This window comes from Labrys sp. HAY1-8F, from assembly GCF_056754975.1.
The window spans coordinates 3,992,501-4,048,198 of the sequence record NZ_JBPGWZ010000002.1 but is presented as its reverse complement, the minus strand read 5'-3'; the positions used below and the strand labels follow the sequence as shown (position 1 = coordinate 4,048,198).

The following is a 55,698-nucleotide window of genomic DNA, read 5'->3' as shown; positions in this document are numbered from 1 at the left end:
TTCCAGTGGGTGTCGTTCCAATTGGCAGTGGACAGGAAGGTCTGGGACAATTGCAGATCGATGTTGGGACGTCCGCCCCAATAGACGGCGCAGAAGGGATCCTTCAGCCAGATGTTCGACCAGTAGCCGTCGCCCGAGACACGGGTGACCGTCAGATCGATACCCGCCTGCTTAATGGCCTCCTGATAGAGCAGGCCAGCGTCCGTCGCGCCGTTATAGGCGCCTTCCGAGACCTTGAGCTCCATTTTGGGACTACCGGCCTTCTTGTAGTGAAAGGCGGCTTTCTCTGGATCGTAGGGCGTCTGCGGCACGTCCTTCGCGTAGTATTTGTGTGACGGGCTGATCGTGGTGTCGTTGCCGATGGTGGCGTAACCCTGGTAAACCGTGTCGACGATCTTCTTGCGGTCCATGCCGTATTTGAGCGCCCAGCGCAGATCGGCGTTGGTATAAGGATCGGTATCGCACAGCGCCACGAAGGCGAATCGGTTGCCGGTGCCCTTGCTCTGTACCACACTCACGTCAGGCGAAGAGGTCACTATATCCATGGTCTTGGCATCGAGACGGTTGATGGCATCGACCTGGCCCGAAATCATGGCCTGCAGGCGGGACGCTTGGTCCTGGATATATTGCAGCTCGATGCCATCGAAATTGCCGCGTCCCGGCTTCCAGTAATTGCCGGTGTTCTTGGTCACGACGCGCACGCCGGGCTCGAACACTTCGAGCTTGTAGGCGCCCGTGCCGATCAGCTTGGAGAAGTCGGTGTAGCCATTGGGCACGCACAGGACGTGGTAGTCGGAGAGATTGTAGGGCAGATCGAGATTGCCCTCGGACAAGGTGATCTGGACCTGGTTGGCACTGAGCTTCTTGACGTCGGTGATCGAACTCAGCAGATCCTTGGCGGCAGACTTGGTATCGCCGCGATGCAGGTTGATCGAATAGATCGCGTCATCGGCATCGAGCGTCTTGCCATTGTGGAACGTGACGTCCTTGCGGATGTTAAAGATCCATTCCTTGGCGCCGGGCTTGTATTCCCAGCTCTCGAACAATTCGCCCTTGGGCAGACCGTCCTCGCCGATTTCGACGAAACCGTTGCAGATCTGGTAGCCGTAGGAGATCGGCACGGAATCGGCATAGGTGCGAGGGTCGAGACTGTCGGAGGCGGAACCGCCCTCCATGCCCAGCTTCAAGGTGCCCCCCTTCTTGGGGGTGTCGGCCGCCAGGGCCGGGCCGCCGAGCGCACCCAAGGCGCCGAGGCTCAAGCCGAGCGCAGCCGCACTCTTCATCAATTCGCGACGATCAAGGATCAGGCCCGACCCTTGCTGCGTGAAGTTCTTACCCGTCATGTCAATGTTCCCTGCGGCTCGCCTGTATGGAATTTGCGCTCGTTGCCCGAGCGTTCGACCTGCCCACTATCGTGTCCTGCAAGCCGCTGTGCAAGAGACCTACAAACGACATCAAATGACAGCAGCGCGACGTTCCTTCATTTTCGTCAAGCTTAGATCACGCCAGATTTGCAGATTTGAACGTCAGGTAAAGCCCGAATTTTCAACGAGCATGCCTGATTTTCATCGTTTCCGGCCAAAAGAGATCCCCCACGAAGCAAGCAATTACAGACGATATCAGGCCCATCCGCCCCGATAACCGAAAACCCCGGCCATAGGCCGGGGTTCGGATCTGTTGCATGCCGTTGGGATCAGCTGTGATAGGCGCGTTCACCATGTTCGACGATATCGAGGCCTTCGGCCTCGGTCTGACGGTCGACGCGCAGCCCGACGACGAGATCGATGATCTTGAACAGGATCGCCGAACCGACGCCCGTCATCACGATGGTGAAGGCGACCGCCTCGACCTGGACCCAAAGCTGGCTGGCCATGGTCACGCCGTCCGCATAGCCGACACCGCCCAGGGAGGGCGACGCCAGTACGCCGGTGCCGAGGGCACCGAGAATACCGCCGATGCCATGCACGCCGAAGACGTCGAGGCTGTCGTCATAGCCGAAGGCATTCTTCACGGTCGTCACGAAGAAGAAGCAGACGATACCGGCGATGAAGCCGAGCGCGATGGCGCCGGCAGGGCCGACGAAACCGGCGGCAGGCGTCACCGCCACCAGACCAGCAACCGCACCCGAGATCGCACCCAGCATCGAGGGCTTGCCATGGGTGAGCCACTCGATCAGCGACCAACCGAGGATCGCCCCGGCCGTAGCGACGAAGGTCGTCATCATGGCAAGGCCCGCGCTGGCACCGGCCGAAAGCGCCGAGCCGGCATTGAAGCCGAACCAGCCGACCCACAGCATGCCGGCGCCGACCCAGGACAGGGTGAGCGAATGGGGCGGCATCTGCTCCTTGCCGAAGCCAGTGCGCTTGCCGATCATCAGGCAGCCCACCAGGCCGGCGACGCCCGCATTGATGTGCACGACGGTACCGCCGGCGAAATCGAACGCGCCCAGCTTGAACAGCCAGCCCGTCGACTGCCACACCGAATGGGCGACCGGGATGTAGATGAAGGTGACCCAGAGCAGGCAGAACAGCACCACGGCCGAGAACTTCATGCGTTCGGCGAAAGCGCCGACGATGAGGGCCGGCGTGATCGCAGCGAAGGTCATCTGGAAGCACACGAACACATATTCGGGAATGGTGCCGCTCAGCGTGTCCTTGGTGATGCCGGCGAGGAAGGCCTTGGAAAAGCCGCCAAAGAGCGGGCCACCGTCGCTGAAGGCGAGGGTGTAGCCGTAGAAGACCCAGATCACCATCACCACCGAGGCGACGATCAGCACCTGCATGAGAATGGAGAGCATGTTCTTGGCGCGCACCAGGCCGCCGTAGAACAGGCCGAGGCCCGGCGCGATCATCATCAGCACCAGCGCGCAGGACACCAGCATCCAGGCGGTGTCACCGGAATTCAGCGTGGGCGGCGGCGTTGCGGTCTGGGCGAGAGCGGGGCCTGCCAGCAGCCCGGCGCCGAGCAAGGCCGACACCGCGAGTTTGAGGGAACGAAGGGAAGTCATCGGGAAAGCATCCTGTCTCATGGAAGTCGAGGGCATCGGCAGAGGGGACCTAGAGCGCGTCGCCGTCGCGCTCGCCGGTGCGGATGCGCACCGCGGTTTCGATCGGCGTGACGAAAATCTTGCCGTCGCCGATCTGGCCGGTCTTGGCGGCTGCCGAGATCGCATCGATCACCTTGGCGACGAGATCGCTCGGCACCGCCACCTCGATCTTCAGCTTGGGCAGGAAGCTCACCGCATATTCGGCGCCGCGATAGATCTCGGTATGCCCCTTCTGGCGGCCATATCCCTTCACCTCGGTCACGGTCAGGCCGTGCACGCCCAGACCCGTGAGGGCATCGCGCACCTCCTCGAGCTTGAACGGCTTGATGATGGCCATCACTATTTTCATGCTGTTCTATCCCCTTAAAGCGTTTTGCGATTTGGCGGTCGGACATGCTCTTTCAAGCCGCGTGCCAACTGCGAAACGCCGTGCTAACATCATGAAAAATCACGACAAAAATTACCCTCCTGCCATGTGAGGACCACTCGCTTGCCAAGGTATGCACAAATTTTGGGCACAATGGCCGTCGTTGCGATATTTTCAAGCAATGTGCATACGGCGTTGGCGGATCCGTGCTCAGTCCCGGCGGAAGCGGGCGAGAATGTGACGATTGCCGGCAAAAGCGACGAGGGTCATCTCCTGCTCGCGGACGGCCGCAAGATCAGGCTTGCGGGCGTGGATCTGGCCTCGCTGCGCCTGCCCGATCTCACCAACGGCACTGCCACCCTGGTGGCTTCGGCGGGCCCCGACAGGCACGGCGCCCTGCGGGGAGCGCTCTATCTGGAGGGGCGAGATCTGGCCGCCGATCTCGCAGCCCGTGGATTGGCACGCATTCGGCCTTCCGTTGGGGAAGAGGTGTGTTACACAGAATTAATGACTGCGGAAGACAATGCCCGTCGGGCTCGGCTTGGCCTCTGGGCTGAACCGGGCTATGCAGTCGCCGATGCGGCGACTCCTGAGGCCGTTGCCCGCCACGCCGATGGCTTCGCCATCGTGGCGGGACGCGTGCTGCATGTTGGAGTGACGAAGACGACCGTGTGGATCGATTTCGGCAAAATCTGGCGCGAAGACGTGACTTTGGCGATCCCCGCCAAACAATGGCCACGTTTCGAGGCAACCGGTCTCAGCGCTGCTGCCCTTGAGGGCAGCTATGTCAGGGCCCGCGGTGTCGTGACGATGCGCGACGGGCCTCGCATCGAAATTACCGAGCCGGCGGCGATCGAACAGGTCGCGCCGGTGTCGCCGTGAAAGGAGTGGAGAGCTGAGCGAGATGCTGGGGGGCGCGACAAGACAACCGAACTGGTGGCGGGTTTGCGCCCTGGCGGTCGCGCTCGGCCTGTCTTCTTGCGCCACCGTGGGCGACAACGACCAGTCGGGCGAGCTTGCGCGCGCCATGCCGGCGGCCCTCCCCGCCGAGGCCCCTCGCGTCATTGCTCCTCCCAATGCGGAAGACCGCGAAAGCGCCCGCGTTCTCGCCTCTTATGGTGGGGCCTATCGCAATGCCGCCCTGGAGCGCTATCTCGACGATCTCGTCCAGCGTCTTGCCGCCCAGTCGGACCGGCCCGACATTCCCTACAAGCTGACGGTGCTGAACGCCTCGTCGATCAACGCTTTCGCTTTGCCCTCCGGCCGGCTTTATGTGACGCGCGGCCTGCTGGCGCTCGCCAATGACGATGCCGAAATCGCCGCGGTGGTCGCCCATGAGATGGCGCATGTCTCCGCACGCCATGCCGCAGCACGTGCCGATCGCGAGCGCCAGTCCGTGGTCGTCTCCAAGGTGGCGAGCATGGTGCACAATCCCGGCCTGGTTTCCTCAAGCCAGAACAGTCTGGCGAGCTTCTCGCGCCAGCAGGAATTGAACGCTGACGAGATCGGCATCCGCACCATCGCCAAGGCCGGCTTCGACCCCTATGGCGCCGCGCGCTTCCTGACCTCGATGCGCCGGCAGGTGGAGGCGCGTTCGCGCCAGGCCACGCCGGACTTCCTGTCGACCCATCCCTCCACGCCTGAACGCATCGCCAAGGCCAACACCGAGGCTGCCCAATATGGCGCGCCTGGTTCGGGCGAGCATGACAAGTTCCGCTATCTGTCGGTGATCGACGGGCTCACTTATGGCGAGGATCCTGCACAGGGCTATGTGCAGGGCCGCATCTTCTGGCAGCCGCGCCTGGCCTTCACCTTCACCTCCCCGCCCAATTTCACCCTCGACAACACGCCGCAGGCCATTCTCGGCATTGACGGCAATGGCCGGGCGCTGCGCCTCGATACGGTGAAGACCAAGGATGGCCAGTCGCTGTCCGATTATCTCGCCTCTGGCTGGATCAGCGGTGTCGATACCGCCTCGGTCTCCACCCTGCGCATCAACGGCAACGAGGCGGCGACAGCCCTCGCCCGCGGCCAGGACTGGAGCTTCCGCCTCTATGCCATCCGCTTCGGCAGCGACGTCTATCGCCTGATCCTGGCAGCACGCGATCTCAATGCCACGACCGATGCGCTGTTCCAGGAAACGGCCAACAGCTTCCGGCGCATGACACCTGAAGAGCAGCGCAATGTGCGCCCCGAGCATATCGACATCGTCACCGTGCGCTCGGGCGATACGCTGCAATCCCTGGCAGCCCGCATGGCCGACCCCCAGGACCAGTTGGAACGCTTCCTCGTGCTGAACGGCTTCGACGAAACCAGCCCGGTCAGGCCGGGTGATCGGGTCAAGGTCGTCACGCAGTAGCCGCAGCCCCTCACCCGAGTCGATAGAACGCCGCCGCATTGTCCCTGAACAGCTTGCGCCGCTCCGACGGCGAGCAGTCATGCACGATCTCGTCGACGACATGCACCCAGTCTGGATAGGTCCCCGCCAGTTCCAGCACATGCCAATCCGAGCCGAACATCACGCGGTCGAAACCGAAACTCTCCAGGGCATGCTCGACATAGGGCGTGATCTCCTGGCGGGTCCAGGTGCGGTGATCGGCCTCCGTGCATACGCCGGAAATCTTGCAATAGACGTTGGGCAGCGCTGCGAGCCGCTTCAAATCGGCGCGCCAGGGCTCCATCTCGCCTGCCTTGATGGCCGGCTTGCCGATATGGTCGAGTACGAAACGGACATCCGGGCATTGCTGCACCATGCGGATCACGCTCGGCAGTTGATGATGCAAAATGCAGATGTCGAAGGACAGGTCGTGGCGGGCCAACAGCTTCAGGCCGGCCAGGAAATCGGGCTGCAGGCAGAATTCCGGATCGGACTGGCCCTGGATCAGCCGCCGGATGCCCCGCAGGGGCTTGTGCTCGCGCAGGCGTTCGAGGTCCCGCTCGACGGCGGCGCCCCGCTCGAGCGGCAGGCTCGCGACCATGCCGCCGAGACGCGGTTCGGCTGCCGCAAGTTCCGTCACCCAGGCGGCTTCGTCGAGATGCTGGCCGGCATCGACGTCGACTTCCACGAAGACGAAACGCTCGATCTCGTCCGGTTTGGCGGCAGCGAACACATCCGCCGGCACTGCCTTCGGCCGCAGACCGGTGATACCCTGCGTCCAGGCATAGCCCAGGCGCGCCGGGTCGAGCAGATGAACGTGGCTATCGATGATGGGGTAGTCGAGCATGATATTGGGCCTATGGCGTTTTGCGATTTGGTGGAATCACCAAGAACCGCAAAAGCGCGTTTGCGCTTAAACGCGCCTTTGCTCCCGACGGCGTTGATCTTTTTGGTTGAGCCAATGCTATTGCCTGACAATTAAGCGGTCAACCAGCAGGCGAACTGCGTTCTCACCAGCCCCGCGTCCGGATCGCCTCCGCCAAGCGGGAGACGTCCGGGCCGCTCGGGCGATCCTCCTCCAGACGCTCGACATGGGCGCGCACGAAATCGCGGATATGCGCGGTGCCCTCGCCCAGCGCGACCGCGCCGCGCAAGTCGATGCTCTGGGCCGCAACCATCATCTCGCAGGCCGCCAGCACCAGCACCCGCGCCGCGCTTTCGCCGAGCTTGGTCACCGCGGCCGGCGCATTGGCGGCATGATCCTCGACGCCGTCGGCGGCGTGCAGCAAGGCCAGGGTCGCCGGCTGGGCTCGAGCCCGGATCTCGCCCTCCAGGGCACCAATGGCTTTCTGCAGCGTGGCGAAGCCGGTGCGGCTCTGGCCCATCGGGGTAAGGAAGCGCGGCTGGTCGGAATAGACGGGCGACATCAGCTTCAGGGCGCGCTGGGCCGAGATCGTCGCCACATGGGAGAGCGCCTGCGACAGCGCCTCGAAACGCAGGGTGAAGCCGGTCATGTCGAAATTGCCGTTGGAAACCAGTTGCCCCTCGACGATGACCGGGTTGTCGCCGGAATGGTTGAGTTCGAGCAGCACCATCGCCTCCGCCTCGGCAAAGGCGGTGCGCGCGGCGCCATGCACCGGGGCCACGCAGCGGAAGGACAGCGGGTCCTGAACCCGCCGGCTCGCTTTGTTGTCGCCGAGTGGGCCGCCGGCCAGCAGGGCATAGATCGTCCGGGCCGCCTCGATTTGCCCGGGAGCTGGACGGGCTGTATTCACTGCTTCCGCCAGAGGCGTGATATTGGCGCCGAAGGCTTCCATCGACAGCGCGGCGGCGCGGTCGAGCGTATCGAGCGCCAGGCGCGCCTCCGCGAGCACCAGGGCGCCGCGCCCGGTGGAAGCGGCATTGGCCACCACGAGGGCATGCCCATCCTTCGGCCCGATCGGCACCGGCTGCAGCCCGGCCCGCCGCAGCGCCTCGGCGCCGGCCAGGCGTTCGCCGCGATATTCGGCCTCGCTTTCACCGAGCAGCGCCAGGGCCATATGGGCGAGCGGAGCGAGGTCGGCCGCCCCGATCGAGCCGATGGACGGCACGATGGGATGAAAGCCCGCATTCAGGGCAGCAGCCAGGGCCTCGACGACGGCGAGCGACACGCCGGTCTGGCCAACACTCATGCCGGCAATACGCGCCGCCATCATAGCCCGGACCTCGGCGACCGGCATTTCGTCACCCACGCCGACCGCGCGGGCAAAAGCGACACGCCGTTGGAAAGCGGCGAGATCGTCGGCCGAGAGCCGGGTGTCGACGCCGGCGCCGAGCCCGGTGGTCAGGCCGTAGACCGGTTTGTTCTCGGCGATGGCTTGCTCGATCACCGAGCGCGCCGCGCAGATGCGCTCGCAGGCAGAGGATGACAGGACGACCGGGCGGCGCTCACGGGCAACGGCCGTCAGCGCATCGATGGTCAGAGGCGCATCGCCGATCACCACGGGTTCGCCGGACATTCCTTGGGCTCCTTCATCACCATCGGTCCGCGCCATCGTTTGCGTGACCTAACATCGCCAATCGCATAGAAGGAGTCGCATCTCCAAGGAAATGTGCATGCTGCGAGGGTGAGAATGAGCGCGCTGATCGAATTGTTCTTGTGCCGGAGCGACAATTTCGGCGTACTGCTCCACGACGAGGCGACCGGACGCACCGCGGCCATCGACGCGCCGGAGGCCGAAGCGATCGAAGCGGCCCTCGAACGGCGAGGCTGGCGGCTGACCGACATCCTGGTCACCCATCATCATGCCGATCACGTCGAGGGCATCGAGGCGTTGAAGACGTCCTATGGCTGCCGGGTGGTGGCGGCCAAGGCCGATGCCCACCGCATCCCGGCCGTCGACGAGATGGTCGGGGAAGGCGATACCGTTGCTGTCGGTTCCCTCGTGGCCGAGATCATCGACACGCCCGGCCACACAGTCGGCCATATCGCCTATTGGTTCAGGCAGGAGAAGCTGTTGTTTGCCGCCGACACCCTGTTCTCGCTCGGCTGCGGCCGGCTGTTCGAGGGCACGCCGGCGGACATGTGGCGCTCGCTGCTCAAATTGCGGGCCCTGCCCGATGATACGCAGCTCTATTGCGGACATGAATACACGCTGGCCAATGCGCGCTTCGCCCTCACGGTCGATCCCGCCAACCAGGCGCTTGCCAGGCGCGCCGCCGAGGTCGAGGCGCAGCGTGGTGCCCACCGCTTCACCCTGCCAGTCCTTCTTGGCGCCGAGAAGCGCGAAAACCCCTTCCTGCGCGCCGATGATCCCGGCGTTGCCGAGGCGATCGGGCTGGCGGGATCAGATCCTGTCGCCGTGTTCACCGAATTGCGCGAGCGCAAGAACCGGTTCTGATCGGGCAAAAGAACGCACCGGGATACTCCTGTCGCGACCGGCGGGAGCGCTCGGGCACGATATCCTCGCAAAACAACAGGAATGACCATGACGACCGCCGCCGAGATCATCGCCCTCCTCGACATGCAGCCCCATCCCGAAGGCGGCCATTATGCCAGCACCTTCTCCGACGGCACTCTCCACGGCGACAGGCCGGCTTCGACCGCGATCTACTACCTGCTCCAGGCGGGCGAGCGTTCGCATTGGCATCGGGTCGACGCCGCCGAGATCTGGCATTTCCATGCCGGCGCGCCACTGGCCCTCGACCTCTCGGCCGATGGCGCGACCACCGAGCGCCTGATTCTCGGCACCGACTTCGACGCCGGCCAGCGGCCACAAGGCGTGGTGCCGACGGGCGTGTGGCAGGCGGCCCGTAGCCTCGGCGACTGGACCCTGGTCGGCTGCACGGTTGCCCCCGGCTTCCGCTTCGAAGGCTTCGAGCTGGCCCCGCCGGACTGGGCGCCGGGCACGCGATAGCTTGGGACGAGGTTGACGGGCGACCAGACCCTATACATATTACAGCATGTATATCCGGAGCCATATTCATGCAGGTCGCTAAATGGGGCAATAGCCTGGCTGTTCGCATCCCCGCCGTCGTGGTCGAGGCTCTCCAGTTGAAAGAGGGCGACGAGATCGAAGTCCATATCGCCGAAGAGCGTCGGTTGGAAATCGCCCGCAAGCCTGGTCGCGAAGAGTTGCTGCGCCGGTTGCGGGCGTTTCGCGGAAGGCTGCCTGCGGATTTCACCTTCGACCGTGATGAAGCAAATGCGCGATAGCGCCGATGCCCGGTGATTTCTTCGACACGAATATCCTGCTCTACCTGGCCTCGTCGGATACGAGCAAGGCGGATCGGGCAGAAAAGCTCCTCCTCGCGGGCGGCACGATCAGCGTTCAGGTCCTGAACGAAATCGCCAATGTGATCCGCTGCAAACTCGCCATGTCATGGCAGGAAACGCGGCAGTTCCTGTCGCCTTTGCGCAGCCTATTGCAGGTGGTGCCCAACACCGTCGAGATCCATGGGACCGGGATCGACCTAGCCGAACGCTACAAGCTCTCCGTCTACGATGCCATGATCGTCGCGGCAGCCCTGACGAGCAACTGCGACAGGCTGTGGTCCGAGGACATGCAGAACGGCCTGTTCATCGACGGGCGCCTGCGGATCGTCAATCCATTTCTGCCTTAGCACGATCGTTGTGTTTTCCTTCGAAGGAGTTTGGAGTGTCAGCCTCCTGGCTGACATCTTGAAAAAAGCGCTTGCCGGCAAAGGATGTCAGCCCTGCTCCATCACCTGATGGAACTGTGAGGCTGACACTCCGTATATCCGGCGCTCTCTCATGCCAACGCAACTGGGAAGTGTTAGCCCTGCTCCAGCCCCGGCGACGACCCGGCCCATCCTTACACTTTCCTTATGCCGGGGCCCGATAATCGGAATCGAACCCTGACGCGCTTTGGTGGCAAACCAGACCCATGCCCAATCGGGTTGGAGTTTTGTCATGCTAGATCTTGCCTATGTGGCGCTGGGGCTTGGTGGCCTGTTCCTGATGGTCCTTTATGCCCGCGTCCTCGACAGGCTGTGAGGCGCATCATGTTCGATCCCCTCCTTGGCCTCCTCGTGGCCGTCCTGCTCGGCGCCTATCTCGTGTTCACGCTGGTGCGCCCCGAACGCTTCTGAGTTTTACGGCTTCACCGCCTTTCTTCGCCGGCCGCCCCCGCGCCGGCGCGATGGCGCGTGACGGGAGCGGGGCCGGCTCATCGGGAAACGGCCCCGCTCCCTGCTCGTCCCCTCTTTTCCGGGCCCCACGCCGATCTCTCGAGAGAAACCGTTCTCGCGAGAGAATTGGCGGGGCCCGTGCTCTTTTGGAGAATTTCCATGTCCCTGAACGGATGGCTTCAGATCATCCTTCTGTTCGCCCTGGTGCTCATAGCGGTGAAGCCACTGGGTGCCTATATGGCCCGTGTCTTCACCGGTGAGAGAACCTTCCTCTCGCCCGTCCTGGCGCCCGTCGAGAAGGGTTTCTACAAACTTTCCGGCATCGATCCCGCCCGGGAGCAAGGTTGGCTCGCCTATACGCTCGCCATGTTGTTTTTCAGCATGGCAGGCTTCGCCTCGCTCTACGCGATCTTCCGGCTGCAGGCCTATCTGCCGCTCAACCCGCAGGGTTTCGACAATCTGCCGCCGGATCTGTCCTTCAATACGGCGATCAGCTTCGTCACCAACACCAACTGGCAGAACTATGCCGGCGAAAGCACCATGAGCCATTTCAGCCAGATGGCTGGGCTCACCGTGCACAATTTCGTCTCGGCCGCCACCGGCATCGCACTTGCCATCGCCCTTACCCGGGCCTTTGCACGTTCGAGCGCGGCGACGCTCGGCAATTTCTGGGTCGATCTCACCCGCTCCACGCTCTATGTGCTGCTGCCCATCGCCATCATCGTGGCGCTTGCCTTCGTCGCCATGGGCATCCCGCAGACCCTGCAGGCCAGTGTCGATGTCACCACGCTGGAAGGCGCCAAGCAGACCATTGCCATGGGACCGATGGCGAGCCAGGAAGCGATCAAGCAGCTCGGTACCAATGGTGGCGGCTTCTTCAATGCCAACTCGGCCCATCCCTTCGAGAACCCGACGGCTCTCGCCAACTACCTGTCGATCTTCTCGATGCTCGCCATCGCCGCGGCCCTGACCTACACCTTTGGCCAGATGGTTGGGGTGCGCCGCCAGGGCTGGGCCCTGCTGTCTGCCATGGCTGTCATCCTGATCGCCGGCGCCGCCGTGGTCTACTGGTCTGAAACGGCGGGCAATCCGATCCTGGCGCATCTCGGCCTCGACGGGGCCCTCGGCAACATGGAAGGCAAGGAGATCCGCTTCGGCCAGGCCATGACCGCCGTCTTCGTCGCCGTCACCACCGGCGTTTCCTGTGGCGCCGTCAACGCCATGCATTCCTCGCTGACCCCACTCGGCGGCCTCATCCCGATGTTTCTGATGCAGCTCGGCGAAATCCTGCCTGGCGGCGTCGGCTCGGGCCTCTATGGCATGATCGTCTTTGCCATCCTCAGCGTGTTCATCGCCGGCCTGATGGTCGGCCGCACGCCGGAGTTCCTCGGCAAGAAGATCGAGTCGCGCGAGATGAAATTCGCCGTGATGGCGATCCTGATCCTGCCCACCGCGATCCTCGGCTTCACTGCGATCTCGGCCATGGCGCCCTTCGCCCTGTCGCAGCTCGGCAACGCCGGCCCGCACGGCCTCTCCGAACTGCTCTACGCCTACACTTCGACGACCGCCAATAACGGTTCGGCCTTCGGCAGCCTCTCGGCCAATACGCCCTGGTTCAACGCGACGCTCGGCATCGCCATGCTGCTGGGACGCTTTGCCTATGTCGTGCCGGTGATGGCGATTGCAGGCTCCCTGGCCGCCAAGACCAAGGTGCCTGCCTCGGCCGGTACGTTCCCGACCCACACGCCGCTGTTCGTCGGCCTGCTGGTCGGCGTCATCCTGATCGTCGGCGGCCTGCAATTCTTCCCGGCGCTCGCGCTGGGGCCGATCGTCGAGCACTTCGTCATGCTCGCCGGCAAAACTTTCTAAGGAACGGCTGTCATGTCTTCCAAACCCACTTCCCCCTCCATGTTCGACGCGGCCATCCTGCTGCCGGCGATCAAGGATGCCTTCGTCAAGCTCGATCCCAGGCTGCTCGTCCGCAATCCGGTGATCTTCGTCACCGAGGTCGTGGCCGCCCTGGTCACCGTGCTCAGCCTGCGTGACGCCTTCACCGGGGCCGGCGTCGGCTTCAGTGCCCAGATCGCCGCCTGGCTGTGGTTCACCGTGCTGTTCGCCACCTTCGCCGAAGCCGTGGCTGAAGGGCGCGGCAAGGCGCAGGCCGAGAGCCTCAAGCGCACCAAGTCCGACCTCAAGGCCAAGCGCATGCCTTCGGCCGCGGCCGCCTTGGGAAACTTCCAGGTGATCGACGCCACCAAGCTCGTGGTTGGCGACATCGTCATCGTCGAAGCCGGTGATCTCATCCCCGGCGACGGCGAGGTGATCGAGGGCGTCGCGTCGGTGAACGAAAGCGCCATCACCGGCGAATCCGCCCCGGTGATCCGCGAATCCGGCGGCGACCGCTCCGCCGTCACCGGCGGCACGCAGGTGCTGTCGGACTGGATCAAGGTGCGCATCACCACCCAGCCCGGCTCCTCCTTCATCGATCGCATGATCGCGCTGGTCGAGGGCGCCGAGCGCCAGAAGACCCCCAACGAGATCGCCCTGTCGATCCTGCTGTCGGGCATGACGTTGATCTTCCTGATCGCCGTGGTCACGCTCTGGGGCCTTGCCGGCTACTCCGGCACGCTGCTCTCCATCACAGTGCTGGTGGCGCTGTTGGTCACCCTCATCCCCACCACCATCGGCGGCCTGCTTTCGGCCATCGGTATCGCCGGTATGGACCGCCTGATCCGCTTCAACGTGGTGGCGACCTCCGGTCGCGCGGTCGAGGCCGCCGGCGACGTCGACACCCTGCTGCTCGACAAGACAGGCACCATCACCTTCGGTAACCGCATGGCGACCGAGTTCCTGCCGGTGCCGGGCGTCAGCGAACAGGATCTGGCCGAGGCCGTGCTCCTGGCCAGCCTCGCCGACGAGACGCCCGAGGGCCGTTCCATCATCGCGCTCGCCCAGGGCGAATATGGCCTGACTCAGCCGGACCTGACCTGCAAGGCAATCACCACCATCGCCTTCGCCGCCCAGACCCGCCTGTCGGGCATCGACATCGACGGACGCTCCATCCGCAAGGGCGCGGTCGATGCCATCGTGAAGTTCGCCGGCACCACGCTGGAGGCGGCACCATCAGCCTTCCGGCAGGCGGTGGAAAAGGTGGCCCGCACGGGCGGAACCCCCCTCGGCGTCACGGACGGCAGCCGCGTCCTCGGTGTCGTTCACCTCAAGGACGTGGTGAAGCCCGGCATCAAGGAGCGCTTCGCCGAGCTGCGTTCGATGGGCATCCGCACCGTCATGGTGACGGGCGACAACCCGATCACCGCGGCCGCGATCGCCTCCGAGGCCGGTGTCGACGACTTCCTGGCCGAGGCGACGCCTGAGGAAAAGCTCGCCTATATCCGCAAGGAGCAAACGGGCGGCCGCCTGATCGCCATGTGCGGCGACGGCACCAATGACGCGCCGGCGCTGGCCCAGGCCGATGTCGGCGTCGCCATGCAGACCGGCACTCAGGCGGCACGCGAAGCGGGCAACATGGTCGACCTCGACTCCAGCCCCACCAAGCTGATCGAGATCGTCGGCATCGGCAAGCAATTGCTGATGACGCGTGGCTCGCTCACCACCTTCTCGATCGCCAACGACGTCGCCAAATATTTCGCTATCATCCCGGCCTTGTTCATCGCGACCTATCCCGAGCTCGGTACGCTGAACGTCATGAACCTGGCTTCGCCCCAGTCGGCCATCCTCTCGGCTGTGATCTTCAATGCCCTGATCATCGTCGCCCTGATCCCACTGGCCCTCAAAGGCGTCTCCTACAGGCCGGTCGGCGCTGCCGCGCTGCTCAGGCGCAACCTCCTGGTCTACGGCCTCGGCGGACTGCTGGTGCCGTTCGTCGGCATCAAGCTGATCGACCTGGTCGTCGCCGCCCTGCATCTGGTGTGACGGCGATGCGCATGAGGAACGGATGGAGCGTGGCCCGCTGGCTCGCTCTGTCCGGCCAGCACCGATCCCAGGCCCATGCACTGCCCCTCCCTACGGGGAGGGCTCCCGCCTTCCGAGGCAATCCCGTTTTCGCGCTCCAAGGGAGCAAGCCCATGTTGACCCATATTCGCCCCGCCATCGTGATGATGGCCCTGTTCACCCTGCTGCTGGGCATCGTCTATCCGCTGCTCGTCACCGGCATCGCCCAGGTCGCCTTGCCCGGCCAGGCCAATGGCAGCCTGATCGCCAGCAACAACACGGTGATCGGCTCGTCCCTGATCGGCCAGAACTTCACGTCGGAACGCTATTTCCAGGGCCGCCCCTCGGCGACTTCCGGCACCGATCCCAATGATTCCAGCAAGACCGTGTCTCAGCCCTACAACGCCAGCGGTTCGACCGGCTCCAATCTCGGCCCGACCTCCAAGGCGCTGGCCGATCGCGTGGCAGCCTCGGTCGAGGACCTGCGCAAGCAGGGCGTGACCGGCGCCGTTCCTGCCGACGCGGTGACGACCTCGGGATCCGGCCTCGACCCCGATGTCTCGCCAGCCGATGCCGTGCTGCAGATCCCGCGGGTCGCCAAGGCTCGCAACCTGCCGGAAGCAGACGTGAAAGCATTGGTCGATGCCCAGACGTCAGGTCGGCTCTTTGGCGTGATCGGTGAGCCGCGCGTCAATGTTCTCGCCCTGAACCTTGCGCTTGATGCAATCAAGCTGAAGTGATGTTGTGCTGGTCTTCCTCTGGTGAAGCATCGAATCGTGCCGGTCCCGCTCCATCTCTCGATGGAGCTTAGAAGACCGGCACATCGCATTTGAGGCCCCATGCCAAGCGCTGCCTCCGACAAACGTCCCGATCCCAACGCCCTGCTGACCCTGGCGGGACGGGAAGGTCGCGGCCGCCTCACCGTCTTTCTCGGCGCGGCACCGGGTGTCGGCAAGACCTACGCCATGCTGTCGCGGGCGCGGCGGGAGAAGGAAGCGGGCATCGACGTCGTCGTCGGCATCGTCGAAACGCATGGCCGCAGCGAGACGGCCGCCCTGACGGATGGGCTCGAGATCATGGCACGGCGGACGGTCGACTATCGCGGCCGTCAGCTCGAGGAGTTCGACATCGATGGCGCGCTCGCCCGCAGGCCGCGCCTGATCATCGTCGACGAACTTGCCCATACCAATGCGCCGGACAGCCGCCATCCCAAGCGTTACCAGGACGTTGAGGAACTGATCGGTGCCGGTATCGACGTGTGGACGGCGCTCAACATCCAGCATCTGGAAAGCCTCACCGACGTCGTCTCGCGCCTCACGGGGGTGACGGTACGCGAAAGCGTCCCCGACAGCGTGATCAAGAAGGCGGACGAGGTCATCGTCGTCGACATCACGCCCACCGAACTGATCCAGCGCCTGGAGGACGGCAAGGTCTATCTGCCCGATAACGCCAAGCGCGCCGCCGACGGCTTCTTCAAGCCCGGCAACCTCACCGCCCTGCGCGAGCTTGCCCTGCGGCGGACCACGGAACGCGTCGACGACCAGATGCTGGCCTATCTGCGCCAGAATGCCATCGAAGGCCCATGGGAGACGGCAGACAGGCTGATCGTCTGCATCGGCTCCGACAATTTTTCCCAGCAGGTCGTACGGGCGGCCGGGCGCTTGGCCACCGGGCTGAACGCCGATTGGCTGGCCGTTACGGTTGAGCGCCCGGGACAGGAGGCCGGTGGGGAGGCGCTTGCCCAGCTCGAGGCCAATCTACGCCTTGCCGAGCGCCTGGGCGCGGAGGTGCGGCGGCTCAACGGCCACGATTATGTCGGCGAGATTCTCAGGCTGGCCAGGGCCGAAAACGTCACGCAGATCGTGCTGGGCAGCGGCAAGTCGAGCTGGTGGCAGCGCCTGACCGGGCGCTCTTTGGCCGACGACCTCCTGCACCGCTCCGAAGAGATCAACGTCACCATCATCACCAACACCATGGCCGAAGCCCCGCCGGCGCGACGATGGTGGCGCCGGATTGCCCTGCAGCCCTCGCTGGCCGGGCTCGCCATGGCGGTGGCCTGCGTTGCGGCAGCCGTCGGCATTGGTATCGGCCTCAGGCATTTCGTTTATCTGCCCAATGCCTCGATGCTGTTCCTCATGGCGGTGCTCGCCAGCGCCCTCACGGTCGGGCGCTGGAGCGCCATCACCGCGGCGGTCCTGTCCTTCTTCGCCTATAATTTCTTCTTCATCCCGCCCCTCTACAACTTCACCATCGCCGAGCCGCACGAAGTCTTCGCCCTCGCGGTGTTCCTGATCGTGGCCGTGGTGGCGGGCGACCTCGCCGGGCGAGTACGCGAGCGGGCGGAGGGCGAAGGGCGGCGCGCCGCCAACATCATGTCGCTCTACGAGTTCTCCCGTAAACTCTCGGGCATCACCAGCCTGGACGATGTGCTCTGGGCCGCCGTCGCCCATGCCCAGGCGACGCTGCACGGACGCGTCGTCATCGCCGTGCCGCAGGACGACGAGCTCAGCGTCGCCGCCGCCTGGCCGCCGGACATCAGCCTCGACACCACCGACATGACGGCGCTGCGCTGGGCGTTCGAGAAGAGGGAAATTGCCGGCCGGGGCACGGGTACCCTGCCCAACATCGCCTTCGAATTCAGGCCGATCCTCACCCCGAACGGGGCCGTCGGCGTGCTCGGCCTGGCCCAGCTCGAAGGAGCTGAACCGCTCTCGCCGGCCGAGGAGCGCATTCTCGTTGCCATTCTCGACCAGACCGCCATCGCCATCGACAGGGCAAAGCTCGCCAAAGAGAATGTGCGTACCGCCGCCCTCGAGGAAAGCGAGAAGCTTCGCAGCGCCCTGCTCTCCTCCCTCTCGCACGATTTGCGTACACCACTGGCCTCCATCACCGGTGCCGTCACCACGCTGCGCCAGCTCGGCACCAAGATGAGCGAGGAAAGCCGCGACGATCTGCTTGCTTCCATCGAGGAAGAGGCGGCCCGGCTCAGCCGCTTCGTCGCCAATCTCCTCGACATGAGTCGCCTCGAAGCGGGTGCCCTCAATGCACGGCGCGATTTCATCGACGTGGCCGATGTCGTCCGCGCCGCGGTGGATCGCGCCCGCAAAGCTTTCCCAACCCGCCTGATCGAGACCAGCCTAGCGACCGACCTGCCGCCCGTGCGCGGCGACCAGGCCCTGCTCGGCCAGGTCCTGTTCAACCTGCTCGACAATGCCCACAAATATGGCGGGGAGGATTCCTCGACCGCCGTTTTCGCCCGACGCGAGGATGCCGAGGTGGTTGTTACCATCACCGATCAGGGCAAGGGCATTCCGCCTGACGACCTGGAGAAGATCTTCGACAAGTTCTATCGGCGGGGCAAGGTCGACGGCCGCGCGCCGGGCACGGGTCTCGGCCTCTCGATCAGCCGCGGCTTCATCGAAGCCATGGGCGGCACCATCACCGCCGAGAGTCCGGCCGTGCGCAAACGCGGCACCCGCATTGTCATTCGCCTGCCGGTCGGGGCATGATGGCGTGTACCTTTCCGGTGTGCCGGTCTTCAGACCGGCATTCTCCGCTGCCATGCCGGTCTCGTTCCATCACTTGATGGAGCTCTAAAGACCGGCACACCAAGAGTTTCCCGTCTTATGCACATTCTGGTTGTCGACGACGAGCCGCAGATCCAGCGTTTCCTCAAACCGGCGTTGATCGCCGCCGGCTATGAGGTGACGCCGGCCGTCAACGGCGCCGACGCCATGCGCCTGATCGCCACCGCCGCGCCGGATCTCGTCATCCTCGATCTCGGCCTGCCCGACATGGACGGCAAGGACATCATCACCAAGGTACGCGAGTGGTCGAAAGTGCCTGTCATCGTGCTGTCGGCCCGCGACCGCGAGACCGAGAAGATCGCCGCTCTCGATCTCGGCGCCGACGACTATGTTGAAAAGCCCTTTGGTATCGGCGAATTGATCGCCCGCATCCGCACCGCCCTGCGCCATCGGGCCCATGACGAGGGCAACGCCACCCGCTTCGAGAGCGACGGCCTCGTCATCGACACGCTGAAACGGCTGGTGAGCCGCGACGGCGAGGCCGTTCGCGTCACGCCCAAGGAATATGACCTGCTCGCCATGCTGGCGCGCCATGCCGGCCGCGTCGTCACCCATCGCCAATTGCTGACCTCGGTGTGGGGCCCGGCGCATGTCGAGGACCTGCATTATCTGCGCGTCTTCATCGGCCAGCTCAGGACCAAGATCGAACGCGATCCCGCCAATCCCCGCATCATCCAGACGGAGCCCGGCATCGGCTACCGGTTGAAGGACGAGGAATGAGGATGCAGGCCGGTCTGAAGTCCGGCCTGCATCCTCACATCACCAACTTCAGCGCCAATCCGCACATGGTCATGCCGATCAGCCCGTCCAGCACCCGCCAGGCGCCCGGCCGGGCGAAGAGCGGGCGCAGCAGGCGGGCGCCATAACCGAGCGAGAAGAAGAACAGGAAGGAGGCGCAGACCGCACCGATGCCGAAGGCGGTCTTGGCATTCGGATATTGCGTGGAAATCGAGCCAAGCAGCACCACCGTGTCGAGATAGACATGGGGGTTGAGCCAGGTGAAGGCGAGGCAGGTCATGAGGGCCCGCCCCAATCCCAGTCCGGCGCCCTCGGCCGGATCGAGCCCGCCATGATCGGCAAGGGCGGAACGGAAGCTTCGCAGGCCATAGAGCACCAGGAAAGCGGCCCCGCCATAGCGCATCACCGGCTCGATCCAGGGCACGGCCACGCCGACCGCGCCGAAACCGGCCACCCCGGCGCTGATCAGCACGGCATCCGACAAGGCACAGGTGAGGCTGACCCAGAACACATGCTCACGTCGCAGGCCCTGCCGCAGCACGAAGGCGTTCTGCGCACCGATCGCCACGATCAGGCTGAGGCCGAGCAGGAATCCGGATATGAGCGCGTTGGTCATGGTCTCCCCTTCAGAGCATGCGCCGGTGTCGTCGCCGGAGCAGGGTTTGACTACACATCTCGGCCGGATTAGAAAATTTAAATAATTTACTATTGGATTAGGAAAATTAATCCATGCTGGACTATGCCCTGCTGGAAGCCGTGGCTGCCGTGGTGCGCAGCGGTTCCTTCGACAAAGCCGCGCAGGAAATTGGCGTGACGCCCTCGGCGATCTCCCAGCGCGTGAAGTTGCTGGAGGAACGCCTCGGCACCGGCCTGATCGTCAGGGGGCAGCCCTGCACGGCGACGCCAGCCGGCAAACGCCTCTGCCGCCATGCAGAGGAAGTCGGCCTGATGGAGCATAGCCTGCGCAGCGAGCTCGGCGGCCTGGTGCCATCCGGCCCGGCTCCCACCGTGCGCATCGCCGTCAATGCCGACAGCCTGGCGACCTGGTTCCTCCCCGCATTGTCCGGGTTGGAGGGGCGCCTGTTCGATCTCGTGCTCGACGATGAAAGCAACACGGCCGAATGGCTGCGGCGCGGCGAAGTCAGCGCGGCGGTGGGCATCGCTCCGGGGCCCGTACAGGGCTGTAGCAGCCGCGCCTTGGGCATGCAGACCTATGTCGCCACCGCCAGCCCCGCCTTCATGCGCCGCTGGTTCCCCGACGGTCTCGACGAGGAAGCGGTGCGGCACGCCCCTTGCCTCACCTTCAACACCAAGGACGCGCTGCAGGACCGCTGGCTGGTCGAGACTTTCGGCCGGCCTATCAGCCGGCCCAGCCATTGGATTCCCTCCTCCGGCGCCTTTGTCGACGGCGCCCTGGCCGGGCTCGGCTGGGGCATGAATCCGCTATCGTTGGTAAAGGCCCATCTCGAGCAGGGATCCCTCGTTGCGATACGTCCCGGCTCGCAGCTAATGGTGCCGCTCTACTGGCACTGGAGCCGGGCCGTCGAAAAGGGGCTCAAGGACATCACCGCCTCGATCCTGCGCACGGCGAGGGCAAGGCTGGCGCAGGCGTGATATCGCCGTCCCCCTCTGGACAGGACGGCGTTTGCCATTACCATTGTCCGACAAATCAGAATCCATCTTCAAAATCCCAGGGACGGAACCCATGCAACTCCCCATCATGCCCGGCAATGCCGCGCCGCGCCGGCTCGGCAAGACCTCCGTCATGCTCACGCCCGTCGGCCTCGGCGGCGGCCCGATGGGGGACATGTTCGAGAATCTCGACGAGGAGAAAGTCCGCGCCACCTTCAGGGGCGCTTGGGATGCCGGCATCCGCTATTTCGATACCTCGCCCTGGTACGGCCGCGGCCTCAGCGAATTGCGTTTCGGCGAGGCACTTCGGCAAAGGCCGCGCTCCGATTTCATCCTCTCCACCAAGATCGGGCGCACCTTCCACCGCCCCAAGGACGTCGATAATTACAAGGGCCCGTTCTGGTATGGCGGCCTCTCCTTTCAGGAGCGCTTCGACTACACCTATGACGGCGTGATGCGTGCCTATGAGCAAAGCCAGATGCGGCTCGGCATCAACCGCATCGACCTCCTGCTCATCCATGACCTCGACGTGCCGCATGTCGGCTCGGCCGACCTCGTCGCGCAGCATTTCCTCGATCTGGAGCGCTCGGGCTGGCGTGCGCTCGAAATGCTCAAGCATTACGGCGAGATCCGGGGCATCGGTGCCGGCGTCAATGTGCTCGGCACCATTCCCGAAATGCTCAAGCGCTTCGACCTCGATTTCTTCCTGGTCGCCATGCCCTATACGCTGATCGACCAGGGCCCGCTCGACCTCGAATTCCCGCTCTGCCAGGAGCGCGGCGTCGGTGTGGTGATCGGCTCGCCCTTTGCCTCCGGCATTCTCGCCACCGGAGCCGGCGTGCCCACGCCCTACTATCGCTACACCCCGGCCGCGCCCGAAATCATCGAGAAGGTGCGCAAGATCGAGGCCGTCTGCGTCGCTCACAACGTGCCGCTCAAGGCGGCGGCCTTCCAGTTCGTGCTGCGCCATCCCATCGTGGCGAGCGTGATCTCGGGCGCCGTCACGCCCGAACAGGCACGCGAGAATGTCAGCCTGCTCGGCGTCGCCATCCCCGACGCCTTCTGGAGCGATCTGCGCCAACAGGGCTTGATCCATGCGAGGGCGCCCTGAAAGGCGCCTTCAGCCTGAATGCGCCTTGCGATGTGCCTCTGCCAATGCGCCGAGGCTGTGGAAGTGAAAATCGGGCTCCGGCACGCCCTCGACCGCCAAAGTGGCACCGCCGTGCTTGCCGGCGCGGCGGTCGAGCCAGGCCCGGGCCAGGCCGATCCGCGATGCCGGGACGTGATCGTGGTGCAGGCTCTGGGCCGTATGCAGTACATCGGCCGGTTCGAGGCTGAACTGCAGCGACAAATGCTCGAGCAGATAGCTGAAATTACGCGGATCCGGCTTGTAGGAGCCTACATCCTCGGCGGTGTAGACCGCATCGAAGAGGCCACCGAGCTTGGTGTTGCTGCCGGCGAAGCTGCGACGGTCGACATTGGAGAGTACGGCCAGCCGGTAGTGCCGCTTGAGATAGGCGAGCGCCTCACGCGAATCCGGAAAGGCCGGCCAGTCCGGCACGGAAGCGCCGAAGCGCTCATGCAGGTCGGCATGGACGGCGATGCCCCAGTCCTGCGCCAGCCGCGCATGGGTGACGGCAAGCAGGGTCGAATAGAGCAACGATGGCGTTTCGAGTTCCTGCTCGGTCTCGCGGCGGGCAAAGGCGGTTAGCGCCTCCTCGCGGCCGATCGCGCGACCGCTGGCGCTGAGCAGCGGCTGAAGCGCGTTCCAGATCCCGGTTTCCCAGTCGATCAGCGTGCCGTAGCAATCGAAGGTCAAGACCTTGAAATCGGTGAGTTTCGGCATCTCTTTCTCCTCCCGGGGCCCTGCGATCCCACCCGCGTCGCCAGGCTCATGCCACCATGACGCGAAAAGGGCGGTGTCGCCACCGCCCTCCTCCGGTCCACCAATCCTCACGAAACCAGTTCGCTGTCCCAGTAGAGATAGTCGACCCAGCTTTCATGCAGATAGTTGTGCGGATAATGCCGGCTCGTCTCCAGGAGTTCCCAGGGCGAAGGCCTCGCCGGCTTGCGCAGGGGCTTCATGTCCATGCGATCCGCCTTGCGGGCGTTGCAGTCGCCGCAGGCCGCCACGATGTTCTCCCACGAGGTCGCGCCGCCCTTGGAGCGGGGAACCACATGCTCGAACTGCAAATCGCGCGCCTGGAAGCCATCGCCGCAATATTGGCAGGTGAAGCCATCGCGCAGGAACAGGTTGAAGCGGGTGAACGGCACCATGCGCTCCACCTTCTGGTAGTCGCGCAGGGCAACGACCGAGGGCAGGCGCATCGTCGTCGACGGGCTGCGCACCACGGCATCATATTCCGCCACCACGCTCACGCGGTCGAGAAAAACGGCCCGCAGCGCATCCTGCCACGACAGCAGCGAGAGCGGGAAATACCGCAAGGGTCTGAAATCGGCATTTAAAATCAAAGCGGGGTGGGACGACATGACTACCTCAACGCTCGAACTCCGGGGATTGGGCACTGGTTTGAGGAATGGATGACCGGTTATCCGGCCGGCGGCTGGTTTTCGCTGTCTGACTCCCGGCCAGCCCCGTTGGCTGGTCTAGCTGGACAGTTGTCCGGCAACGAAAAGACGGAATGATGACAGTAGAATGATGTGCACGCAGCTCTGCGCGATACGAGCATCTGCAGAGTTTCCCGGCGAGGCCTATGAGGGCCGCGCTGGGAAACTCTGCTTGGACAGGCATGCACGCATGCCCGGGCATGCGCACATGCCGCTTGCTTCGGATTGTTTGGAGTGTGCCGCGCGCGTACATACCCTCCTGCCATCAAGGCGGAGGGGACTGCCCTGCCGCCGGTTCAGATTCTCGTGTGATCCAGCGCCAGTCGGGCGACGATCATACGGTTCGTATTCGGCAATTCGCTGCCGCCACCTTTGCCCAAGCTGCAGATAGGCATGCCCATGCTCGGCACCAGGGCCGGCAATTGGGAGGCGTCATCCGCAAACGCAAAGATGTTGAAACTGGTCGGCAACGGCATGTCCGGTTCTTGAAGGAAGGGGCCCATCCCCTTCTCCATGACTAGGCTTATGCCGCCCGAAAACGACAAAAATCAAGCGCGAAAGCACCAATCACTCGCGAAAACAGCAAAAATTTCGAGAGAATTCGGCTCTTTTCCGATGAGCCTGATCCAATCAGATAATATCTTATACATGCAGATAAGATCTGGAGGATTCGCGGCATCGGCTCCTTCCGCCTGCGATGTGGCTTGTGTTTCGCGCAGCGCGATTCAGCTATGCGAAACTATATGTTGTCTCTCCCTACTTTTGCCATTTCGTCGGAACAAAAGCCTGCCTATAAATATCCAAGCGTCATGACCGGCGTCGAGTCGGCCACAATTTTGGCCCGCCCTTTGGGACGGGCCTTGTCATGAATTGCCTGCTCCCATGTCCGAAGTGACCGCCGGCCTGATGCCTCGAATGGCACGGCCCAATTTCAGAACCACTGCGCTGATCATTGCCAGCGCCATGTTCATGGAACAGCTCGACGCCACCATCCTGGCGACCGCCCTGCCCACCATGGCAAACTCCTTCGACGTCTCGCCGGCCCATATGAGCATCGCGCTGACGTCCTATCTGCTCAGCCTGGCAGTGCTGATTCCCGCCAGCGGCAAGATCGCCGACCGCTATGGCGCCCGCAGCGTATTTTCCATCGCCATCGCCGTGTTCATGCTCGGCTCGATCCTGTGCGCCTGGGCACCGACCCTGCCCGTCCTCGTCGCCGCGCGGCTGCTGCAGGGCGCGGGCGGCGCGATGATGGTGCCGGTCGGCCGTCTGGTGCTGCTGCGTACCGTCGACAAATCGGACCTCGTCTCCGCCATGGGCTGGCTGCTGGTGCCGGCGCTGATCGGCCCAATCCTCGGCCCGCCAGTCGGGGGCTTCATCGTCACCTTCCTCGACTGGCGCTGGATCTTCTACATCAACATCCCGATCGGCCTGCTCGGGCTGGTGCTGACCCAGATCTTCATTCCCAACATGAAGGAGGACAAGCGCGAGCCCTTCGACATGAAAGGCTTCGTGCTCTCGGGTGTTTCGCTCGCCTGCCTGCTGTTCGGCTTCGAAATGACCAGCCGCGGCAGCGCCGAGGAAGCGCCGCTCGCCATCGCACTGCTGGTGATCGGCGTCGTCAGCGGCGCTGTTTACATCGTCCATGCCCGCAAACCACGCGACTTCGCCCCGATCCTCGATCTGACGCTGATGCGGGTGCGCACCTTCCGCGTCTCGCTGGTCGCCGGCTCGCTCTCGCGCATCACGCAAGGCGCCCAGCCCTTCCTGCTGCCGCTGATGATGCAGATCGGCTTCGGCATGTCGGCAGTGGAGAGTGGCCTGCTTACCTTCGCCACCGCCTGCGGCTCCATGCTGATGAAGGCGGCAGCCAAGCCGATCCTCAAGCGGTTCGGCTTTCGCACCACATTGATCTGGAACAGCCTGTTTTCCAGCCTGCTCTATGCGGCCTGCGCCCTGTTCCGTCCCGACTGGCCGCATTGGGCCATCTTCGCCGTGCTGCTGGTCTGCGGCTTCTCGATGTCGCTGCAGTTCACCGCCTACAACACCGTCTGCTACGATGACATTCCGCCGACCCGCACATCATCGGCCAACAGCTTCTACACCACCTTCCAGCAGTTGATGCTGTCCTTCGGCATCTGCGCCGGCGCCCTCGCTCTGACCGGCTCCAAGCTGGTGCTGGGGCACGAACACGCCACGTTGACCGATTTCTCGATGGCGTTCCTGTTCGTCACCGCTATTTCACTGTTGGCTTCGCCGGTGAGCGCCAAGCTGCCGCATAATGCCGGGGCATCGATGAGCGGCCATCGCAATCGGCACGAGGCAGAGCAGGCGACCTGAGCGCTACGACGGCCGGCCCTCAGGTCACCGGGCTTTCGCGCCGATAAGGCTCGAGGGCATTGAGCCCTAGGAGTTCCGTCAGCCTGGCGCCATCACTGACGCGCCGGAACCACCCGGGTGCCATCCAGGGCGCGTCGCCATCCACATTGGGAGCGCCGCGCCCAGCCACGACATCCTCGATCCAGAGCGTCCTCGTCTCCAGCGAAATGCGCGTGAAATCGGTGCTATTGGGCACGCCGGCATGCGCATGCGCACTGGAAAAGGCGATTATCTCGCCCGGTTCGATCACCACCGGCTCGACCGCTCCGACATCCACCGGTGCGCTCAGATGCGGAATGGCATCATCGGCATCGACGGCATGGCGGCCCGCGATCCTGGAGCGGGCCAGCACGGCCTCGAGATCGAAGGAGGCGCTGTTATTGGGTACCGCCCGGGTCCACAGATCCGGATAGATTGCAAAGGTGCGCCCGGCCGTGATCGGATAGATCGGCGCCCACCAATTGGTCTGCGCATAGAGGTTGGAGCCCCAGGTGTCGCGATGGAAGGCGATGGTGGCGGTGCTGCGCGCCCTCGGCAGGTTCACAGCGGGAGCCTGATGAGGCTGGAAGCGAAGATGCAGCCGGTCACGGGCGAGTTTCTCCGGATCGAGCCCGAGCGTCGCGAAGACCTCACCCCACAGGCGCTTGACCTCCGCGGATTGGACGAACGCCTTCTGCAGCCGGGAAAACTCCTCGACCTGCCTGTCATGGGGCAGATGGCGATGAATCTCGGTCGGCTGATGCGGATGGAAAGCATCTTCCAGCAGGCTCCGCGTGAAGGCCACCAATGCCTGCATCGGCATCAGTCCGGCGAAACGGGCAATCTCACCGGCATAGATGTGGTCATGGAAATCGCGCGGCGATATGGGAGCGGCGAAGGACGAATACATACGGCGAGCCCAGCTGTTTCAGTCGATTGAGCATTTGCTCTTGGAGAGGCCCGCCATTCTGACCCATTGCAACCGGAAGAGGCAACCGCGGGCCCCTTCAGTTCTGCCGAGCCAGGCGCGGCGGCTCTTGCAGGACCTCGTCCGGCGGCACCAGGCGCCCCTCCTCCGCCTTGTTGATATATTGGCTCGCCACCAGCACACCCTTGATCGGGCGCAGGATCGGGATGCAGGAGAGCAGCAGGAAGGGCAGCGTGGTGACGAAATGCACCCAGAGCGGCGGCTCGAAGCTCAGTTCCATCCACATGCCGAAGCCGGTGGCCGGAAAAGCCATGGTCATCATTACGAAGAAGGCCGGCCCATCCGCCGGATCGGCGAAGGAATAATCGAGCCCGCAGGCGTTGCATTTGGGAGCGATCGTCAGGAAGCCGTTGAAGAGCTTGCCCTGTCCGCAACGCGGGCAGCGGCCACGCATGCCGCAGCGCCAGATCGATTGAGAGGCTGCCGATTGTTCTTCCATCGAAGAGCTCCTTCGTCCGCATCAAATGTATGGATTGATATTCCATACAAATATCGCTATCCTGCCTACAAGAATCAGGAGATCGGCCCTTAAAAATCAAAATCCTACGATTTTCTCGGACGATCAGCACATTCTTTGTATTATTGTAGGCATACAAATGCAAGACAATTTGCCTGCGGCATTCTGGCTCCCCGCCGAACTGGCCCGCGACGCGCCTAAATATCTCGCCATTGCCCAGGCACTCTCGGCAGATATCCGCTCAGGACGCCTGGCGCCGGGCGTGCAATTGCCGCCGCAGCGCCAGCTCGCCAAGGCGCTGGGTGTCGATCTCACCACGGTGACGCGGGCCTTCAACGAGGTTCGCCGTGCCGGACTCGTGGAGGGCAACACCAAGCGAGGCACCATCGTCAGCCTTGCCAGGATCGTGCCTCCCCGCGTGATCGTCGACGAACCCCGCTCGGCCGAGGCGATGGCCCTGATCGATCTGAGCATGAACATGCCGCCCCAGCCGGCCGAGGCCGGGCTGCGCGAGGCCATCGCCGAAGGCATCGCCACCGTCCTCGCCTCGCCCCATGCGCTGGCGCGGCTGCATTATCAGGACAATGCCGGCATTCCCGGCGACCGTGCGGCCGGTGCACGCTTCCTGGCGCCCCGCCTCGGGCCGGTCGCACCCGAGCGGCTGGTGGTGACCTCCGGCTCGCAAGCCGCCCTCTTCGCCGTGGTCTCGGCCCTGCTCGAGCCGGGCTCCGTGCTGGCGGCGCCTGAAGTCACCTATCCCGGCCTACGCTCGGTGGCCGCCCGCTGCGGCGTGAGGCTGGCATCGGTGCGCACCGACGGGGATGGCCTGCTTCCCGACGCGTTCGAAGAACTCTGCCGAACGAGTCGGCCGAGGGCGCTCTATTGCGTACCGACGCTCGACAACCCGACCACCGCGACCTTGTCCGCCGAGCGCCGGCAGGCCCTGGTCGCCATCGCACGCAAGCACGACATCGCCTTCATCGAGGACGACGCCTATGGCGCCCTGCCCGAGCAGAGCCCGCCTCCGCTCGCAGCCCTCGCTCCCGAGCGGAGCTGGCATGTCGCCACACTGTCAAAATGCGCGACGCCCGCGCTGAGATTGGCCTATGTCGTCACGCCGGGCCAGGCCGAGGCGCTCGAAATCACCGCCCAGACCCGGATCATCAATTTGATGGCGCCACCTCTGATGGCTGGCTTGGCGACCGCCTGGATCAAGGACGGCACGATGGCGCGCCTGACTGCCGCCATCCGCCGTGAGAACCACGCGCGCCAGACGGTCGCCGCGACGGCGCTGAACGGCTTCGCCTATCGCGCAGCCTCCGATGCACAGCATCTCTGGCTCAGCCTGCCTTCAGCCTGGGTCGGTGCCGATCTCAGCGCGGTCGCCCGCAAGGCCGGACTTGCTTTGGTCGGCAGCGCTGCCTTCGCCGTCGGCGCCCCGCCACCAGCCCTGCGCATCTCGCTCGGTGCGGCGCCGAGCCAGGATGCCCTGCGCCAGGGCCTCAACACGCTGGCAGCCCTGCTTTCGGTACCGCCGGAGGGTGTGCCGGGCATCGTATGATTGCAGCGTTCCCGGTCCACGAGCCCGCCCGGTATCGTCATGGACACGGTCACTCGCGCCGTCTTTCTGCCGATGGCCGCGGCTAACGAGCTGCACAATCGCGCGAACGGGACAATCCGGGCTCGGATGTAAAGGGTTTGGTTACCAAGATTGGGCAAAGATTTGCGGGTCGATCGGCGGATCGATGACGCGAGGCGTTTCCCCTCGCCAGCAACCGCATTCAGTACCCAACCGAAGGTCCTCGCGCCGCAAGGCCGCCTGGCCGTCCGGAAGCGAGTAACATGACCCACGCCCGTTCTCCCGGCAGCCATGTCCGAGGCCGAAGGCCACGCCGGAACACCGCCGGCTGGATGGCACTTGCGGGCCTTTGTTTCGGAGCGACCGCCGCGGCCTGGACAGCGATCGCGTTGGTGGCGCCCTCGATGGTCTCGGCCTCCAGGCCTGCCCATCTCCAACTACGCGCCGAAGATCCCTTCGCCCCCAAGGCTCTGGTGCAGGCGGGCGTGCTCCGGCCGGCGCCCCGCCCCACGGAACACGAGACTCCGGTCGCCGCTGCCGAACCCGCCCCCGACAACACCGGCCCCGAAATCGCGGAGGGCGTGCGTCTGCCCGCCCCGGGCGGACGCGTTCACCCGGCCTCACCCGTGCTGGCCAGCCTGATGTCCTTTGCCCCGGATGCCGACGGCACGCACGAGGCCCTTCCCGTCATTCGTTCCGTACAGACGGTCGCGGCCCTGCCTTCGCCGCCGGCGGAGCAGGTGGCGCCGGATGTCGTCGTCACCGGCAGCCTGCCCGAAGCCTCTGCCGAAGCCCTGCCCCTGCCACCGATCCGCCCGACCGGTGACGGCCAAATCGATGGCAGCCAGATTGACAGTCGCTTTGCCGAAGGCGATCCGGCCGATCTGGTGCCGCTACCGCCCACCCGTCCGGCCATCCCCCTGACAGCCCTTGCCTCCATTGCCCCCGATGAGGGACGCCCTCTCGACCGCCCCACCATCGAAGCGCCGCTGTCTCGGCCGGTGGCCGGCAATCGCACCGCGGTCTATGACATCTCCGCCCGCACGGTCTATCTGCCCAGCGGCGAGCGCCTGGAAGCCCATTCCGGCCTCGGGCCATTCCTCGACGATCCCGGCTCGGTGCATGTGAAGAACCGGGGCGCCACGCCGCCCCAGACCTATGACCTCAGGCCCCGCGAAGCCCTGTTTCATGGCGTTGCCGCGCTGCGCATGATCCCTGCCGGCGGATCCGGTACCGTCCTCGGCCGCGACGGCCTGCTGGCGCACACCTACATGCTCGGACCGCGCGGCGATTCGAACGGTTGCGTATCCTTCAAGGACTATGCTCGCTTCCTGCGCGCCTATCGCAACGGCGAGGTCAACAGGCTGGTGGTCGTCACCGGAAACGGCAAGGCCAGCAGCCAGATTGCCTCGCGCAACAAGAGCCGCTGGTGGTTTGCCTCCGGCCGCTGATCGCATCGAAGCACTTTGCGGCGTGAGGAAAGCCCCTCCGCAAAGATGCGTTCAAACAAAGGAGCGTTTACGCTCAAGCGCTTTTTGCTTTAGGATCGCAGCCTGTCATTCAATCTGACAGATCCGGCTCGCGCCTTGGCTGCGGCAGCCGAGTAGCCGCATCGTATTGACGACGGTGCCGCAATATTCGTCGCAGGCCGCCTGCCGCGCTACACAGGCATTATCACATCCGGCGCGGAAGTCCTTCCGATCGGGGCCTACTTCCAACAGCTTCTATCCTGTTGGATCATAGCTGCAATCAATAGAACGAAGTCAATTCTTCGAGTGCATGCTGGCCAAGGGAGACCGGAACGCTGCACTCCTTCGCCCGAGGCTCTTGAAAGTGCCGCGGCGCACCACTCGCTACGCCATGCCTGTCCGCCATTGCCTGCGTCCCCGCGCGGACGATGAGCAGCAGGCCAAGTACCCGTTTTGCATGCGGGCTTCCCCCGCATGGGCTGACAGGCCGTCGTGGCATCGCCTCGCGCTCGTCTGGTCCGGGAATTGCATTCGATAAGAACGCGTGAAGGAGGAAACCGGCTTGAGTTCAACATCCATCGGCACCGCTGCCCCTGCCTTGCAGCGCCCCGAAGACGAGAATCTGGGCATCGGCGCCAACCTGGCCTATGGCCTGCAGCATGTCCTGACCATGTATGGCGGCATCGTTGCCGTCCCCCTGATCGTCGGCCAGGCGGCCGGCCTGGCGCCTGAAGAAGTCGGCATGCTGATCACCGCCTCGCTGTTCGCGGGCGGTCTTGCTACCATCCTGCAGACCTTGGGACTGCCCCTTTTCGGCTGCCGCCTGCCCCTCGTGCAGGGCGTCTCCTTTGCCGGTGTCGCCACCATGGTGGCCATCGTCGTCAGCCCCACCGGTGGCGGCCTGCCGGCCGTGCTCGGCGCGGTGATGGCGGCCTCCCTGCTCGGCCTTCTGATCACGCCGATCTTCTCCAAGATCACGCAGTTCTTCCCGCCTCTGGTCACCGGCATCGTGATCACCACCATCGGCCTGACGCTGATGCCGGTGGCGGCGCGCTGGGCGATGGGCGGCAATCCCAAGTCTCCCGATTTCGGCAGCGTGCCCAATATCGCGCTCGCCGGTGCCACGCTCGGCACCGTGCTGCTCCTGAGCAAACTCGGCAACGCCGCCATTTCGCGCCTGTCGATCCTGCTCTCCATGGTGATCGGCACGGCAATCGCCATGGCCTTCGGCATGACCGATTTCTCCAAGGTTGCCAGCGGCCCCACCGCGGCCCTGCCCAGCCTGTTCCATTTCGGTTGGCCGACCTTCGGCGTCGCCGCCACCGTCTCGATGTTCATCGTCATCATCGTGACCCTGGTGGAGACCTCGGCCGACATCCTGGCCGTGGGTGAGATCATCGGTACCAAGGTCGACTCACGTCGCCTGGGCGATGGCCTGCGCGCCGACATGCTTTCCTCGACCCTGGCGCCGATCTTCGGCTCCTTCACCCAGAGCGCCTTTGCCCAGAATGTCGGCCTGATCGCGGTCACCGGCATCAAGAGCCGTTTCGTGGTGGCCACCGCCGGCTTCATCCTGGTGACACTCGGCCTGCTGCCGGTAATGGGACGGGTGATCGCGGCCGTACCCCCCTCGGTTCTGGGGGGGGCCGGCATCGTGCTCTTCGGCACGGTGGCGGCCAGCGGCATCCGCTCCTTGTCCAAGGTCGACTACGCCAACAACATGAACCTCATCATCGTGGCGACCTCGATCGGGTTCGGCATGATTCCGATCGCCGCGCCGCAGTTCTACGAGCATTTCCCGTCCTGGTTCGTCACCATCTTCCATTCGGGCATCAGCTCGGCCGCCCTGATGGCGATCACGCTGAACCTGGTGTTCAACCATCTACGGGCCGGTAATTCCGACCAGCAGTCCGTGTTCGTAGCCGGCATGGAACGCACCTTGCGCTACCAGGACATCTCGATGCTGCACGAGGGCGACTATTTCCTCAACGGCAAGCTCTACGATGCCAAGGGCAGCGAGGTGAAGGTCGAGGGCCCGGGCCATCACTGATACCGGATAAGGCCGCCCCCGGCCCCGGGCATGCTGGGGCCGGGGGCGGCCCTTTCAAGCCGGTGCCGTCCTCTTCAAGAGTTCGGGCAGATGCCGGATGATGCGATCCGGGCGAGCGTCGCTGGCCGCCGGCAGGCCTCGCCCGAAGGGGTCATGCCAGACGGCATAGATGCCGAGGCGCTGCGGCGCCACGACTTCCCATTCGAGATTGTCACCGACCATCCAGGCCTCTTGCGGCCGCACGCCGAGGCTGCTCAAAGCATGATCATAGGCCCGCCGGTCAGGCTTGCCGAAACCGTATTCGCCCTCGATCTGGATATGGTCGAACAGGCCGGAGAGCTGATAGCGCTCGATCTTGGCGCGCTGCATGTCCGCCGCGCCATTGGTCACCAACGCAAGACACACGCCTTCGGCACGTAGTGCCCCCAAGGTCTCGAGAGCGCCTGGGAAGAAACCATGCCGCTCCACCCGTACCGCCGCAAAGCGCTGGCAGAAGCGCACGGCCAGGCTCGGCACCCCCCATTTCTCAAGGGCGGCCGAGATCACGGCTAGCCGCACTTCGGCAATACTGCTGCCGCCGAGGCTCAACCGCGCCGCCCTGGCCCTCTCGGGGTCGGACCAGAAGGCCTGGAGCGCCTCGTCGAGCGCGCCGGCAACATGGTCGGCCGCATGCGGGCCAAGCTCGGCTGCGAATTCACCAGCCACATCCTGCAACGCCAATAGGCGATCCCCTTCGGTAATGAGGGTATCGTCGAGATCAAAGAGAATGGCCCTGGGCAGCATGGTCGAACACCTCAGCAGCAATAAGCGCCTTCTCGGCTGAACGCTTGCTCACTCAGACTTCTTGCTTTGACGCGTTTTCGCAATGAGGAGTCTATCGATCTTCCGGAAAACGCTCCGGTAGGAGATTGGCACCTGGCACAGCTCGCGAAAACCAAAATCGCGGCGTCAGGCTGGCCCGTTCTCGGCATGCTCATCCAGCACGGCGGCGATCACCTCCCGGGCCGATCGTTCGGTGGGCAGAATACTGCCGTGCCCACAGCAGATGAGCAGGGCCTTCCACAGGGCCCAGCCACGGGCGCGGGCCCAGATAGCCTCGTCAAATCCCGCCCCAGCTGCCAGTTTCGCCTTGAAGGCCGCCCGGCTCTCGCCCCGGAGGAAGGTCCAGGCGATCACCAGATCGCAGGCGGGATCGCCGACGGCACTGCTGCCGAAATCGATCACGGCGCTCAGCTTCCCGTTGCGTATCAGCAGGTTGCCGACGGCGATATCGCCATGCACCCAGACGGGAGGCCGTTGCCACCGTGTCGCCAGCGCCCCCTCCCAGACCCGGCCTGCCGCGCCGGCGTCGATTTCGCCCCGTAATTGGTCGAGGCAGCGCCGCGTCTCGGCGTCATAGACGCTCAGCGCCCCGCCACGATAGAAATTGTCCGCACCGGCGGGCGGCCCCTCTGCGGGCGCACGCTGCAGCGCCAGCAGGAACTGCGCGAGGTCGGCCGCGAATCCAACGGGATCGGCGAGATGCTCGAACACCGCCGGCTCACCCTCGATCCAGCGATAGACCGACCAGGGATAGGGATAGCCCTCCGCGGGACGGCCGAGGGCGAGCGGTGCGGGAATCGGCAATGGCAGATGCGAAGCCAGCATGGGCAGAAAGCGCCATTCCTTCTCGACCTGCGGCACATAGGAGGCGGCGGTCGGCAGGCGCACCTTCTTGTCCTCGCCCAGGCGGAAAGTGGTATTGTCCCAGCCATTGCGCTCGACCCGCCGGACCGGCTGATCGGCCCAATCAGGAAACTGGCTATCGACCAGGCGGCGCACCAGTTCGGCTTCGATCGTCAAGCGGCCGGCCATGCGGCATCCTCCCGTTCCACCCAATCGCCGACCTGCACCACTAAGCCGTCCGCGCTGGCTCCACCAGGAAGCGGATCGCCAGGAAGGACAGCCCACCAAGCCCGCCCAGCAGCGCCGTCACCGCCAGGGACAGGCCGGCGCCGATGGAAGTCAGCGCAAAGGCGAAAGCAAAGGGCGCCATCGCCGCCACGATCAGGCGCGCGGCCATCACCTTGCCCTGCAGCGTGCCATAGCCCTCGCTGCCGAACAGAGCCAGAGGCAGGGTGCCGATCACGATGCTGAACAGCCCGTTGCCCAGGCCGAACACCACCGCAAACACCACCGCGCCCGTGGCGGAGGGCGCCGTGAGGGCGAGCAGCGCCACCGAGGCCGGCATCAGCGTCGCCGCGATCAGCGCCAGAGCGATCGACGGCAGGTTACGCCCGAACACCATGTTGACCAGGCGGCTGAGCACCTGGGACGGGCCGAACAACGTACCGATCATCGCTGCCGACGCACCGAGCCCGAGGCCCGACAGCAGCGGGATCATATGGACCAGAATGGCCGCCACCACCAGCGACAGCGCGGCAAAGCCGACGATCATCAGCCGGAAGCCGAGCGGGCGTTGGGCGGGCGCGAGCAGCCCTATCACGGCCGGCTGCTGGCCGATCGTCCTGCTGTCCCGCTTCGACAGGCCGAGGGAGAGCCAGACATACAGGGGAAAACAGACCGCGAGATTGAGCCCGGCAAAGACGAGATAGACACCCTGCCAATTCATGCGCTCATGCAGGGCCGACGTAACGGGCCAGAACACGGTGGAGGCAAAGCCCGCTATCAAGGTGAGATAGGTGATGCTGCGCTGGGCCGCGCGTGGCCGGATCTGCACCAGGAGAGCGAAGGCAGCGCCATAGAGCACCAGATTGGAGGCAATCTCCATCACGATCAGCGCCGCCACGAAACTCACACCGCCGGGCGCCATGGCACAGGCAGCCAGTGACGCCGAAGCGCCGAGGGAACCGACCGCCATCACCCGGCCCGCCCCGATCGCGTCGATCAGCCGACCGACCCAGGGGGCGGTTGCTCCCCCGATCAGCAGCGCGCCCGAGAGGGCGCCGAACACCCATTCCGTGGTCCAGCCCAGGCCCCGCGCCATGTCGGCGGCCAGGATGCTGAAGCTGTAATAGAGCGTGCCATAACCGATGATCTGGGTGATGCCGAGGGCGATGATGGCCGCAACCGGCGAGCGTTCCGTATGCATGTCTGGATCAGTCGCAATCAGGTCCGGCGAGGGGTCACGACTTCGCCGTCTTCCTTGACGAAGGCCGCAACCGGATGGTCGAGCAGGTCGAGTACGGCTTCGGACGGGCGGCACAGGCGCGTGCCGCGCGCCGTCTCGACGATCGGCCGGTTGATCAGGATCGGATGGGCCAGCATGAAGTCGACGATCTCACGGTCGCTCCATTGCGGGTCGCCCAAGCCAAGCTCGGCATAGGGTGTGCCCTTCTCGCGCAGGAGGTCACGCGGCTTCATCGCCATGGCGGCCAGCAGCGCGACGAGCTTCTCCCGCGAGGGTGGCGACGTAAGATAGTCGACCACCACCGGCTCCTCGCCCGACTGACGGATCATTGCGAGGGTATTGCGGGAGGTGCCGCAAGCGGGGTTGTGATAGAGGGTGACGCTCATCGCAGGGGCTTTCGATCGGAAGCTAAGAGCCGGCGCCGACGCTGCTCCGACAAAACACCCATCGCATGGGCGCGGCCTATGGCTCAAGGCCCCTGCCCTGCGCCAAGGTGCCGCCGGAAGAAGCGGAGGACCTCAGCGTTGAAGTCCCGATGGAAGGCAACCCGGTCGAAACCCGCCCCATCCGTGCAGATCTCCGCTTCGCCGAAATCGGCGGCGGCCTTGGCGAGTTCAGCGCTGCAGGGCGCCAGGAAGGCGAAATGCCCCGCCTTGGCGGCAACATGCAGTTCCGGCCGGGCGGTGAGATTGTGCGCCACCGTGTCGGCATCCTTCGGCCCCACGCCATCGCCGCCGAACTCGGAGGCCCACAACTGCACGGGAACGGTGACCGGCCGCAGGCCTGCTACGGTGAATTGTGCCCCGAAGGCCGGGTCGGCGATCACCGCCGCCTTGATGCGCGCATCATGCGTCAGCGCCCGGCCGTCGGTCGCACCGGCCTCGATCTGTGCGCACCAGCGGTTGCCCGGATAGGTCGGGCATTGACCAAGGATGAGCCGGAAGTCCGGCGTGCCGCCGATGGCCGCAAGCCCGGTATAGCCGCCCCTGGAAAAGCCGAACACGCCGATCCGCTCCGGCGCGATCCGGGCGGCGCCGGGCCAGCCCGCCAGCATGAAATCGACCAGCCGCTTGATGTCGTCGGGGCGTTCCAGCATGGAGGCGATGTCCCCCGGCCGCCTCGTTGCCGAGCGGCCGCTATCCAGGGGATGGTCGACAGCCGCCACGATGAAGCCGGCATCGGCCAGCGCCAGCGCGGTGTCGCGATGACTGACGAAGGAGCCGCCGACCCCGTGCGAGATCACCACGAGCGGCATTTGCATGCCGGCGAGCGGACAATCGCGCACGGCCTCCACCACGATCGGGCCGAAGCGGTTCGCGGTGGGGGTGCCGCCGGCGCAGGGATACCAGACGCCGCCGGTGAGCGCCGGCCGGCCGCCACCGGCCGGAATCTCGATCAGGCTCAGGCCAGCCGCCCGGCTACCGGCCGGTGCCAGCAGGCAGAGCAGCGGCAGAAAAGCGAACAGCAGCAGGCGCAGGCGTAATGGGACGGGCGGTCTCATCGGGCTTCTCCGGATCCGGTATCGGGAGAGGCCTGCCTGCTCCGATTGCACCTGCCGGTCGTACCGGATCGCAATCGAGGTCGTACCCGCACGCGATCCGGACCCGACGCTGTCTTGCGATCAATAGGCCGTCAGGATGGTTGCCCGCCGCCTAACCGGGCATGGCGGCTTGAGACGGAGACAGGATTGCCGCAGGGATCCTTGGCATTGGCGAACCGATAGCCGTCGGCCGGATGAACCGGACCAAACACCAGGCCGTTTCGGGCGCTCAGCGCGCAGAACGCATCCACGTCCTCGACATCGAACACCAGCTTGACCAGGGACTGGCCACTGCGCTGCCCCTTGCCGGCCTGATGCAGCATCAGGCGCATGCCTCCGCCCGGATTGACCAGTTCGACGATCCTGTCCTCGGGGTGGCGTATCGCCTCGAAGCCGAAATGCTTTTCATAGAACAGCACCATCGCCTCGATGTCTCTGGCGTAGATCAGCAGCCGGTTGAGCGGGACGGCCTTCAGCTCAGCAAGCCTTTCTTGCCGAAGTGTTGCTCGAGGAAACGGGTAATGATCTCCACCACCAGCTCATGGTCGGCCTGCTGGGGCAGGCCCGATATGGTGATGGCGCCGACCAGGCCCGTGCCCTCCACGATGATCGGAAAGCTGCCGCCATGTGCGGCATATTCCTTGGGATCGACCATGAAGCGATCATGGAAGGAGGGACCGCCCGGCAGCGTCGACTGGCCCATATAGAAGGAGGAATGTCCGAACCGGTAGACCACCGCCGATTTGCGCGCGATCCACTGATCATTGTCGAGCGAGGTTCCGGCCAGGGCAGCATGGAAGAGCTGCTGGCGGTTGCGGCTGACATTGATCGCCACCGGCAAGGCGCGCTCGCGGGCGATGCCGAGCGCCAGCGTGCCCAGATCGATGGCGATGTCGTTGTCGAAGGCCGGGAAGGTGAGCACCGCCTCCTGGTGCAGCAGCTCGCTCAGCGTGATCTCGTCGGGCATGTGGGCCTCCTTGCCCGACGATCATGCGGGGACCCGCCACCCCTGGCAAGACGGCAGGCGAATTCCCGCACAGGCAAGGCGTGCACCAGTGTGCCGCCCCACCCTTATGATTTGATAGGGTTGTGGAAACGCCCTTCCACGAACCAGTAGCGCCCGCTATTTGCGGAAGGTCGCCTCGCCCGCATCCGAGACCTGCACCCAGCGCTTGTCGGGTGCCGCGCCCGCGACGTAGGCGTCGTTCCAGTTCCACCATTTATAGGGCGGCGTCTGCGGATAGCCCTCGGGCGAATCTTCCCAAGACTCCTGGCGGCCGAGCGGGGTGATGTCGAGATAGTTCCAGGTGCCGCCCATCTGCTCGTCGCCGCGGCTGTTGACGAAATAGGTGCGGAAGATCCTGTCGCCGTCGCGGTAGAACACATTGGTGCCGTGCCATTCGCCCACGCCGAAATCCCAGTCGAAATCGTCGATCACGGTGTACCAGGGCATGGTCCAGCCCATGCGCTGCTTCAGCCTGGCGATATCGTCCTGAGGTGCCCGCGAGAGGAAGACGAGTGTGGTGTCACGGGCATTGAGATGAGAGAGATGGGCGACCTGGTCAGCCACCATCGAGCAGCCCCGGCAGGCATGCTCGGGCCAGCCGAACACACCTGGCTCGAAAAAGGCGCGATAGGCGATGAGCTGGCTGCGCCCCTCGAACAAATCCGCAAAGCTTGCCCGGCCCTGCGGCCCCTCGAAGACATAGGCCTTCTCCACCGCCATCCACGGCATGCGCCGGCGCTGGGCTGCCAGGGCGTCGCGGGCCCGGGTATGCGCCTTTTCCATCGCCAACAGCCGCTCATGCGCCGCCTGCCAATCCTGCGGCGACACCACTGGCGGAATGTGCATGCCCGTGGCTCCGTCCTGTCCATTTCCGGCTGAAGTCGTCATCGCAAATCTCCTCATTTCGGCCAGTCGCGTCTCGCGCGCCAAGCACATCGGCACGCGCCGCCGCTGGCTCGTCATCGGTGAGGAGAGAGTGCCACCGGGAAGAGGAGGGGTGGGAGTAACAAGTGTGACGGTATTCGGGAGGGTCTCCCGATCGAAAGCCCATGCCGGAATTACCGGCAACGGCCTGCGTCGTTTCGGCACGATCAAAGACAGGCATGTTGTATCGATTTATCGCGGCTTGTCGCACGAGGTTTTTTGGCTAGGATAATCAACATAAAGCGCCCGGAAAGAGGAGCAGTTTCATAAAATTTAGAATACCAAGAGGAAAAGTTATGAAATTGGGTCCATCTATTCTTTTAAATTGCGCGACGGTTTTCGGCGTCATCGCCCTTATAGGCTCGACCTCTCCTCTCGCGGCGCAGGAATCCGACAAGACGGTCGAGCTTCTTCAGCAGCTTCTGCGCTTCGATACATCCAACCCGCCGGGACGAACGCTGGAGGAAGCGACCCACCTCAAGAAGATCTTCGACGCCGCCGGCATCGAGAATGAAATCATCAAGACCCCGAAGGAAGGCGTGGCTCACTTCATCGCTCGCCTGAAGGGCGACGGCAGCAAGAAGCCTGTGCTTCTGGCTGCGCATTCGGATGTGGTGCCGGTTGAACGGCACACCTGGAGCGTCGATCCTTTCGCCGGCGAAATCAAGGATGGCTATGTTCTCGGCCGGGGTGCCATGGACTTCAAGGGTGGACAGGCGGTGTTCGTCCAGGCTCTCCTGGAGCTCAAGAAAAGCGGTGTCGCGCTCTCGAGGGACGTGATCTTCCTGGCCGAAGCCGATGAAGAAGCCGGCGATTACGGCACCGACTGGCTGGCGAAAAATCACTGGGACAAGATCGACGCCGAATTCGTCTTGAATGAAGGCGGCTGGATCTTCCAGGACAAGAAAGGCGTCACCCGGCAGGTCAACATCACGACGCGTGACAAAATCTATGCCGGTCTCAGGCTCAAGGTGACGGGTACGCCCACGCACTCCTCGCGCCCGCAACCGGACAGCGCGGTCGGCAAATTGACGAGGGCCCTGGCGAAATTGTCGGTATGGGACACCGAGCCCACCCTCACCGGCCAGACCAGGGCCTATTTCCAGGCCCTTTCATCGAGCGCAACCGGGCAGATGAAGCGCGATCTCCAGACCTTGGCCTCGAGCAGTGACGCTTCGGCACTGAAGAAAGCCGGAAAACGCGTCTCCGCCACCGGTGATTACCCATTGCTCTGGCACGCCCTGATGCGCAATACGGTGGCGACGACGATCATCAAGGCCGGGGTGAAGGAAAACGTCATTCCCGGCACGGCCGAAGCCTATGTGAACGTGCGCCTCATTCCGGGCTCGACGCCCTGGGACGTGCGAGCCCAGGTCGAGAAAGCCATCGCCGATCCGGATATCAAGATCAGCGTCGACACCACCCTGTCGGAAACCGACGCCAAGGCCTACTACAAGAAGCGCACGGAAGCCGAGGCATCCCCGACCGACACGCCCCTGTTCAAGGCTCTCGAAACGGCCGGAAAGAAGACATGGCCCGAGGCTACGGTGGTTTCGGCCCTGTTCGAGGCCGGTACGGACGCTTCCGCCTGGCGAGACCGCGGGATACCGACCTATGGCATCTATCCATACCCGCTGGACAATGAAACGCTCGAACGCATGCACGGCAATGACGAGCGCATCGCGGTCAAGTCTTTGAAAGAAGGTACGTCTTTCATTTACGACACACTGGTCGGCGTGGCCGCGAAGTGATCACCAGTCCTCCTTCCCGCGGGTTGGAAGGAGGAAGGCTTGGAGCGCGGCACCGGGACATCCCGGTGCCGTAACGTCGGCAATAACGGACAGATGGTCGTGGCCGTTGAACGAGCATCGCCAGGAAACATGCTGGCCACCACGATGGATCTGCAGCCCGACAGAATTGCCGGCTAGCGCCTGGCTTGTGAAAACAGATCCCTGAGCAAATTACCTCCTGGCATTTTCGCCAGGGGAATGTCGGCCTCCTCGAACCAGACCTTGTCGGCCTCCGGATGAGGGCCGCTCAAGACGACGCTGCCTTTGCCGAAGGAATAGCGCGCCGCCGCGACATCGCCGTTCTCATAGGTGGCGATCTGCCGAAAGCCCGCATCCTGCTTTGCGCTCGGCAGGTAAGGACCGTCCTGAAAGAATATTCCCTGTTTCTGGCCCGCCCAACGCACGGTTATGGCTGCGTCGGCAATCGTCTTGACGGCGAAGCCGGGACGTCCGACCTCGGAGTCGAGATCATGCGGGATCAGGCCTATCCCCGTGGCATCCGCAAGATAGGCGCCCATGCAGACGCCGACATAATGGCCGCCCTGCGCCACGTAATTGCGAATGGCGCCGATGCGGGCCTTGCCCAGGCTCCGCAACGCACCCGGAATGTCCTGACCGCCACCCGGCTGCACATAGATGTCGTAGCGTGACAGGCTTTGGGGGGAGATGTCGGTCCGTTCCCCCGTCCCAACAAATTCGACACGGTAGTTCGGCCCGAGTTGCTCGATCGATGTCTTCATGGTTTCGGAGCAGCCTTCACAAGAGGCCGGGCCCCGATACACCGCCACCCGAATGAGTTCGCCCTTTGCCTGTGCGAGAGACGGCGCGGGTAACGTCCCGAGCAAGACAGCCCCAATAGCAGCCGATGTACAGAGCTTCATGATACCTGCACCAATGATTTTGAAGGATACTTCCGAACCGGACGCCGATTTGAACGGCGATCCTCGATGGGGCCTGCGGCTGTTCTATGACGGCAAGGAGGCCGGAGTGGGCAACCGGCATCTGCTCCGCACAGGCATCACCGGCCACCGCTTCATTCGGCTTTGGATGAGAAGCGGCTGGCTCACCCACGAGCAGGGCTTGTTGGAACGAAGGCATTGTCCGGAAATAGCCGAAGCGCCGCCCTGGTCATGCCCGGGCATCCAGGGGGCCCTGCTTCGACGTCTGGAGGGAGGAGCTGGATTGCCGGGTCAAGCATGGCAATGACAAAGAGCCAACTCGATTTGTTTATTAATGGATGAATCCTAAGCCGGCGACGAAGGCACCTTCTTCATCCCGCCGTCTCAGCCATCATCCCAGCCAGCGCCTCGCTCCGCGTGAGGATGGCATCGCCCATATAGGCGAGCGCGGTAAAGCTGCGCTCGGCCGCCTCCCGGTGGCCGGTGCCGCAGGCGTCCTCGACGATAACGGGCACGAAGCCGAGATCGGCGCCGTGGCGGGCCGTCGGCTCGATGCCGATCTCGATGGCGACGCCCATGATGGCGAAGGAGGTAAGACCGCAATCGCGCAGGATGGTGGCGAGCGGCGTGTCGGCGAAGGCCGAGAAGGTGATCTTGTCGAGGATGGCCTCGTCTTCGCGTGGCGCCAGTTCCGGCGCGATCTCGAAGCCGGGCGAGGAGCGCAGGAACCAGGGCTTCACCGCGGCGGGGTCCTCGGTGCGCTGCCAGGCCATGGCCTGGCGATATTGGAAGCGTCCCATCAATTTGGGCGGCATCGACATGTGTCGCAGGAAGATGACGCGGTAACCGCCCGCCCGCGCAGCCTGCAGCACGGTGGCATTGCGCGCGATGATGGCGGCGCTGTCGGCAATCTGGCTGAGGATGCCCACCTGCATGTCGTAGACGATGACGGCCATGCGGTCGGGCCGGCAGAGCTCCGCGAGGGAGCCGTGGAGTTCGAGACCGAAGGGGTTCTTCATGGTATTCGGCTCCTCGCGGGGATGCCGCCGACCTGATGACCGGCGCCATGATGGCTCCACACCTTACGGCGAGGCTCTCCGCAAATCACCCCTCCTGGCCACATGAAAACGGGAGGGACCTGCCCGCCCGTCCCGGGTCCAGCGCGTGGCCAGCCTATTCGGCTGGCGGCGCGAGCTTGGTGACTTGGATCCTGGCGTCGTGCAGGACGCCATGCATCTCCAATTCGTCCAGCAGGCCCTTCCACAGCGAGATGCACAGGCCGATCATCACCAGGAGAAAGGGGGCAGCGGCGATGATCGAGGCCGTCTGCAGGCCGGCGAGGCCGCCCATCACCAGGAGCACGCAGGCCGAGGCGCCGGCGAGCAGGCCCCAGAGCACCACGATGCCCGCCTGCGGATGGGGAGCGCCCCGGCAGGAGAGCATGCCCATCACTACCGAGGCGGCGTCCGCACCGGAGACGAAGAAGATCGCCACCAGGAACATAGCGATGGTCGAGGTCACCGTCGCCATCGGATATTGCGCCAGCAAAGCGAACAGCGATACCGGCGCGCCCTGGTTCTTGACCGCCTCGACCAGGCCGCCGGCACCCATCAGCTCGGAATGGAGGGCGGTTCCGCCCATGATGGTGAACCAGACGAAGGTGACGGCGCTGGGGATCAGCAGGACGCCGATCACGAATTCACGGATGGTACGGCCGCGCGAGATGCGGGCGATGAACACACCTACGAAGGGCGCCCAGGAGATCCACCATGCCCAGTAGAAGATGGTCCAGTTGGCCAGCCATTTACCGTCGCTGAAGGCGGCGGTGCGGAACGACATCGAGACGAGGTCACTGAGATAATAGCCGAGCGATTCGATCAGCGTGTCGAAGATGAACACGGTGGGGCCGAAGACTGCCAGGAAGAGCAGCAATACCACCGCGATCACCATGTTCATGTTGCTGAGGAACTGGATGCCCTTGCCGACACCGGACACAGCCGAGAGGATGAAGAGCACCGAGAGCACGGCGATGATGGCAAGGGCAATGGTGGCGGATTCGCCGGTGCCCCACAGATAGTTCATGCCGGAGTTGATCTGCTGCGCGCCAAGGCCGAGCGAGGTGGCGGTGCCGAACAAGGTGGCGATGATGGCCAGCACGTCGATGGTGCGGCCGATCGGCCCGTGCACCCTGTCGCCGATCAGGGGCTGGAAGGCGCTGGACATCAGGGTCGGCAGATCGCGACGATAGCTGAAATAGGCGAGCGCCAGCCCGACGACGGCGTAGATCGCCCAGGGATGCAGGGCCCAATGGAAATAGGCATATTGCATCGCCACGATCGCCGCTTCCTTCGATTGCGGCTGGGCGAGCCCATGGGGCGGCGAGCCGAAATGCGACACGGGTTCTGCCACGCCCCAGAACATCAGGCCGATGCCCATGCCGACGCTGAACATCATGCAGACCCAGGAAACCGTGGAAAATTCCGGCTTTTCGTCGTCATGGCCGAGCTTGATCCGGCCGAAGCGACTGAAGGCCAGGAAGCCGGCGAAAACGAGAAAGAACGCCGTCGAGACGACGAAGCTCCAGCCGAAGGCATGGATGATGCCGTTGAGCGTCGCCGTGGCGACACTTGTCAGGCTGGCGGGGAAGAGCGTTCCCCACAATACAAAGCCCACGACAATAATAAGCGCCGGCCAGAAGACACCGGAATCCGATCCACGAAGCATTGCGCGCGACAAAACGATCGTTCCTCCCCCGTTGAAGCGGGCGCTTCATCGTCTGCCAGCCGGGATTTCGTCGTTCGCGAGTCCCAATAGCCACGCCCCCAGGTCATAGTGCCGCGATATACCTTTGCAATCCGCCTCAGTACCGACCTCCTGGGTTCCGAATCCGACCCCGGCTCTCGAAAACCGAAGGGCATTCGCGGCAATGGGCGGATGCGGGTGCGCATCGTCAAACGGGCTTTCGGGATAGAAAGCCCGGCTCGTCATTGCGAGCCTGGCCAATCGAAGGATCGGCCGGGCGAAGTGGTTCCTTTGAAGGATCAGGCTCGCAGCAAAGGCGCGGCGCAGGCCGCCGGCACCGGCTCGCTGAGGCCAAGCTGCTCGCCCCAGTGGCAAAGGGCAGTGCTGCTGGCGATGAGGCCGGCGCCGCGCTCGCTCAGGGAATAGACGACCTTGGCCGGCATCTGCTCATAGACCTTGCGGTGGATGAGGCTGTCGGCCTCCAATTCGCGCAGCTTTTGCGCCAGCATCTTCTCGCTGATTGCCGGAATAGCTCGGCGCAGCCGGCCGAAGCGGCGGGCGCCGGCATGGAGCTCGCACAAAATGTCGAGCTTCCACTTGCCTTCGAGCATGCGGATCGCCGCCGCAAAGCCGCAATCATTCGCCGTATCCGCCATGCCCCTCTCCCTCGCCAACCCTAACCACCTGGTAACCACTTACGTGGGCGTGCGTATTGAGCGCCGCCACGCCAGCCCCATCTGCCCGAGGACGATGGAAGGCGCGGCAGGAATTCGTCAGCCCGCGCTGGTGGATATGGAGTGTCGAGATGAAGCTTGCAATTGCGGTGCTGGGAACGGGACGCATGGGATCGGCGCTGGCACGCGCCCTGCTGGGCGCCGGCCATGAGGTGACGGTGTGGAACCGTACCCCGGCCAAGGCCGAGGCGCTGGCTGCCCTCGGCGCGACCGTCGCGCCCTCCGTGGCCGAAGCCGTGGCGGCGGGAGCGGTCGTCATCGTGAATGTCAGCGATTACGACGCCACCGCCGCGCTGCTGCGCGAGGCCGGCGTCGCCCGGGCCCTCGAAGGCAAGCTCGTGGTCGAACTCACCTCGGGCACACCGCAGGGCGCGCGCGAGGCTGGAGGCTGGGCGGCCGCGCAGGGCGCTGCCTATCTCGACGGCGCCATCATGGCCACGCCCGATTTCATCGGTACCGAGGCCGGCACCATCCTGTTCGCCGGCCCCGGCCAAGCCTTCGAGGCGAACAAACCGTTATTCCTGGCCCTCGGCGGCAATGTCCAGCATGTCGGGGAGGATGCCGGCCTCGCCAATGCGCTCGACAGCGCCCTGCTCGGCCTGATGTGGGGGGCGCTGTTCGGCACGCTCAACGCCATCGCCGTGAGCCAAGCCGAGGGGGTGGCACTCGGCGTGCTGGGTCGGCTCTGGCAGACCTTGATGCCAGTGATCGACGGTCAGGTCGCCGACCTGATCAAGCGCAACGAGACCGGCCGCCTGGCCAGTGACGAGCAGAGCTTTGCCTCGATCGCCACCCATTACCACGCCTTCGAGCATTTGCTGGCGGTGATGCAGGCCCGCAAGATCGACCTCGGCATCATCCTCGGCCAGGACAGCCTGTTCCGCCGGGCGCTCGCGGCCGGCCAGGGCGAGGACGATTTCGCTGCACTCTCGCGCTTCATGATTGGACGAGATTGAGCGGACCGTTCACGTGAATGCGATTCACCAGCCGAGAACTGTGATTTGCCGAAGATGCCGGCAGCATGAAGAGTGTCGATGGGCTCGGCGAATCGGGCCGCTCGGGCTCTACAGCTCGCCAGCAAGGACATATCATGACATCTCGGCGCCTTCCGCTCCCGCTTCTCGCGGCCCTTCTCCTCTTCGTCAGCCTGGCCGGCTTTCTCGCGCCGTCTGGCTCCGCCCGCGCGGCCTCCGCCGACATCGACGTGAACGACATCATCACCGATCCCTCTTCCCCGTGCTCGGCAATCCCAAGGGCAAGGTCACCATCATCGAATTCACGGATTATCGCTGTCCCTATTGCCGAGTGATGCAGTCGCGTCTCGCCACCCTCCTGCGCGAAAACAAGGAGATCAGGCTGGTGATGAAGGAATGGCCGATCTTCGGGGAGGCTTCGGTCTATGCCGCCAGGGTGGCGCTCGCCGCCAATTGGCAGGGCAAATATGGCGAGGTGCACAATGCCCTCTTCGCCCTGCCCCGCACCATGGACAAGGATGCCGTGCGCGAGGCGGCCGGCAAGGCCGGCGTGAACCTCGCGCGGCTCGACAAGGATCTTGCCGCGCGAGGCCCGGAGATCGCCGCCATGCTGGCCAGGAACGACGTCGCCGCCCGCCTGTTCCAGCTCCAGGGCACGCCCGGCTTCGTGATCGGTCACGACGTCTATTTCGGCGCGCTCAGCCTGGAGCAGCTTCTACGCTATGTGAAGGCTGCGAAGTGAGCAGCCTTAGTAGCCTGCAAATAAAGAACTTTCTCAATGCGGGCTCGCCGTTGGCCGCACCACGATCTCGCTGACGTCGACGTCATCGGGCTGGCCGATGGCATAGGCGAGTGCAGCGGCCACGGCATCCGGGCTGATGGTAACAGCCCGGAAGGCTTTCATCGCCTCCCGCGCGGTGGGATCGCCGATCGTATCGGCAAGCTCGGAGGTGGTGGTGCCGGGCGAGATCACCGTGACGCGGATGCGATCCGTCTCTTGGCGCAGCCCGTCCGAAATGGCGCGCACGGCGAATTTGGTGGCGCAATAGACGGCGGCGGTAGGCGAGACGCGATGACCGCCGATCGAGGAGACGTTGACGATCTGCCCGTTCCCCTGCTCCTCCATGATCGGCAGCGCCGCGGCGATGCCGTAGAGCATGCCCTTGATGTTGACGTCGATCATGCGGTCCCATTCCGCCACCCTCAACGCCGCCAGCGGGGAGAGTGGCATCACCCCGGCATTGTTGACCATCACGTCGAGCCGCCCGAAAGCCTGGCGCGCGAAGCCGGCAAAGGCGGCAACCTCGGCCTGGGAGGTCACGTCGAGCGGGCGCACCCTCACCTCGCCGCCTTCGGCCGCGATCGCCGCGGCGAGACTCTCCAGCCTGTCAGTACGGCGCGCACCGATCACCACGCGGGCGCCCGCTGCCGCCAGCATTCTCGCGCTGGCCTCGCCGATGCCACTGCTCGCGCCGGTGATGGCCACGACTTTTCCTGCAATTGCATTCATCTCATAGGTTCCTTGTTGAGGTGTTCGCGCCGAGGCGCGGCATCAGGCCTTCGCCGGGTCGAGAAAATCGGCGCTCAGCGTGGTCTCGGCCCAGGTCTCGAAATTGAGGCTCAGCGCCTCCAGCCTTTGGCGGGCGATGCGCAAGGCCGGCGCCCCGAGCAGCAGGCGTAGTGGCGGCTCCGGTGCTTCGACCGCCTTGATGATGGCAAGGGCGGCGCGGGCGGGGTCGCCGGGCTGCCGCCCGGAAACGGCGCGGGTCTGCTCGCGGCGCCTGCCGGCGGTGTCGGCATAATCGGCGATGACGGTGGGCGCCTCCACCATGGAGCGGCCGGCCCAGTCGGTGCGGAAAGCCCCGGGCTCGACGATCGTCACCTTGATGCCGAGCGGTGCGACCTCCTGGGCGAGCGATTCCGACAGGGCTTCCACGGCGAATTTGGTGGCGTGGCAATAGCCGGTCGCCGCAAAGGCCACGAGGCCGCCCAGGGACGAGATATTGACGATATGCCCGCTCCGGCGCGCCCGCAGGCCAGGCAATATTCTCTTGGTAACGCCGATCAGCCCGAAGACATTGGTTTCGAACTGGGCCCGGATCGCGGCATCCTCACCTTCCTCGATCGCTGCCAGATAGCCATAGCCAGCACTGTTGACGGCGACGTCGATATGCCCGAAGCGAGCCTCGGCCGCCGCCACGGCCTTCTCGATCGCGCCGGGATCCGTCACGTCGAGTTCGACGGTGAGAGCACGCTCGCCATGCGCGGCGGCAAGGTCGGCCAGCGCTTCCAACCGCCGCGCCGCCAGCACGGCCTGCCATCCCCTGGCGAGAACGGCCTGTGCCAGTGCCAGGCCGAGGCCGGAAGAAGCCCCCGTGATGAACCAGACCGGTGTTTGCTTTGTCATGTCAGTATTCTCTCTTTCGGCCGGAGCATTGAGCCCCAGCCCGGCGCCCGCTTAGCGGCGCCGGAACACCATGCCGCCGTGATGCAACGTGTCGCGGTCGACGAATTCACCATCTGCGGTGAAGCCGGTGTCGTCCCAATAATCGATGTGAGTGCCGCGGACCTCGTAGCGGCCGCGATAGGCGCTCTTGCGGCTGCCGCGCGCTTCGTCATAGCGCCCGTTCGGCAGCAGTTCCTGCCGGATATGGCCGTCTTCCGTGACCCACATCCCCGCATAAGGGTGTTCAGCCATGCTCGCCTCGTTTCTTGTGATCTGACCCTGGCTGGGGGACGGCATATTCGAGGCCAGCGCCGGGTTCGCCCCCGTCAGCAGAGTCACGATCGCCGCATGGGCCGCGATTCGGCCGCCGACATTGCGATGCGCCATGGCCATCCTCCTCAAGTCAGGTTCCTGTTTCGCGCAGAGCCGACCGCCGGCCCCGCTGAAATGCACCCTAGACCGGCGAATTGGCTCGATCGAGTTGCCAATCCGAGATAACTTGGTTAGGTTACCTAACCAATGGCAGATGTGTTCGAAGGCATTTCAACCTTTGTCGCTGTGGCGGAGGCCGGCAGTTTCCGCCTCGCGGCCGAGCGGCTGGGCGTCACCCGTTCGGCTGTCAGCCAGGGCCTGCAGCGCCTGGAGGATCGCCTCGGCGTCGCGCTCGTGCAGCGCACCACGCGCAGCGTGCGCCTGACCGAGGCGGGCGAGCAGCTCTACCAGAGCGTCAACCCGGCCCTGTCCGAGGTGAAGACGGCGCTAGGCGCGGTTCAAGACGAGCGCGGGCGTCCAGCCGGCACGCTCCGGCTCAGCGTCTCCTCGATCGCCGAGACCTTCCTGTCCGGCGCCGCCCTGACGGGATTCCTGCAGGCCTATCCCGGCATCCGGCTCGATCTCACGGTGACGGACGAGGAAGACGACATCGTGCAGGCCGGTTTCGATGCCGGCGTGCGGCTGGGTGAGGTGATCGAACAGGACATGATCGCCATCCCCGTCTCAGGTGAACAGCACCAATTGGCAGTGGCCTCGCCCGACTACCTCGCCCGCTGCGGCACCCCGCAGCATCCACGCGATCTCCTGGCCCATAGCTGCATCGGCTGGCGCGCCCGGCCGGACCTCGCCCCCTATCGCTGGGAATTCACCGAGAACGGCCGCGACTTCGAGATCGCCGTCGAGCCCAGGGTGACGACCAACGATATGGGCACCATGATCCGTCTGGCCTGTGCCGGCACCGGCATCACCTTCGGCGTCTACGACACCTTCCGAGCCTATCTCGACCGCGGGGACCTGGTGCCGCTGCTCGAAGCGTTCGGGCCGCCCTTTGCCGGTTTCTATCTCTATTATCCGCGCCGCCAGCGCCAGCCGGCAAAGCTTCGTGCGCTGGTCGATCATCTGCGCACCACGACACGCAACGGCGAAGCACCGTGAGGGCTGCGACGCGGCCCCCGACCGGCAACACGGAGCCCCCTTTCCTGGCCATGCAAGTTGGCTAACTCAAGCAATTGCTAAACCGCTTGGACAAGCGACACAAAATTTGCCGGGGATGCAGTTGACAGCTAGACCTAAACAGACGACTTGGAGATAAATGCTTCTACAGCGCAGGAAGAAATGACGAATCCACTTCAGCAGATTTTCCGCCGTGTGCGGGCGGCAAAATCGAAAGAAGATGTCGAAGAATTCCATCTGACCGATGGGTATGTTTTCTCCGAGCCGTCGCCCCAGAATGCTGTCGACTTGATTCCGGGATGGAATCACGCCTTCCCGCCAGAATTGGGCATCCAGGCGGGACCTTCCTATATGTATGAGGATGGGAGGATCCACTGGGCCGTCGAGCAATTCGGGCCCGTCTCCGGTCGGCGCGTTCTCGAGCTGGGCCCTTTGGAAGGCTCCCACTCGATGATGCTGGAGAGGCTTGGTCCAGACGTCCTCGACGCCGTGGAAGCCAACAAAATGGCCTTCCTGCGCTGCCTGATCGCCAAGGAGATCTTCAGACTGCAGCGTGCGCATTTTCATCTCGGCGACTTCGTCAAATGGCTGGAACGAGACGACCCGCCATACGATCTCATCGTTGCATGCGGTGTCCTCTATCATATGGAGGACCCGCTGAGATTGCTCGAATTGCTGGCCGCCAGAGCCGATGCGATCTATATCTGGACACATTACTTCGACGAAACTGCAATGCCGCCCGAAGATCTCAGGCGCGTTCCGTTCAAGTCACAAAAGCCGCCATACAAGGAACTCAGCCACGAAGTCGAGTTTCGCGGCATCGATATCAAATTGCACGAGCGCAGCTACTATGGCGCCTGGAAGAAAACGGCATATTGCGGTGGTCCGGTCAATCGACATTATTGGATGGAAAAAGAAGACCTTCTGGCGGTCCTCGGCGTACTGGGTTTTGACGATTTGCGCGTTGCCCATGACGATCCCCAACACATCAACGGCCCGTCATTTTCCGTCTTCGCCCGGCGAACGGCTCAGCAAGCTGAAAGGTGAAACACGGTGTTGGGGCTAGCGAATCTCATCCGTCGGGGCATCAAGGCCAAATCAATCAGGAAGGGGCCCAAGAAGGAAAGCCCCTTGGTGATCGAGCAGAAATTCCGGGAAACCTATATCGCGGAGAGGCCGGTGGACCTCGAAGCCATCGAGGAGTTTCGCGGCGATGCGTTTCCCATCAGTGGCCCGGCTTGCTGGCTTGACAGGCCGAACGCGTTGCTGGAAGTCGAACGTCGCCATACCGCCGGCGAACTCAACGACACCGAAGCCGCGATGTGCAAACAATGGATATTCGAGGGTTACTGCATCGCGCCTGGTCTGATCGAGGCGGAACTTCTCGATCGCCTCTGGGCAGCCTATGAAAAGGCGATCGCCGATGGAACGATCACGGTCGCGCCGGAGAGCCGGGGTGCCGGCGATATTCACCCCGGCCGTACGCTCGATCCCCACATTCCGGTGCCGGTCCTGCGCGAGTTGCAGCAACATCCCAAGATATTGAGAATTTCGGATGTGCTGTTCGGACGCAAGACCCTGCCGTTCCAGACGATCATGGGACATAAGGGTAGCTGGCAGAGCCCGCATTCCGACACGATCCACATGACGACCTATCCACTGGGCTACATGCTGGCGAGTTGGATTGCGTTCGAGGATGTCGGCACTGATTGCGGACCATTGGAATATTATCCACGCAGCCACCGGCTCGTGCCCCCTTTGCTGAGCGGGGAGCTCGGTATTCCGCCGCGTGCATTCAAGGAAAATATCGGGGTTTACAGCTCACTCTACGAGCCGACGATCCGGCACTATATCGACACTTTGGGCCTCGAACCGAAATATTTCCTGGCCAAGGCCGGTGACGTCCTGTTCTGGCATGCCGACCTGTTGCACGGCGGCTCGCCTCGCAAGGATCTCAAGCTTTCCCGCAGGGCGATGGTCTGCCACTATTTCGCACAGGGCGCCTTCACCTATCATGACCTTTCCGGCAATGCCACGCGCCTGCATAAGAACGGGCTCTATGCCCTCCCCGCGATCGACGAGAGCCTGTGAGGCCTTCTCCGGCGGGGTATTTGGAATTGGGTGTGGACGGGATTGGCTCTCGATATCAGGCGCTACTGGGCCTCGGCTTGAACAGGCGCCAGATCGGCGCAACGACATAGCTGATCACCGGAATGGTCACCAGCCCCACGCCAATGCCCACCAGGCCCGAGCCCGCAGCCTGGACCAGCCATGTCACCACCCCGCCAGCCGCCGGCACACAATGCGCCGCCGCTTCGGCGGCCTCATGGAGGACATGGCTGAGAGCGCCCAAGCCATAGGCCTCGAAGCCATGCAGGATGATGCCACCGCCGACCCAAATCATCGCGGCAATGCCGACCAGGCCGAGCACCTTCAGGAAATAGGGCATGCCGACGACGAGCGCACGGCCCATTCCGCGCAGCAGGCGCCCCATCAAGGAGGGCGAGGTCACCCTGGCCATCGCCACGCCGAGATCATCGGCCTTGACGATAAGAGCGACCGCACCATACACCGCAGCCGTAATGCCTATGCCGACAATGGCCAAAATGACGGCCTGGGTCACGAATCCACTATCGGGAACGGAACCGAGCGTGATGGCCATGATCTCCGCCGACAGGATGAAGTCGGTCTTGATGGCGCTTGCGACTTTCTGATCTTCGAAGGATTGCGCATTGGGGTTGATCGAACCGAGTTCGGCTTCATGCTGATGGGCTGCATGCGGCACGATGAGCTCGTAGATCTTCTCGACGCCTTCGTAGCAAAGATAGACACCGCCGATCATCAGCAGGGGCGTAATCGCCTGGGGCGCAAGCAGGCTGAGCGCGAGCGAGACCGGAAGCAGGATCAGAAGCTTGTTCTTGAGCGAACCGGCAGCGATCTTGCCAATGATAGGCAATTCGCGCTTTGCCGCAAACCCTGTGACGTAGCGCGGCGTGACAGCCGCATCGTCGATGACGACGCCAGCCGCCTTGGCGCCTGCCTTGGCAGCCTGGCCGGCAATGTCGTCCAGTGAGGCGGCGGCGACTTTTGCCAGGGCCGCGACGTCGTCGAGAAGGGCGATCAGGCCAACACTCATTGCACCCCCAATTCAGCTTTGCAGCAGTCAATACTGGACAGAAATGCCATGTATCAAGTCCGGCATCATCACCGCGTGTTTGCTTTCACCTACCGAAGCAGGGAGAAAACGGCGAGGCAGCGCTTCGAAGATCCAGAGCGCAGCGTTGGACATTGCATAACTCAAACGCAAAAACCCTGATCGAGTAATTATCTCGATCAGGGTTTTTGATATGCAATTTGGTTGCGGGGGCAGGATTTGAACCTGCGGCCTTCAGGTTATGAGCCTGACGAGCTACCGGGCTGCTCCACCCCGCGGCGGGTAATTTGCATGGTATTCGAGATTTTTGCTTTGCAGGCCTGGCAACGACCTACTCTCCCAGGTCTTGAGACATAGTACCATCGGCGCTGAGGAGTTTAACGGCCGAGTTCGGGATGGGATCGGGTTGAGGCTCCTCGCTAGTGCCACCAGGCCGGCGAAGCAAAATCTGAAGCAAGAATGGAATGTTCCAGGTCACTGTCGGTATTTTTCACCGCGAGTGAGTATTGATAAATGAGAGCGATCAAGCCGATCAAGCTATTAGTACCGGTAAGCTGCACGGATCGCTCCGCTTCCACACCCGGCCTATCAACGTGGTGGTCTACCACGGCTTTCGAGGGAGAACTTATCTTGAGGTGGGTTTCCCGCTTAGATGCCTTCAGCGGTTATCCCGACCGTACATAGCTACCCTGCACTGCGGCTGGCGCCACAACAGGTCCACCAGAGGTACGTCCATCCCGGTCCTCTCGTACTAAGGACAGATCCTCTCAATTCTCCTACGCCCACGCCAGATAGGGACCAAACTGTCTCACGACGTTTTGAACCCAACTCACGTACCACTTTAATCGGCGAACAGCCGAACCCTTGGGACCTTCTCCAGCCCCAGGATGTGATGAGTCGACATCGAGGTGCCAAACGATTCCGTCGATATGGACTCTTGGGAATCATCAGCCTGTTATCCCCGGCGTACCTTTTATTCGTTGAGCGATGGCCGTTCCACAACGGACCACCGGATCACTATGGCCGACTTTCGTCTCTGCTCGACTTGTCAGTCTCGCAGTCAGGCGGGCTTATGCCATTGCACTCGACGACCGATTTCCGACCGGTCTGAGCCCACCGTCGCACGCCTCCGTTACTCTTTGGGAGGCGACCGCCCCAGTCAAACTACCCACCATACACTGTCCCGGGCCCGGATGACGGGTCGCGGTTAGACATCCATGATCGTAAGGGTGGTATTTCAAGGGTGGCTCCACACGGGCTGGCGCCCATGCTTCATAGCCTACCACCTATCCTACACATGCAAGCACGAATGCCAGTGTAAAGTTATAGTAAAGGTGCACGGGGTCTTTCCGTCTAAGCGCAGGTACCCCGCATCTTCACGGGGAATTCAATTTCACTGAGTCTATGCTGGAGACAGCGGGGAGATCGTTACGCCATTCGTGCAGGTCGGAACTTACCCGACAAGGAATTTCGCTACCTTAGGACCGTTATAGTTACGGCCGCCGTTTACCGGGGCTTCGATTCAAAGCTTGCACCTCTCCTCTTAACCTTCCGGCACCGGGCAGGCGTCAGACCCTATACGTCGCCTTGCGGCTTAGCAGAGCCCTGTGTTTTTGTTAAACAGTCGCCACCCCCTAGTTTGTGCCCCTCGCCCATGGTTGCCCACGAACGAGGCCTCCTTATCCCGAAGTTACGGAGGCAAATTGCCGAGTTCCTTCAGCATAGTTCTCTCAAGCGCCTTGGTATACTCTACCAGTCCACCTGTGTCGGTTTCGGGTACGGTCTGATGTGGGAGCTATTTCCTGGAACCTCGTGATGGCATGCACAATCCAATAAGCACACACCACGGAAGAGATCCGTCACTACCCACTGGTCAAGGAATATTCACCTTGTTCCCATCGACTACGCTTTTCAGCCTCGCCTTAGGGGCCGACTAACCCTGCGCAGATTAGCTTTACGCAGGAACCCTTGGACTTTCGGCGACAGTGTCTCTCACACTGTTTGTCGTTACTCATGCCAGCATTCGCACTTCCAATACCTCCAGAGCCGCTCACGCGTACTCCTTCACAGGCCTATGGAACGCTCCGCTACCGCGTACATACTCTCGCATGCACACCCACAGCTTCGGCTCGTGGCTTGAGCCCCGTTACATTTTCGGCGCAAAGACCCTTGTTTAGACCAGTGAGCTGTTACGCTTTCTTTAAAGGATGGCTGCTTCTAAGCCAACCTCCTGGTTGTTATGGGATCCTCACATCCTTTACCACTTAGCCACGAATTAGGGGCCTTAGCTGGTGGTCAGGGTTTTTTCCCTCTCGACGACGGACGTTAGCACCCGCCGTCTGTCTGCCGCACACTACTTCCAGGTATTCGGAGTTTGGTTAGGTTTGGTAGGTCGGTAAGACCCCCTAGCCCATCCAGTGCTCTACCCCCTGGAGTATTCATGCGACGCACTACCTAAATAGTTTTCGCGGAGAACCAGCTATTTCCGAGTTTGATTGGCCTTTCACCCCTAGCCACAAGTCATCCGAGGCTTTTTCAACAGACACCGGTTCGGTCCTCCAGTGGGTGTTACCCCACCTTCAACCTGCTCATGGCTAGATCACATCGGTTTCGGGT

53 protein-coding genes, 1 tRNA gene and 2 rRNA genes (2 of these 56 only partly in view) are annotated in these 55,698 nt (G+C 63.8%); 26 read left to right on the top strand and 30 right to left on the bottom strand.

The genetic code is table 11. The features are described 5' to 3' along the window. The 3 genes from ACR9ZN_RS27745 to ACR9ZN_RS27735 all read right to left on the bottom strand — a co-directional run. A protein-coding gene (locus ACR9ZN_RS27745; protein WP_434954909.1) for an ABC transporter substrate-binding protein crosses the window boundary here: on the bottom strand, positions 1–1,343 show its 5' portion. It extends 232 nt beyond the left edge of the window; the window shows 1,343 of its 1,575 coding nt (coding positions 1–1,343); it begins with the start codon at positions 1,341–1,343; its stop codon lies beyond the left edge, outside the window. Positions 1,344–1,693: 350 nt separating this feature from the next. Next, entirely contained in the window at positions 1,694–3,007 is a 1,314-nt protein-coding gene (locus tag ACR9ZN_RS27740) for an ammonium transporter (protein ID WP_434954908.1), read from the bottom strand. Positions 3,008–3,056: 49 nt separating this feature from the next. Further along, positions 3,057–3,395, bottom strand: coding sequence for a P-II family nitrogen regulator (locus ACR9ZN_RS27735; protein ID WP_434954907.1), 339 nt, complete (start codon positions 3,393–3,395; stop codon positions 3,057–3,059). Positions 3,396–3,650: 255 nt separating this feature from the next. Between ACR9ZN_RS27735 and ACR9ZN_RS27730 the strand changes: the two genes are divergently transcribed. Together ACR9ZN_RS27730 and ACR9ZN_RS27725 are read left to right on the top strand one after the other, a co-directional pair. Further along, positions 3,651–4,295 (top strand): thermonuclease family protein, encoded by a 645-nt coding sequence (locus ACR9ZN_RS27730; protein WP_454812509.1) that lies wholly within the window; start codon positions 3,651–3,653, stop codon positions 4,293–4,295. Between the two features lie 22 nt (positions 4,296–4,317). Continuing rightward, entirely contained in the window at positions 4,318–5,772 is a 1,455-nt protein-coding gene (locus ACR9ZN_RS27725; protein ID WP_434954905.1) for a M48 family metalloprotease, read from the top strand. 10 nt (positions 5,773–5,782) lie between these two features. Here ACR9ZN_RS27725 and ACR9ZN_RS27720 read toward each other — a convergent pair whose 3' ends face one another. Then, positions 5,783–6,637, bottom strand: a complete 855-nt coding sequence (locus tag ACR9ZN_RS27720; RefSeq protein ID WP_481273706.1) for an amidohydrolase family protein — start codon at positions 6,635–6,637, stop codon at positions 5,783–5,785. A gap of 163 nt (positions 6,638–6,800) precedes the next feature. After that, positions 6,801–8,288: an HAL/PAL/TAL family ammonia-lyase gene (locus ACR9ZN_RS27715; RefSeq protein ID WP_481273705.1), complete on the bottom strand. Its 1,488-nt coding sequence runs from the start codon at positions 8,286–8,288 to the stop codon at positions 6,801–6,803. Between the two features lie 114 nt (positions 8,289–8,402). On the opposite strand from ACR9ZN_RS27715, the gene gloB reads away from it, so the two are divergent. The 11 genes from gloB to ACR9ZN_RS27660 all read left to right on the top strand — a co-directional run bounded on the left by gloB (position 8,403) and on the right by ACR9ZN_RS27660 (position 19,178). Beyond that, positions 8,403–9,170 (top strand): hydroxyacylglutathione hydrolase, encoded by a 768-nt coding sequence (gloB, locus tag ACR9ZN_RS27710; protein WP_434954902.1) that lies wholly within the window; start codon positions 8,403–8,405, stop codon positions 9,168–9,170. Positions 9,171–9,257: 87 nt separating this feature from the next. Continuing rightward, on the top strand, positions 9,258–9,686 hold the full coding sequence (locus ACR9ZN_RS27705) for a cupin domain-containing protein (protein WP_454812504.1): 429 nt from the start codon (positions 9,258–9,260) through the stop codon (positions 9,684–9,686). Between the two features lie 68 nt (positions 9,687–9,754). After that, a complete protein-coding gene (locus ACR9ZN_RS27700) occupies positions 9,755–9,985 on the top strand; it encodes an AbrB/MazE/SpoVT family DNA-binding domain-containing protein (protein WP_434954900.1) in 231 nt (76 codons plus the stop codon). A gap of 5 nt (positions 9,986–9,990) precedes the next feature. Beyond that, the gene (locus ACR9ZN_RS27695; protein WP_454812502.1) at positions 9,991–10,392 is read left to right on the top strand and encodes a PIN domain-containing protein; all 402 of its coding nucleotides are present in this window, start codon (positions 9,991–9,993) and stop codon (positions 10,390–10,392) included. A gap of 268 nt (positions 10,393–10,660) precedes the next feature. Next, positions 10,661–10,786, top strand: a complete 126-nt coding sequence (locus tag ACR9ZN_RS27690; RefSeq protein WP_434954898.1) for a hypothetical protein — start codon at positions 10,661–10,663, stop codon at positions 10,784–10,786. Next, on the top strand, positions 10,783–10,881 hold the full coding sequence (gene kdpF / locus ACR9ZN_RS27685; RefSeq protein ID WP_195826137.1) for a K(+)-transporting ATPase subunit F: 99 nt from the start codon (positions 10,783–10,785) through the stop codon (positions 10,879–10,881). Before ACR9ZN_RS27690 ends, kdpF begins: the two co-directional genes overlap by 4 nt. A 198-nt stretch (positions 10,882–11,079) precedes the next feature. Beyond that, complete coding sequence (kdpA, locus tag ACR9ZN_RS27680; RefSeq protein ID WP_454812500.1) at positions 11,080–12,789, top strand: potassium-transporting ATPase subunit KdpA; 1,710 nt, start codon at positions 11,080–11,082, stop codon at positions 12,787–12,789. A gap of 12 nt (positions 12,790–12,801) precedes the next feature. After that, positions 12,802–14,853, top strand: a complete 2,052-nt coding sequence (kdpB, locus tag ACR9ZN_RS27675; protein WP_434954896.1) for a potassium-transporting ATPase subunit KdpB — start codon at positions 12,802–12,804, stop codon at positions 14,851–14,853. Positions 14,854–15,005: 152 nt separating this feature from the next. Continuing rightward, positions 15,006–15,611 carry a potassium-transporting ATPase subunit KdpC gene (gene kdpC, locus ACR9ZN_RS27670; RefSeq protein WP_481273704.1) on the top strand — a complete coding sequence of 202 codons (606 nt, stop codon included), beginning with the start codon at positions 15,006–15,008 and terminating at the stop codon, positions 15,609–15,611. Between the two features lie 99 nt (positions 15,612–15,710). Next, the gene (locus tag ACR9ZN_RS27665) at positions 15,711–18,380 is read left to right on the top strand and encodes a DUF4118 domain-containing protein (RefSeq protein ID WP_454812495.1); all 2,670 of its coding nucleotides are present in this window, start codon (positions 15,711–15,713) and stop codon (positions 18,378–18,380) included. Positions 18,381–18,497: 117 nt separating this feature from the next. Next, positions 18,498–19,178: a response regulator gene (locus ACR9ZN_RS27660; protein WP_434954893.1), complete on the top strand. Its 681-nt coding sequence runs from the start codon at positions 18,498–18,500 to the stop codon at positions 19,176–19,178. A 34-nt stretch (positions 19,179–19,212) separates the two neighbouring features. Here ACR9ZN_RS27660 and ACR9ZN_RS27655 read toward each other — a convergent pair whose 3' ends face one another. Further along, the gene (locus tag ACR9ZN_RS27655) at positions 19,213–19,812 is read right to left on the bottom strand and encodes a LysE/ArgO family amino acid transporter (protein ID WP_454812494.1); all 600 of its coding nucleotides are present in this window, start codon (positions 19,810–19,812) and stop codon (positions 19,213–19,215) included. Between the two features lie 113 nt (positions 19,813–19,925). On the opposite strand from ACR9ZN_RS27655, the gene ACR9ZN_RS27650 reads away from it, so the two are divergent. Both ACR9ZN_RS27650 and ACR9ZN_RS27645 read left to right on the top strand, forming a co-directional pair. Further along, a complete protein-coding gene (locus ACR9ZN_RS27650) occupies positions 19,926–20,810 on the top strand; it encodes a LysR family transcriptional regulator ArgP (protein ID WP_454812493.1) in 885 nt (294 codons plus the stop codon). 91 nt (positions 20,811–20,901) lie between these two features. Then, positions 20,902–21,939, top strand: a complete 1,038-nt coding sequence (locus ACR9ZN_RS27645; RefSeq protein WP_454812492.1) for an aldo/keto reductase — start codon at positions 20,902–20,904, stop codon at positions 21,937–21,939. A 9-nt stretch (positions 21,940–21,948) separates the two neighbouring features. Here the strand turns inward: ACR9ZN_RS27645 and ACR9ZN_RS27640 are convergent, their stop codons facing one another. From ACR9ZN_RS27640 to ACR9ZN_RS27630, 3 genes are all read right to left on the bottom strand, one after another. Further along, complete coding sequence (locus ACR9ZN_RS27640; RefSeq protein ID WP_481273703.1) at positions 21,949–22,674, bottom strand: haloacid dehalogenase type II; 726 nt, start codon at positions 22,672–22,674, stop codon at positions 21,949–21,951. 107 nt (positions 22,675–22,781) lie between these two features. Further along, positions 22,782–23,318 (bottom strand): HNH endonuclease, encoded by a 537-nt coding sequence (locus tag ACR9ZN_RS27635; protein ID WP_434954888.1) that lies wholly within the window; start codon positions 23,316–23,318, stop codon positions 22,782–22,784. A 374-nt stretch (positions 23,319–23,692) separates the two neighbouring features. Beyond that, entirely contained in the window at positions 23,693–23,899 is a 207-nt protein-coding gene (locus ACR9ZN_RS27630) for a hypothetical protein (protein ID WP_481273702.1), read from the bottom strand. A gap of 379 nt (positions 23,900–24,278) precedes the next feature. Here ACR9ZN_RS27630 and ACR9ZN_RS27625 point away from each other — a divergent pair, with 379 nt between their 5' ends. Then, on the top strand, positions 24,279–25,736 hold the full coding sequence (locus ACR9ZN_RS27625; RefSeq protein WP_434954886.1) for a DHA2 family efflux MFS transporter permease subunit: 1,458 nt from the start codon (positions 24,279–24,281) through the stop codon (positions 25,734–25,736). A 19-nt stretch (positions 25,737–25,755) separates the two neighbouring features. On the opposite strand, the gene ACR9ZN_RS27620 is transcribed toward ACR9ZN_RS27625, so the two are convergent. Together ACR9ZN_RS27620 and ACR9ZN_RS27615 are read right to left on the bottom strand one after the other, a co-directional pair. Continuing rightward, a complete protein-coding gene (locus ACR9ZN_RS27620) occupies positions 25,756–26,664 on the bottom strand; it encodes a hypothetical protein (protein ID WP_481273701.1) in 909 nt (302 codons plus the stop codon). 97 nt (positions 26,665–26,761) lie between these two features. After that, positions 26,762–27,181, bottom strand: a complete 420-nt coding sequence (locus ACR9ZN_RS27615) for a DUF983 domain-containing protein (RefSeq protein ID WP_454812485.1) — start codon at positions 27,179–27,181, stop codon at positions 26,762–26,764. Between the two features lie 157 nt (positions 27,182–27,338). Here ACR9ZN_RS27615 and ACR9ZN_RS27610 point away from each other — a divergent pair, with 157 nt between their 5' ends. The 3 genes from ACR9ZN_RS27610 to ACR9ZN_RS27600 all read left to right on the top strand — a co-directional run bounded on the left by ACR9ZN_RS27610 (position 27,339) and on the right by ACR9ZN_RS27600 (position 32,297). Beyond that, positions 27,339–28,760 carry an aminotransferase-like domain-containing protein gene (locus tag ACR9ZN_RS27610; protein WP_481273700.1) on the top strand — a complete coding sequence of 474 codons (1,422 nt, stop codon included), beginning with the start codon at positions 27,339–27,341 and terminating at the stop codon, positions 28,758–28,760. A 281-nt stretch (positions 28,761–29,041) separates the two neighbouring features. Continuing rightward, positions 29,042–30,229, top strand: coding sequence for a DUF2778 domain-containing protein (locus tag ACR9ZN_RS27605; protein WP_454812482.1), 1,188 nt, complete (start codon positions 29,042–29,044; stop codon positions 30,227–30,229). Between the two features lie 580 nt (positions 30,230–30,809). Next, positions 30,810–32,297, top strand: a complete 1,488-nt coding sequence (locus ACR9ZN_RS27600) for a nucleobase:cation symporter-2 family protein (RefSeq protein ID WP_454812481.1) — start codon at positions 30,810–30,812, stop codon at positions 32,295–32,297. 54 nt (positions 32,298–32,351) lie between these two features. Here the strand turns inward: ACR9ZN_RS27600 and ACR9ZN_RS27595 are convergent, their stop codons facing one another. The 8 genes from ACR9ZN_RS27595 to ACR9ZN_RS27560 form a co-directional block, all read right to left on the bottom strand. After that, entirely contained in the window at positions 32,352–33,080 is a 729-nt protein-coding gene (locus ACR9ZN_RS27595; protein ID WP_481273699.1) for an HAD family hydrolase, read from the bottom strand. 165 nt (positions 33,081–33,245) lie between these two features. Continuing rightward, on the bottom strand, positions 33,246–34,151 hold the full coding sequence (locus tag ACR9ZN_RS27590) for an aminoglycoside phosphotransferase family protein (protein ID WP_481273698.1): 906 nt from the start codon (positions 34,149–34,151) through the stop codon (positions 33,246–33,248). A gap of 40 nt (positions 34,152–34,191) precedes the next feature. Further along, complete coding sequence (arsK, locus tag ACR9ZN_RS27585) at positions 34,192–35,388, bottom strand: arsenite efflux MFS transporter ArsK (RefSeq protein ID WP_481273697.1); 1,197 nt, start codon at positions 35,386–35,388, stop codon at positions 34,192–34,194. 17 nt (positions 35,389–35,405) lie between these two features. Further along, positions 35,406–35,813 (bottom strand): arsenate reductase (glutaredoxin), encoded by a 408-nt coding sequence (gene arsC, locus ACR9ZN_RS27580; RefSeq protein WP_481273696.1) that lies wholly within the window; start codon positions 35,811–35,813, stop codon positions 35,406–35,408. 83 nt (positions 35,814–35,896) lie between these two features. Then, positions 35,897–36,928, bottom strand: a complete 1,032-nt coding sequence (locus tag ACR9ZN_RS27575) for an alpha/beta hydrolase family protein (RefSeq protein WP_481273695.1) — start codon at positions 36,926–36,928, stop codon at positions 35,897–35,899. A 131-nt stretch (positions 36,929–37,059) separates the two neighbouring features. Further along, positions 37,060–37,443 (bottom strand): VOC family protein, encoded by a 384-nt coding sequence (locus ACR9ZN_RS27570; protein WP_434959578.1) that lies wholly within the window; start codon positions 37,441–37,443, stop codon positions 37,060–37,062. Continuing rightward, positions 37,440–37,934, bottom strand: a complete 495-nt coding sequence (locus tag ACR9ZN_RS27565; RefSeq protein WP_481273694.1) for a heme-degrading domain-containing protein — start codon at positions 37,932–37,934, stop codon at positions 37,440–37,442. Before ACR9ZN_RS27565 ends, ACR9ZN_RS27570 begins: the two co-directional genes overlap by 4 nt. Positions 37,935–38,090: 156 nt before the next feature. Next, entirely contained in the window at positions 38,091–38,861 is a 771-nt protein-coding gene (locus ACR9ZN_RS27560) for a DUF899 domain-containing protein (RefSeq protein ID WP_434954874.1), read from the bottom strand. Positions 38,862–39,193: 332 nt separating this feature from the next. Between ACR9ZN_RS27560 and ACR9ZN_RS27555 the strand changes: the two genes are divergently transcribed. After that, positions 39,194–40,648, top strand: coding sequence for a M20/M25/M40 family metallo-hydrolase (locus tag ACR9ZN_RS27555; protein ID WP_481273693.1), 1,455 nt, complete (start codon positions 39,194–39,196; stop codon positions 40,646–40,648). A gap of 173 nt (positions 40,649–40,821) precedes the next feature. On the opposite strand, the gene ACR9ZN_RS27550 is transcribed toward ACR9ZN_RS27555, so the two are convergent. After that, positions 40,822–41,568 (bottom strand): BPL-N domain-containing protein, encoded by a 747-nt coding sequence (locus tag ACR9ZN_RS27550; RefSeq protein ID WP_454812468.1) that lies wholly within the window; start codon positions 41,566–41,568, stop codon positions 40,822–40,824. 13 nt (positions 41,569–41,581) lie between these two features. On the opposite strand from ACR9ZN_RS27550, the gene ACR9ZN_RS27545 reads away from it, so the two are divergent. Further along, positions 41,582–41,893: a hypothetical protein gene (locus ACR9ZN_RS27545; RefSeq protein ID WP_481273692.1), complete on the top strand. Its 312-nt coding sequence runs from the start codon at positions 41,582–41,584 to the stop codon at positions 41,891–41,893. Between the two features lie 64 nt (positions 41,894–41,957). Here the strand turns inward: ACR9ZN_RS27545 and ACR9ZN_RS27540 are convergent, their stop codons facing one another. From ACR9ZN_RS27540 to ACR9ZN_RS27530, 3 genes are all read right to left on the bottom strand, one after another. Further along, positions 41,958–42,605 (bottom strand): cysteine hydrolase family protein, encoded by a 648-nt coding sequence (locus ACR9ZN_RS27540; RefSeq protein WP_454812467.1) that lies wholly within the window; start codon positions 42,603–42,605, stop codon positions 41,958–41,960. A 154-nt stretch (positions 42,606–42,759) separates the two neighbouring features. After that, entirely contained in the window at positions 42,760–44,310 is a 1,551-nt protein-coding gene (locus ACR9ZN_RS27535; protein WP_454816665.1) for a BCCT family transporter, read from the bottom strand. Between the two features lie 317 nt (positions 44,311–44,627). Next, positions 44,628–44,984, bottom strand: a complete 357-nt coding sequence (locus ACR9ZN_RS27530) for a winged helix-turn-helix transcriptional regulator (RefSeq protein WP_454812466.1) — start codon at positions 44,982–44,984, stop codon at positions 44,628–44,630. Positions 44,985–45,133: 149 nt separating this feature from the next. Between ACR9ZN_RS27530 and ACR9ZN_RS27525 the strand changes: the two genes are divergently transcribed. Beyond that, positions 45,134–46,018, top strand: a complete 885-nt coding sequence (locus ACR9ZN_RS27525) for an NAD(P)-dependent oxidoreductase (protein WP_454812464.1) — start codon at positions 45,134–45,136, stop codon at positions 46,016–46,018. A gap of 280 nt (positions 46,019–46,298) precedes the next feature. Next, the gene (locus ACR9ZN_RS27520) at positions 46,299–46,778 is read left to right on the top strand and encodes a DsbA family protein (RefSeq protein ID WP_481273691.1); all 480 of its coding nucleotides are present in this window, start codon (positions 46,299–46,301) and stop codon (positions 46,776–46,778) included. A gap of 33 nt (positions 46,779–46,811) precedes the next feature. Here the strand turns inward: ACR9ZN_RS27520 and ACR9ZN_RS27515 are convergent, their stop codons facing one another. Genes ACR9ZN_RS27515 through ACR9ZN_RS27505 form a run of 3 tightly spaced genes read right to left on the bottom strand, consistent with a single transcriptional unit; the run spans position 46,812 to position 48,869 of the window. Further along, positions 46,812–47,546, bottom strand: coding sequence for an SDR family oxidoreductase (locus ACR9ZN_RS27515; protein WP_454812462.1), 735 nt, complete (start codon positions 47,544–47,546; stop codon positions 46,812–46,814). A 42-nt stretch (positions 47,547–47,588) separates the two neighbouring features. Then, complete coding sequence (locus tag ACR9ZN_RS27510; protein WP_481273690.1) at positions 47,589–48,443, bottom strand: oxidoreductase; 855 nt, start codon at positions 48,441–48,443, stop codon at positions 47,589–47,591. Between the two features lie 51 nt (positions 48,444–48,494). Beyond that, on the bottom strand, positions 48,495–48,869 hold the full coding sequence (locus ACR9ZN_RS27505; protein WP_454812458.1) for an Atu4866 domain-containing protein: 375 nt from the start codon (positions 48,867–48,869) through the stop codon (positions 48,495–48,497). Positions 48,870–49,001: 132 nt separating this feature from the next. Between ACR9ZN_RS27505 and ACR9ZN_RS27500 the strand changes: the two genes are divergently transcribed. From ACR9ZN_RS27500 to ACR9ZN_RS27490, 3 genes are all read left to right on the top strand, one after another. Then, a complete protein-coding gene (locus tag ACR9ZN_RS27500) occupies positions 49,002–49,910 on the top strand; it encodes a LysR family transcriptional regulator (RefSeq protein ID WP_481273689.1) in 909 nt (302 codons plus the stop codon). 180 nt (positions 49,911–50,090) lie between these two features. Next, positions 50,091–50,975 carry a class I SAM-dependent methyltransferase gene (locus tag ACR9ZN_RS27495; protein WP_454812454.1) on the top strand — a complete coding sequence of 295 codons (885 nt, stop codon included), beginning with the start codon at positions 50,091–50,093 and terminating at the stop codon, positions 50,973–50,975. An 87-nt stretch (positions 50,976–51,062) separates the two neighbouring features. After that, complete coding sequence (locus tag ACR9ZN_RS27490) at positions 51,063–52,019, top strand: phytanoyl-CoA dioxygenase family protein (protein WP_481273688.1); 957 nt, start codon at positions 51,063–51,065, stop codon at positions 52,017–52,019. Between the two features lie 55 nt (positions 52,020–52,074). Here the strand turns inward: ACR9ZN_RS27490 and ACR9ZN_RS27485 are convergent, their stop codons facing one another. The 4 genes from ACR9ZN_RS27485 to ACR9ZN_RS27470 form a co-directional block, all read right to left on the bottom strand. Next, a complete protein-coding gene (locus ACR9ZN_RS27485; RefSeq protein ID WP_481273687.1) occupies positions 52,075–53,064 on the bottom strand; it encodes a DUF808 domain-containing protein in 990 nt (329 codons plus the stop codon). 219 nt (positions 53,065–53,283) lie between these two features. After that, positions 53,284–53,360 (bottom strand) — tRNA-Met (locus tag ACR9ZN_RS27480). Between the two features lie 40 nt (positions 53,361–53,400). Beyond that, positions 53,401–53,515: ribosomal RNA gene (gene rrf / locus ACR9ZN_RS27475) — 5S ribosomal RNA — on the bottom strand. Positions 53,516–53,601: 86 nt separating this feature from the next. Further along, positions 53,602–55,698: ribosomal RNA gene (locus tag ACR9ZN_RS27470) — 23S ribosomal RNA — on the bottom strand; it runs 729 nt beyond the window's last position.

What these genes read in the sequence shown, in the direction of transcription:
- ACR9ZN_RS27615 (WP_454812485.1), bottom strand. Translation starts at nt 27,181, where the DNA reads ATGGAAGAACAATCGGCAGCCTCTCAATCGATCTGGCGCTGCGGCATG.
- ACR9ZN_RS27645 (WP_454812492.1), top strand. Translation starts at nt 20,902, where the DNA reads ATGCAACTCCCCATCATGCCCGGCAATGCCGCGCCGCGCCGGCTCGGC.
- ACR9ZN_RS27625 (WP_434954886.1), top strand. Translation starts at nt 24,279, where the DNA reads ATGTCCGAAGTGACCGCCGGCCTGATGCCTCGAATGGCACGGCCCAAT.
- ACR9ZN_RS27705 (WP_454812504.1), top strand. Translation starts at nt 9,258, where the DNA reads ATGACGACCGCCGCCGAGATCATCGCCCTCCTCGACATGCAGCCCCAT.
- ACR9ZN_RS27610 (WP_481273700.1), top strand. Translation starts at nt 27,339, where the DNA reads ATGCAAGACAATTTGCCTGCGGCATTCTGGCTCCCCGCCGAACTGGCC.
- ACR9ZN_RS27495 (WP_454812454.1), top strand. Translation starts at nt 50,091, where the DNA reads ATGACGAATCCACTTCAGCAGATTTTCCGCCGTGTGCGGGCGGCAAAA.
- ACR9ZN_RS27575 (WP_481273695.1), bottom strand. Translation starts at nt 36,928, where the DNA reads ATGAGACCGCCCGTCCCATTACGCCTGCGCCTGCTGCTGTTCGCTTTT.
- arsK (WP_481273697.1), bottom strand. Translation starts at nt 35,388, where the DNA reads ATGCATACGGAACGCTCGCCGGTTGCGGCCATCATCGCCCTCGGCATC.
- arsC (WP_481273696.1), bottom strand. Translation starts at nt 35,813, where the DNA reads ATGAGCGTCACCCTCTATCACAACCCCGCTTGCGGCACCTCCCGCAAT.
- ACR9ZN_RS27595 (WP_481273699.1), bottom strand. Translation starts at nt 33,080, where the DNA reads ATGCTGCCCAGGGCCATTCTCTTTGATCTCGACGATACCCTCATTACC.
- ACR9ZN_RS27500 (WP_481273689.1), top strand. Translation starts at nt 49,002, where the DNA reads ATGGCAGATGTGTTCGAAGGCATTTCAACCTTTGTCGCTGTGGCGGAG.
- ACR9ZN_RS27695 (WP_454812502.1), top strand. Translation starts at nt 9,991, where the DNA reads ATGCCCGGTGATTTCTTCGACACGAATATCCTGCTCTACCTGGCCTCG.
- ACR9ZN_RS27725 (WP_434954905.1), top strand. Translation starts at nt 4,318, where the DNA reads ATGCTGGGGGGCGCGACAAGACAACCGAACTGGTGGCGGGTTTGCGCC.
- ACR9ZN_RS27510 (WP_481273690.1), bottom strand. Translation starts at nt 48,443, where the DNA reads ATGACAAAGCAAACACCGGTCTGGTTCATCACGGGGGCTTCTTCCGGC.
- ACR9ZN_RS27620 (WP_481273701.1), bottom strand. Translation starts at nt 26,664, where the DNA reads ATGTATTCGTCCTTCGCCGCTCCCATATCGCCGCGCGATTTCCATGAC.
- gloB (WP_434954902.1), top strand. Translation starts at nt 8,403, where the DNA reads ATGAGCGCGCTGATCGAATTGTTCTTGTGCCGGAGCGACAATTTCGGC.
- ACR9ZN_RS27505 (WP_454812458.1), bottom strand. Translation starts at nt 48,869, where the DNA reads ATGGCGCATCGCAATGTCGGCGGCCGAATCGCGGCCCATGCGGCGATC.
- ACR9ZN_RS27665 (WP_454812495.1), top strand. Translation starts at nt 15,711, where the DNA reads ATGCCAAGCGCTGCCTCCGACAAACGTCCCGATCCCAACGCCCTGCTG.
- ACR9ZN_RS27515 (WP_454812462.1), bottom strand. Translation starts at nt 47,546, where the DNA reads ATGAATGCAATTGCAGGAAAAGTCGTGGCCATCACCGGCGCGAGCAGT.
- ACR9ZN_RS27590 (WP_481273698.1), bottom strand. Translation starts at nt 34,151, where the DNA reads ATGGCCGGCCGCTTGACGATCGAAGCCGAACTGGTGCGCCGCCTGGTC.
- ACR9ZN_RS27650 (WP_454812493.1), top strand. Translation starts at nt 19,926, where the DNA reads ATGCTGGACTATGCCCTGCTGGAAGCCGTGGCTGCCGTGGTGCGCAGC.
- ACR9ZN_RS27655 (WP_454812494.1), bottom strand. Translation starts at nt 19,812, where the DNA reads ATGACCAACGCGCTCATATCCGGATTCCTGCTCGGCCTCAGCCTGATC.
- ACR9ZN_RS27720 (WP_481273706.1), bottom strand. Translation starts at nt 6,637, where the DNA reads ATGCTCGACTACCCCATCATCGATAGCCACGTTCATCTGCTCGACCCG.
- ACR9ZN_RS27635 (WP_434954888.1), bottom strand. Translation starts at nt 23,318, where the DNA reads ATGTCGTCCCACCCCGCTTTGATTTTAAATGCCGATTTCAGACCCTTG.
- ACR9ZN_RS27640 (WP_481273703.1), bottom strand. Translation starts at nt 22,674, where the DNA reads ATGCCGAAACTCACCGATTTCAAGGTCTTGACCTTCGATTGCTACGGC.
- ACR9ZN_RS27535 (WP_454816665.1), bottom strand. Translation starts at nt 44,310, where the DNA reads ATGCTTCGTGGATCGGATTCCGGTGTCTTCTGGCCGGCGCTTATTATT.
- ACR9ZN_RS27700 (WP_434954900.1), top strand. Translation starts at nt 9,755, where the DNA reads ATGCAGGTCGCTAAATGGGGCAATAGCCTGGCTGTTCGCATCCCCGCC.
- ACR9ZN_RS27630 (WP_481273702.1), bottom strand. Translation starts at nt 23,899, where the DNA reads ATGGGCCCCTTCCTTCAAGAACCGGACATGCCGTTGCCGACCAGTTTC.
- ACR9ZN_RS27660 (WP_434954893.1), top strand. Translation starts at nt 18,498, where the DNA reads ATGCACATTCTGGTTGTCGACGACGAGCCGCAGATCCAGCGTTTCCTC.
- kdpA (WP_454812500.1), top strand. Translation starts at nt 11,080, where the DNA reads ATGTCCCTGAACGGATGGCTTCAGATCATCCTTCTGTTCGCCCTGGTG.
- ACR9ZN_RS27545 (WP_481273692.1), top strand. Translation starts at nt 41,582, where the DNA reads ATGATTTTGAAGGATACTTCCGAACCGGACGCCGATTTGAACGGCGAT.
- ACR9ZN_RS27565 (WP_481273694.1), bottom strand. Translation starts at nt 37,934, where the DNA reads ATGCCCGACGAGATCACGCTGAGCGAGCTGCTGCACCAGGAGGCGGTG.
- ACR9ZN_RS27525 (WP_454812464.1), top strand. Translation starts at nt 45,134, where the DNA reads ATGAAGCTTGCAATTGCGGTGCTGGGAACGGGACGCATGGGATCGGCG.
- ACR9ZN_RS27530 (WP_454812466.1), bottom strand. Translation starts at nt 44,984, where the DNA reads ATGGCGGATACGGCGAATGATTGCGGCTTTGCGGCGGCGATCCGCATG.
- ACR9ZN_RS27740 (WP_434954908.1), bottom strand. Translation starts at nt 3,007, where the DNA reads ATGACTTCCCTTCGTTCCCTCAAACTCGCGGTGTCGGCCTTGCTCGGC.
- ACR9ZN_RS27485 (WP_481273687.1), bottom strand. Translation starts at nt 53,064, where the DNA reads ATGAGTGTTGGCCTGATCGCCCTTCTCGACGACGTCGCGGCCCTGGCA.
- ACR9ZN_RS27560 (WP_434954874.1), bottom strand. Translation starts at nt 38,861, where the DNA reads ATGACGACTTCAGCCGGAAATGGACAGGACGGAGCCACGGGCATGCAC.
- ACR9ZN_RS27605 (WP_454812482.1), top strand. Translation starts at nt 29,042, where the DNA reads ATGACCCACGCCCGTTCTCCCGGCAGCCATGTCCGAGGCCGAAGGCCA.
- ACR9ZN_RS27715 (WP_481273705.1), bottom strand. Translation starts at nt 8,288, where the DNA reads ATGTCCGGCGAACCCGTGGTGATCGGCGATGCGCCTCTGACCATCGAT.
- ACR9ZN_RS27550 (WP_454812468.1), bottom strand. Translation starts at nt 41,568, where the DNA reads ATGAAGCTCTGTACATCGGCTGCTATTGGGGCTGTCTTGCTCGGGACG.
- kdpC (WP_481273704.1), top strand. Translation starts at nt 15,006, where the DNA reads ATGTTGACCCATATTCGCCCCGCCATCGTGATGATGGCCCTGTTCACC.
- ACR9ZN_RS27540 (WP_454812467.1), bottom strand. Translation starts at nt 42,605, where the DNA reads ATGAAGAACCCCTTCGGTCTCGAACTCCACGGCTCCCTCGCGGAGCTC.
- ACR9ZN_RS27735 (WP_434954907.1), bottom strand. Translation starts at nt 3,395, where the DNA reads ATGAAAATAGTGATGGCCATCATCAAGCCGTTCAAGCTCGAGGAGGTG.
- kdpB (WP_434954896.1), top strand. Translation starts at nt 12,802, where the DNA reads ATGTCTTCCAAACCCACTTCCCCCTCCATGTTCGACGCGGCCATCCTG.
- ACR9ZN_RS27555 (WP_481273693.1), top strand. Translation starts at nt 39,194, where the DNA reads ATGAAATTGGGTCCATCTATTCTTTTAAATTGCGCGACGGTTTTCGGC.